This is a genomic window from Flavobacterium sp. PL02 (assembly GCF_035013205.1).
Taxonomy (GTDB): Bacteria; Bacteroidota; Bacteroidia; order Flavobacteriales; family Flavobacteriaceae; genus Flavobacterium.
Map to the genome: position 1 here is coordinate 115,344 of NZ_JAYGJP010000001.1, position 57,671 is coordinate 173,014.

At 32.2% G+C, this 57,671-nt stretch carries 54 protein-coding genes and 2 tRNA genes (2 of these 56 cut by a window edge); 23 read left to right on the top strand and 33 right to left on the bottom strand.

Translation table 11 applies throughout. The annotated features are described in order from the left end of the window. Nucleotides 1–894: the 3' portion of a serine hydrolase domain-containing protein gene (locus tag SHI72_RS00535; RefSeq protein WP_323488714.1), read on the top strand. Its footprint begins 165 nt before the window's first position; 894 of the gene's 1,059 nt are visible here — the last part of the coding sequence; the start codon falls outside the window, past its left edge; it ends in the stop codon at nt 892–894. A gap of 58 nt (nt 895–952) precedes the next feature. Here the strand turns inward: SHI72_RS00535 and SHI72_RS00540 are convergent, their stop codons facing one another. Both SHI72_RS00540 and SHI72_RS00545 read right to left on the bottom strand, forming a co-directional pair. Further along, nucleotides 953–2,143 (bottom strand): pyridoxal phosphate-dependent aminotransferase, encoded by a 1,191-nt coding sequence (locus SHI72_RS00540; RefSeq protein ID WP_323488715.1) that lies wholly within the window; start codon nt 2,141–2,143, stop codon nt 953–955. A gap of 73 nt (nt 2,144–2,216) precedes the next feature. Continuing rightward, nucleotides 2,217–3,314, bottom strand: a complete 1,098-nt coding sequence (locus SHI72_RS00545; RefSeq protein ID WP_323488716.1) for an acyl-CoA desaturase — start codon at nt 3,312–3,314, stop codon at nt 2,217–2,219. Nucleotides 3,315–3,421: 107 nt separating this feature from the next. Between SHI72_RS00545 and rsmG the strand changes: the two genes are divergently transcribed. Both rsmG and SHI72_RS00555 read left to right on the top strand, forming a co-directional pair. Then, nucleotides 3,422–4,051, top strand: coding sequence for a 16S rRNA (guanine(527)-N(7))-methyltransferase RsmG (gene rsmG, locus SHI72_RS00550; protein WP_035618001.1), 630 nt, complete (start codon nt 3,422–3,424; stop codon nt 4,049–4,051). A gap of 326 nt (nt 4,052–4,377) precedes the next feature. After that, a complete protein-coding gene (locus tag SHI72_RS00555) occupies nt 4,378–5,793 on the top strand; it encodes an alkaline phosphatase (protein ID WP_323489628.1) in 1,416 nt (471 codons plus the stop codon). A 60-nt stretch (nt 5,794–5,853) separates the two neighbouring features. On the opposite strand, the gene SHI72_RS00560 is transcribed toward SHI72_RS00555, so the two are convergent. From SHI72_RS00560 to SHI72_RS00570, 3 genes are all read right to left on the bottom strand, one after another. Further along, on the bottom strand, nt 5,854–6,552 hold the full coding sequence (locus SHI72_RS00560; protein ID WP_323488717.1) for a response regulator transcription factor: 699 nt from the start codon (nt 6,550–6,552) through the stop codon (nt 5,854–5,856). Nucleotides 6,553–6,618: 66 nt separating this feature from the next. Continuing rightward, nucleotides 6,619–7,785 carry an alpha/beta fold hydrolase gene (locus SHI72_RS00565; protein WP_323488718.1) on the bottom strand — a complete coding sequence of 389 codons (1,167 nt, stop codon included), beginning with the start codon at nt 7,783–7,785 and terminating at the stop codon, nt 6,619–6,621. Between the two features lie 46 nt (nt 7,786–7,831). Further along, the gene (locus tag SHI72_RS00570) at nt 7,832–8,884 is read right to left on the bottom strand and encodes a sensor histidine kinase (RefSeq protein WP_323488719.1); all 1,053 of its coding nucleotides are present in this window, start codon (nt 8,882–8,884) and stop codon (nt 7,832–7,834) included. A gap of 309 nt (nt 8,885–9,193) precedes the next feature. Between SHI72_RS00570 and SHI72_RS00575 the strand changes: the two genes are divergently transcribed. Beyond that, nucleotides 9,194–10,282 carry a hypothetical protein gene (locus tag SHI72_RS00575; protein ID WP_052250040.1) on the top strand — a complete coding sequence of 363 codons (1,089 nt, stop codon included), beginning with the start codon at nt 9,194–9,196 and terminating at the stop codon, nt 10,280–10,282. An 82-nt stretch (nt 10,283–10,364) separates the two neighbouring features. Here SHI72_RS00575 and SHI72_RS00580 read toward each other — a convergent pair whose 3' ends face one another. From SHI72_RS00580 to map, 8 genes are all read right to left on the bottom strand, one after another. Next, nucleotides 10,365–11,096: a hypothetical protein gene (locus SHI72_RS00580; protein WP_039116420.1), complete on the bottom strand. Its 732-nt coding sequence runs from the start codon at nt 11,094–11,096 to the stop codon at nt 10,365–10,367. 302 nt (nt 11,097–11,398) lie between these two features. Continuing rightward, nucleotides 11,399–13,027: an L-glutamate gamma-semialdehyde dehydrogenase gene (gene pruA, locus SHI72_RS00585; protein WP_039116430.1), complete on the bottom strand. Its 1,629-nt coding sequence runs from the start codon at nt 13,025–13,027 to the stop codon at nt 11,399–11,401. Nucleotides 13,028–13,177: 150 nt separating this feature from the next. Beyond that, the gene (gene apaG, locus SHI72_RS00590; RefSeq protein WP_035618015.1) at nt 13,178–13,564 is read right to left on the bottom strand and encodes a Co2+/Mg2+ efflux protein ApaG; all 387 of its coding nucleotides are present in this window, start codon (nt 13,562–13,564) and stop codon (nt 13,178–13,180) included. Between the two features lie 79 nt (nt 13,565–13,643). Continuing rightward, entirely contained in the window at nt 13,644–14,897 is a 1,254-nt protein-coding gene (locus SHI72_RS00595) for a DUF5103 domain-containing protein (protein ID WP_323488720.1), read from the bottom strand. Between the two features lie 63 nt (nt 14,898–14,960). Then, nucleotides 14,961–17,876 (bottom strand): DEAD/DEAH box helicase, encoded by a 2,916-nt coding sequence (locus tag SHI72_RS00600; protein WP_323488721.1) that lies wholly within the window; start codon nt 17,874–17,876, stop codon nt 14,961–14,963. Nucleotides 17,877–18,177: 301 nt separating this feature from the next. Then, nucleotides 18,178–18,951 carry a class I SAM-dependent methyltransferase gene (locus SHI72_RS00605; protein ID WP_035618021.1) on the bottom strand — a complete coding sequence of 258 codons (774 nt, stop codon included), beginning with the start codon at nt 18,949–18,951 and terminating at the stop codon, nt 18,178–18,180. An 80-nt stretch (nt 18,952–19,031) separates the two neighbouring features. Beyond that, nucleotides 19,032–19,406, bottom strand: coding sequence for a GxxExxY protein (locus SHI72_RS00610; protein ID WP_039116417.1), 375 nt, complete (start codon nt 19,404–19,406; stop codon nt 19,032–19,034). Nucleotides 19,407–19,457: 51 nt separating this feature from the next. Continuing rightward, a complete protein-coding gene (map, locus tag SHI72_RS00615; protein ID WP_039118482.1) occupies nt 19,458–20,276 on the bottom strand; it encodes a type I methionyl aminopeptidase in 819 nt (272 codons plus the stop codon). Nucleotides 20,277–20,474: 198 nt separating this feature from the next. Here map and SHI72_RS00620 point away from each other — a divergent pair, with 198 nt between their 5' ends. Next, nucleotides 20,475–21,719, top strand: a complete 1,245-nt coding sequence (locus tag SHI72_RS00620; RefSeq protein ID WP_323488722.1) for a DUF445 domain-containing protein — start codon at nt 20,475–20,477, stop codon at nt 21,717–21,719. A 55-nt stretch (nt 21,720–21,774) separates the two neighbouring features. Here SHI72_RS00620 and SHI72_RS00625 read toward each other — a convergent pair whose 3' ends face one another. The 5 genes from SHI72_RS00625 to gpmI form a co-directional block, all read right to left on the bottom strand. Continuing rightward, nucleotides 21,775–23,163: a TolC family protein gene (locus SHI72_RS00625; RefSeq protein WP_323488723.1), complete on the bottom strand. Its 1,389-nt coding sequence runs from the start codon at nt 23,161–23,163 to the stop codon at nt 21,775–21,777. Then, nucleotides 23,163–24,509 carry an HlyD family secretion protein gene (locus SHI72_RS00630; protein WP_039116413.1) on the bottom strand — a complete coding sequence of 449 codons (1,347 nt, stop codon included), beginning with the start codon at nt 24,507–24,509 and terminating at the stop codon, nt 23,163–23,165. The genes SHI72_RS00625 and SHI72_RS00630 overlap by 1 nt, the downstream gene beginning before the upstream one ends. Continuing rightward, nucleotides 24,503–26,173, bottom strand: coding sequence for a peptidase domain-containing ABC transporter (locus SHI72_RS00635; RefSeq protein WP_323488724.1), 1,671 nt, complete (start codon nt 26,171–26,173; stop codon nt 24,503–24,505). Before SHI72_RS00635 ends, SHI72_RS00630 begins: the two co-directional genes overlap by 7 nt. 12 nt (nt 26,174–26,185) lie before the next feature. Next, entirely contained in the window at nt 26,186–26,857 is a 672-nt protein-coding gene (locus SHI72_RS00640; protein WP_323488725.1) for a TetR/AcrR family transcriptional regulator, read from the bottom strand. Between the two features lie 193 nt (nt 26,858–27,050). Beyond that, nucleotides 27,051–28,568 (bottom strand): 2,3-bisphosphoglycerate-independent phosphoglycerate mutase, encoded by a 1,518-nt coding sequence (gene gpmI, locus SHI72_RS00645; protein ID WP_039116410.1) that lies wholly within the window; start codon nt 28,566–28,568, stop codon nt 27,051–27,053. Between the two features lie 556 nt (nt 28,569–29,124). Between gpmI and SHI72_RS00650 the strand changes: the two genes are divergently transcribed. Then, nucleotides 29,125–29,847 carry a murein L,D-transpeptidase catalytic domain family protein gene (locus SHI72_RS00650; RefSeq protein ID WP_039116409.1) on the top strand — a complete coding sequence of 241 codons (723 nt, stop codon included), beginning with the start codon at nt 29,125–29,127 and terminating at the stop codon, nt 29,845–29,847. Here SHI72_RS00650 and SHI72_RS00655 read toward each other — a convergent pair. After that, the gene (locus SHI72_RS00655; protein WP_039116408.1) at nt 29,836–31,416 is read right to left on the bottom strand and encodes a L,D-transpeptidase family protein; all 1,581 of its coding nucleotides are present in this window, start codon (nt 31,414–31,416) and stop codon (nt 29,836–29,838) included. The two genes, SHI72_RS00650 and SHI72_RS00655, sit on opposite strands and share 12 nt — an antisense overlap. 1 nt (nt 31,417) lies before the next feature. Further along, a complete protein-coding gene (locus SHI72_RS00660; RefSeq protein ID WP_086893519.1) occupies nt 31,418–31,855 on the bottom strand; it encodes a GNAT family N-acetyltransferase in 438 nt (145 codons plus the stop codon). 135 nt (nt 31,856–31,990) lie between these two features. Here SHI72_RS00660 and SHI72_RS00665 point away from each other — a divergent pair. Beyond that, a tRNA-Gly gene (locus SHI72_RS00665) sits at nt 31,991–32,063 on the top strand. 107 nt (nt 32,064–32,170) lie between these two features. Next, nucleotides 32,171–32,243 (top strand) — tRNA-Gly (locus tag SHI72_RS00670). A gap of 35 nt (nt 32,244–32,278) precedes the next feature. Here SHI72_RS00670 and pepE read toward each other — a convergent pair. Continuing rightward, complete coding sequence (gene pepE, locus SHI72_RS00675) at nt 32,279–32,986, bottom strand: dipeptidase PepE (protein ID WP_323488726.1); 708 nt, start codon at nt 32,984–32,986, stop codon at nt 32,279–32,281. 154 nt (nt 32,987–33,140) lie between these two features. On the opposite strand from pepE, the gene SHI72_RS00680 reads away from it, so the two are divergent. The 7 genes from SHI72_RS00680 to SHI72_RS00710 all read left to right on the top strand — a co-directional run bounded on the left by SHI72_RS00680 (nt 33,141) and on the right by SHI72_RS00710 (nt 39,156). Continuing rightward, nucleotides 33,141–33,893 carry a hypothetical protein gene (locus tag SHI72_RS00680; protein WP_323488727.1) on the top strand — a complete coding sequence of 251 codons (753 nt, stop codon included), beginning with the start codon at nt 33,141–33,143 and terminating at the stop codon, nt 33,891–33,893. Then, a complete protein-coding gene (locus SHI72_RS00685) occupies nt 33,880–34,608 on the top strand; it encodes a hypothetical protein (RefSeq protein WP_323488728.1) in 729 nt (242 codons plus the stop codon). Before SHI72_RS00680 ends, SHI72_RS00685 begins: the two co-directional genes overlap by 14 nt. Continuing rightward, nucleotides 34,598–35,350, top strand: a complete 753-nt coding sequence (locus SHI72_RS00690) for a hypothetical protein (protein WP_323488729.1) — start codon at nt 34,598–34,600, stop codon at nt 35,348–35,350. Before SHI72_RS00685 ends, SHI72_RS00690 begins: the two co-directional genes overlap by 11 nt. Continuing rightward, nucleotides 35,347–35,856, top strand: a complete 510-nt coding sequence (locus SHI72_RS00695; protein ID WP_323488730.1) for a DUF6702 family protein — start codon at nt 35,347–35,349, stop codon at nt 35,854–35,856. The genes SHI72_RS00690 and SHI72_RS00695 overlap by 4 nt, the downstream gene beginning before the upstream one ends. 65 nt (nt 35,857–35,921) lie before the next feature. Next, on the top strand, nt 35,922–38,162 hold the full coding sequence (locus SHI72_RS00700; protein WP_323488731.1) for a M1 family metallopeptidase: 2,241 nt from the start codon (nt 35,922–35,924) through the stop codon (nt 38,160–38,162). 104 nt (nt 38,163–38,266) lie between these two features. Further along, nucleotides 38,267–38,593 carry a Sec-independent protein translocase subunit TatA/TatB gene (locus tag SHI72_RS00705; protein ID WP_039114450.1) on the top strand — a complete coding sequence of 109 codons (327 nt, stop codon included), beginning with the start codon at nt 38,267–38,269 and terminating at the stop codon, nt 38,591–38,593. Next, nucleotides 38,593–39,156, top strand: a complete 564-nt coding sequence (locus SHI72_RS00710) for a phosphatase PAP2 family protein (RefSeq protein WP_039114451.1) — start codon at nt 38,593–38,595, stop codon at nt 39,154–39,156. Before SHI72_RS00705 ends, SHI72_RS00710 begins: the two co-directional genes overlap by 1 nt. Nucleotides 39,157–39,269: 113 nt before the next feature. On the opposite strand, the gene SHI72_RS00715 is transcribed toward SHI72_RS00710, so the two are convergent. The 6 genes from SHI72_RS00715 to SHI72_RS00740 all read right to left on the bottom strand — a co-directional run bounded on the left by SHI72_RS00715 (nt 39,270) and on the right by SHI72_RS00740 (nt 43,952). After that, complete coding sequence (locus SHI72_RS00715) at nt 39,270–39,989, bottom strand: phytanoyl-CoA dioxygenase family protein (protein ID WP_323488732.1); 720 nt, start codon at nt 39,987–39,989, stop codon at nt 39,270–39,272. 110 nt (nt 39,990–40,099) lie between these two features. After that, nucleotides 40,100–40,741, bottom strand: coding sequence for an O-methyltransferase (locus SHI72_RS00720; RefSeq protein WP_039114454.1), 642 nt, complete (start codon nt 40,739–40,741; stop codon nt 40,100–40,102). Between the two features lie 116 nt (nt 40,742–40,857). Beyond that, on the bottom strand, nt 40,858–41,190 hold the full coding sequence (locus SHI72_RS00725; RefSeq protein ID WP_039114456.1) for a hypothetical protein: 333 nt from the start codon (nt 41,188–41,190) through the stop codon (nt 40,858–40,860). 250 nt (nt 41,191–41,440) lie between these two features. Beyond that, complete coding sequence (locus tag SHI72_RS00730; protein WP_039118470.1) at nt 41,441–41,992, bottom strand: hypothetical protein; 552 nt, start codon at nt 41,990–41,992, stop codon at nt 41,441–41,443. Nucleotides 41,993–41,997: 5 nt separating this feature from the next. Next, nucleotides 41,998–43,377: a hypothetical protein gene (locus SHI72_RS00735; protein ID WP_323488733.1), complete on the bottom strand. Its 1,380-nt coding sequence runs from the start codon at nt 43,375–43,377 to the stop codon at nt 41,998–42,000. Nucleotides 43,378–43,382: 5 nt separating this feature from the next. Next, nucleotides 43,383–43,952: a YceI family protein gene (locus tag SHI72_RS00740; protein ID WP_323488734.1), complete on the bottom strand. Its 570-nt coding sequence runs from the start codon at nt 43,950–43,952 to the stop codon at nt 43,383–43,385. 317 nt (nt 43,953–44,269) lie between these two features. Here SHI72_RS00740 and rlmN point away from each other — a divergent pair, with 317 nt between their 5' ends. After that, the gene (rlmN, locus tag SHI72_RS00745) at nt 44,270–45,319 is read left to right on the top strand and encodes a 23S rRNA (adenine(2503)-C(2))-methyltransferase RlmN (protein WP_323488735.1); all 1,050 of its coding nucleotides are present in this window, start codon (nt 44,270–44,272) and stop codon (nt 45,317–45,319) included. Between the two features lie 81 nt (nt 45,320–45,400). On the opposite strand, the gene SHI72_RS00750 is transcribed toward rlmN, so the two are convergent. Continuing rightward, nucleotides 45,401–46,261, bottom strand: a complete 861-nt coding sequence (locus SHI72_RS00750) for a hypothetical protein (protein WP_323488736.1) — start codon at nt 46,259–46,261, stop codon at nt 45,401–45,403. Nucleotides 46,262–46,513: 252 nt separating this feature from the next. Between SHI72_RS00750 and SHI72_RS00755 the strand changes: the two genes are divergently transcribed. The 5 genes from SHI72_RS00755 (at nt 46,514) to dnaG (ending at nt 52,606) form a co-directional block, all read left to right on the top strand. Then, a complete protein-coding gene (locus SHI72_RS00755; protein ID WP_039114464.1) occupies nt 46,514–47,491 on the top strand; it encodes a polyprenyl synthetase family protein in 978 nt (325 codons plus the stop codon). Between the two features lie 538 nt (nt 47,492–48,029). Next, nucleotides 48,030–48,590, top strand: a complete 561-nt coding sequence (locus tag SHI72_RS00760; RefSeq protein WP_323488737.1) for an RNA polymerase sigma factor — start codon at nt 48,030–48,032, stop codon at nt 48,588–48,590. Continuing rightward, nucleotides 48,577–49,302 carry a hypothetical protein gene (locus tag SHI72_RS00765; protein WP_323488738.1) on the top strand — a complete coding sequence of 242 codons (726 nt, stop codon included), beginning with the start codon at nt 48,577–48,579 and terminating at the stop codon, nt 49,300–49,302. Before SHI72_RS00760 ends, SHI72_RS00765 begins: the two co-directional genes overlap by 14 nt. A 67-nt stretch (nt 49,303–49,369) precedes the next feature. Then, entirely contained in the window at nt 49,370–50,407 is a 1,038-nt protein-coding gene (locus SHI72_RS00770; protein ID WP_323488739.1) for a hypothetical protein, read from the top strand. 129 nt (nt 50,408–50,536) lie between these two features. Then, nucleotides 50,537–52,606: a DNA primase gene (gene dnaG, locus SHI72_RS00775; protein WP_323488740.1), complete on the top strand. Its 2,070-nt coding sequence runs from the start codon at nt 50,537–50,539 to the stop codon at nt 52,604–52,606. On the opposite strand, the gene SHI72_RS00780 is transcribed toward dnaG, so the two are convergent. Both SHI72_RS00780 and nadE read right to left on the bottom strand, forming a co-directional pair. Further along, nucleotides 52,603–53,232: a response regulator transcription factor gene (locus SHI72_RS00780; protein WP_035618090.1), complete on the bottom strand. Its 630-nt coding sequence runs from the start codon at nt 53,230–53,232 to the stop codon at nt 52,603–52,605. The two genes, dnaG and SHI72_RS00780, sit on opposite strands and share 4 nt — an antisense overlap. A 92-nt stretch (nt 53,233–53,324) precedes the next feature. Then, complete coding sequence (gene nadE, locus SHI72_RS00785; protein WP_323488741.1) at nt 53,325–54,131, bottom strand: NAD(+) synthase; 807 nt, start codon at nt 54,129–54,131, stop codon at nt 53,325–53,327. A gap of 100 nt (nt 54,132–54,231) precedes the next feature. Here nadE and gldB point away from each other — a divergent pair, with 100 nt between their 5' ends. Next, on the top strand, nt 54,232–55,188 hold the full coding sequence (gldB, locus tag SHI72_RS00790) for a gliding motility lipoprotein GldB (RefSeq protein ID WP_039114472.1): 957 nt from the start codon (nt 54,232–54,234) through the stop codon (nt 55,186–55,188). Continuing rightward, complete coding sequence (gldC, locus tag SHI72_RS00795; protein WP_039114473.1) at nt 55,188–55,532, top strand: gliding motility protein GldC; 345 nt, start codon at nt 55,188–55,190, stop codon at nt 55,530–55,532. Before gldB ends, gldC begins: the two co-directional genes overlap by 1 nt. A 48-nt stretch (nt 55,533–55,580) precedes the next feature. Here the strand turns inward: gldC and SHI72_RS00800 are convergent, their stop codons facing one another. The 3 genes from SHI72_RS00800 to SHI72_RS00810 form a co-directional block, all read right to left on the bottom strand. Beyond that, nucleotides 55,581–56,207: a hypothetical protein gene (locus SHI72_RS00800; RefSeq protein WP_323488742.1), complete on the bottom strand. Its 627-nt coding sequence runs from the start codon at nt 56,205–56,207 to the stop codon at nt 55,581–55,583. A gap of 127 nt (nt 56,208–56,334) precedes the next feature. After that, the gene (gene yihA / locus SHI72_RS00805; protein WP_039114475.1) at nt 56,335–56,955 is read right to left on the bottom strand and encodes a ribosome biogenesis GTP-binding protein YihA/YsxC; all 621 of its coding nucleotides are present in this window, start codon (nt 56,953–56,955) and stop codon (nt 56,335–56,337) included. A 43-nt stretch (nt 56,956–56,998) separates the two neighbouring features. Then, a protein-coding gene (locus SHI72_RS00810) for an alpha/beta fold hydrolase (RefSeq protein WP_035627608.1) crosses the window boundary here: on the bottom strand, nt 56,999–57,671 show its 3' portion. Its footprint extends 92 nt past the window's final position; 673 of the gene's 765 nt are visible here — the last part of the coding sequence; its start codon lies beyond the right edge, outside the window — the gene reads right to left on this strand; it ends in the stop codon at nt 56,999–57,001.

The window sequence follows — 57,671 nt, forward strand, 5'->3', positions numbered from 1 at the left end:
AGAAAGGCGTTTGGAATGGCAAATTTAGAATTTGATATTAAGATGAAACCTGAATCTGTTTTTGAAATTGGGTCGATGACAAAACAATTTACTGCTGTTTCTATTTTGATGCTTGCTGAACAAGGAAAGCTTAAGCTTGATGATGAAATTACAAAGTTTATTCCTGATTATCCGACTAATGGAAATAGAATTACAATTCATCATTTATTAACGCACACTTCTGGAATTAAAGATTTTACAAGCATGAAAGCTATAAAAGATATTGCCCGACGAGATTTATCGCCAAAAGAATTAGTTGACTTTTTTAAGGATGAACCAATAGATTTATTACCTGGGAAACAATATAAGTATTGCAATTCTGGATATGTGCTTTTGGGGTATATTATAGAAACGGTGTCGGGGCAGTCGTATGAAGAATTTATAACCACAAATATTTTTAAGAAAATAGGAATGGAAAATACTTATTATGCAAACTATGAAAAGATTATTAAAAATAGGGTTTCTGGTTATCGCGATAAAGAGGGCTATGTAAATACAAATTATATAAGTTTCTCGATTCCGTATGCTTCAGGTTCGATAATGTCTAATGTTGATGATATGTTGCTATGGCAAAATGCAATAAATACTAATGTACTATTAAGTGCTGCTTTTACAGAGAAAGCTTTTACTAATTATGAGTTAGATAATGGGACAAAAATAGATTATGGTTATGGCTGGCATTTAGAAAAAGTAAAAGATAAAATTGTTCGGGAACATGGCGGAAGTATTTTTGGCTTTAAATCGATGGGAGTTTATGAGCCAAGCGAACAGATTTATGTAATTGGTTTGAGTAATTGCGATTGTAATTCTCCAACTTCTATTACAAGAGATATTGCTTCACTTTTAATTGACTAGATAAAAAAAGGGTGTTTTCGAAAGAAAACACCCTTTTAGATATTATTTTTTTATGAAATTACGCAGCCAAAGCTTCTTTGATTCTGCGTAATGCTTCTTTTAGGATATCGTCGCTTGTAGCGTAAGAGAAACGGATACAATTTGGGTTTCCGAATGCATCTCCTGTTACTGTTGCAACATTAGCTTCTGCCAAAAGGTACATTGATAAATCGTTTGCATCTTTTATTTCTGTTCCTCTTAATGTTTTTCCGAAGAAAGATGAAACGTCTGGGAATACGTAAAATGCTCCTTCTGGGACGTTGATTTTTACTCCTGGAATTTCTTTTAATAGTCCAACTACTAAATCTCTACGTGTGTGGAAAGCCTTTACCATGTGGTTTAATACACTTGGGTCAGCATCTACAGCCGTAATTGTAGCGCGTTGTGCCACAGAATTTGCTCCTGATGTTACTTGTCCTTGAATTTTTGTACATGCTTTTGCAATAAATTCTGGTGCTCCGATGTAACCAACTCTGTATCCTGTCATAGCAAATGCTTTTGCAACTCCATTTACAGTGATTGTTTTTTCTAACATTCCCGGGATTGAACCGATACTGCAGAATGTTCCTGAGAAATTGATGTGCTCATAAATCTCATCGGCAACTACGTATATATTTGGGTGTTTTTCTAACACTTTTGCAAGTGCAGTTAACTCTTCTCTGCTATAAACTGAACCTGAAGGGTTACAAGGTGAACTGAACCACATCATTTTTGTTTTTGGTGTGATAGCAGCTTCTAATTGTGCTGGTGTGATTTTGAAATCTGTATCTACAGATGTTGGAACTTCAACTGGAACTCCACCTGAAAGTTTTACGATTTCGAAATAAGAAACCCAGTATGGTGCTGGTAAAATAACCTCGTCACCATCGTTTAACATTACTTGCGCAATATTGTATAATGATTGTTTTGCTCCTGTAGAAACTACGATTTGAGTTGGTTTGTAGTCTAATCCATTATCTCTTTTGAATTTTCTGCAAATTGCTTCTCTCAATTCTAAATAACCTTCTACTGGAGAATATGTACTGTAATTTTCGTCTACTGCTTTTTTAACTGCTTCTTTAATAAAGTCTGGCGTGTTAAAATCAGGCTCCCCTAAACTTAAACTGATAATGTCTTTTCCTTGTGCTTTTAGTTCGCGTGCCAAAGCTGCCATTGCTAGAGTTTGTGATGTCGCAAGGTTGTTGATTCTGTCTGAAAGAATATGGTTCATTATAAAATTTTTGAATGTCCTTAATTTCAACTTTAATTAAGGATGGTTAATTATTAATAGATTTTTTTTTAGTTTAAACTGATAATCCAGGCTTCATCCCTAATTCACGTAAATGTTTAAAGTGAGCAATAATAGCACTTCCCATTGTTTTGTATTCGTAATATGGTAAATTACACTCTTTTGCAGTTTCTTTTACGATTTTTGCAATTTTACCATAATGAATGTGACTTATATTTGGGAAAATATGGTGTTCGATTTGGTGATTTAATCCTCCAGTATACCAGTTTACAATTGCATTTTTTGGTGCAAAGTTGGTAGTAGTAAATAATTGGTGAATAGCCCATGTGTTGTCCATTTCGCCTAATTCGTTAGGAGATGGATTTGTAGTTTCTTCTACAACGTGTGCTAACTGAAACACAACGCTTAGGATTAATCCTGCTGTGTAGTGCATTACGAAGAATCCGATTAATACTTTCCACCATGCAATTCCGATTACGATTGGTAAAACAATCCAGATTGAAACGTATATAACTTTTGTTATGATAAGTGTTGTCCAAAGAATTTTTGGGCTTTTTGGCTCACCATAAGATAATTTTCTTTTTAGGTAATTACGCATTTGCTTAAAATCGGTTGTAATTGCCCAATTGAAAGTCAATAATCCGTATAAGAATACAGAATAGTAATGCTGAAAACGGTGAAAACTATGCCATTCGGCATGTTTTGTAAAACGAATAATTCTTCCTGCATCAAGATCTTCATCATGTCCAGGAATATTAGTATAAGTATGGTGTAAAACATTATGTTGTACTTGCCAGTTGTAAACGTTTCCTGCGAGAACATAAATTGTTCCTCCCATGAATTTGTTAATCCAGTTTTTAGTCGAATAGGAACCATGATTTCCATCATGCATTACATTCATTCCAACACCTGCCATACCAATACCAATTACGATTGATAAAAGTAACATTACCCAAAAAGGCATATTAAGTGTAAGGATTAAAAAATATGGAGTTAGAAAAACTGCAAAAAGAATAACGGCTTTTAAGTGTAACTTCCAGTTTCCGGTTTTCTGAATATTATTTTCTTTAAAGTAATTGTTTACTCGAGAGTTAAGTGTTCTGAAAAACTTCAGATTGTCTTGCCTTGCAAATGTGGGAGCAGTGTTATTCATAATTAATTTAAATAGTTTTCAAAGGTAATTATTATAAATTTTCAATTTGCAAAATTGAGTTAAATATTTCAATCGTAAAGTAGTACTTTTGTTAAAAATTTAGAGCAATGGACGAGATATTGAAATATTTTCCTGATTTGACCGATCTTCAAATCGAACAATTTCAAAAATTAGACTTTTTATACCACGATTGGAACGAAAAAATCAATGTAATTTCTAGAAAAGATATTGATTCCTTATACACAAAACATATTTTACATTCGTTAGGAATTGCTAAAATCATGAAATTTGAACCTGGAGCAACCGTTTTGGATGTTGGAACTGGGGGAGGTTTTCCTGGAATTCCGTTAGCGATTCTTTTTCCTGAAACAAGATTTTATTTAATTGATGTAATTGCCAAGAAAATAAAAGTGGTTCAAGGTGTTGTTGATGCATTAGAATTAAAGAATGTAAAAGCTGAGCAAAAGCGAGCTGAATTGGTTAAAGGGGATTTCGACTTTATTGTAAGTCGCGCCGTAACCAATATGCCTGATTTTGTTTCGTGGGTAAAAGAGAAAATCAAGAAACAACACAAGCATACTTTAAAAAACGGAATCTTATATCTTAAAGGTGGTGATTTGGCCGAGGAATTAAAAGATTTTCCTAAAGCTACGTTGTATGATTTAGCAGAGATATTTGATGATGAATTCTTTGAAACTAAAAAAGTGGTTCATCTACCTTTAAAGTTTACAGTTTAAAACATATCAAAATACAATTGATAAAGCCCTGTCTAGATTAGACGGGGTTTTTGCTTTTAGTTTGGGATGTTTTTATTAATCTATCAGTTGGAAGCAAGTGCAAAAAAACAAACACGAATTGCACCAATTTGCACCAATTTTAATAGGTTGGTTTTGTTCGAGAAATTAATTTCACAAATGAATTAGTGACAATTAGTGGAATTCGTGTTTAAAATAGATTTATAATATTTATAGCCAGACGCTAAGTTTAGTATCATAACAGAAAGATAATTTTGTTAGTTGGTGTATTTTTTTATCTTTGAAATACTTACATAAACAAAGTAATGATGGATAGAAGGAAGTTTTTTAGAAATGGCTCTTTATTTACAATTGGGGCTGCTGTAATGAATCCTTTTCAGGGTTCGGCAAATATTTTAGATCTAGAATCGGTTAATAAAAATAAGAAAGCTAAGAATATTATTCTTTTAGTTAGTGACGGAATGAGTACTGGAACTCTAAACATGACGGATTTGTTCCTGAACAGAAAAACAGGAAAAGGTTCTAATTGGATTCAGTTATATAAAGACAATCGAGTTTCGAGAGCATTGATGGATACAGCTTCGGCTAGTTCTATAGTAACCGATTCGTCGGCAGCAAGTTCTTCTTGGGGAGGTGGTTTTAGGGTAAATAATGGAGTGCTTAATGTAAGTCCTCAAGGTGAACCACATTTGCCTATTTGGCAAAAGTTCAAGAAATCAGGCAAGATGGCTGGTTGTGTAACTACTGTTCCTATTACTCATGCAACTCCAGCTGGTTTTTGTGTAAATAGTAAAAGCAGAAATGCTCAGGATGATATTGCCGAACAATATTTAGATCTCGGTTTTGATGTTATGATGGGCGGAGGTTCAAATTATTTTAGTTCTGACGTAAGAAAAGATAAAAAGGATATGTATGCTGCTTTTAAAGCAAAAGGATATCAGGTGGTAAAAACACGTTCGGAGATGGATTCAGCTTCTAATTCTCAGCCTATTTTAGGTGTGTTTTCAGAGGATGCTCTTCCGTATTACGTAGATAGAAATAGTGATGATAATTTAAAACAAACAGTTCCAAGTCTTGGTGAGATGGCTCAGAAAGCTATTGATAGAATGAAAGGTCATAAAAACGGTTTTGTTTTACAAATAGAAAGCGGAAAAGTGGATTGGGCTGCGCACGGGAATGATATTGCGGGTTTAATTAACGACCAAATAGAGTTTGACGAAGCAGTAAAAATTGCCATAGATTTTGCCGAGAAAGACAAAGAAACTTTAGTGATAATTACTACAGATCACGGGAATGCAAATCCGGGAATTATTTATGGTAAATATGCTAATGAGAATTTTGATAGCATCCAGAAATATACACAAACAAACGAATGGATTTTAAATCAGATTAAACCTGATTCTTCGATTGCTCAGGTAAAGGAGATTATCGAAAAAGCCAATGGACATTCGGTTTCGGAGGAAGATGCTAAAACGGTTTTGAGTTATTATGATGGTTTGCATAAGGAAGACGGATTGTATAACTACAAGAAATTGCCTTATAAAGCTTTTGCTGATATGCAAGGAAAAATAAATTCAGTGGGTTGGATTAGTATGGATCACTCAGCCGATTATGTAGAGTTGGCAATGTTTGGTCCCGGAAGTGAACTTTTAAAACCTTTTGTAAAAAACACCGATTTGCACTATTTGATGTTGCAAGCTGCTGAAGTAGAAAATAAATTTTAATTTACTTTATAAAAATAAACCCCACAAGTTTCAGATTCATTCTGAGTTTGTGGGGTTTTATTATTTAATCGTTTTTAAATAAGTCAGCCAGTTTTCTTTATAACTACTTCCTATTGGAATTTCTATTGTGTTTATTTCGACTTCGTTTTTAGAATAAGCTGTTAGTTTTTTTGTCTGAATAATGAAAGAGCGATGAACTCGAACAAAATTTGAATCTAATAACTTTTCGAAGCTAGAAATACTCTGTTTAAGATGATGTGATTTTCCGTTTTCTAGATGTATCGTGATATAATCTTTTAGACTTTCGATGTATACGATTTCTTCAAAAATTATCTTGATATTTCTAGTTCCGCTAGATACAAAAATATGATTTTCAGGAATTGATTTTTCTTCTTTTTTGGGCGTTTGTAATTGTTTAAATTTTTCTATTGAAACAAAAAAACGGTCAAAAGTAATTGGTTTTAAAAGGTAATCTATAACATTGAGTTCGTATCCTTCGATGGCATATTCGCGATAAGCGGTTGTGAAAATTACCTTAGGAGGATTTTTTAATTTCTTCAAAAAATCATTCCCTTTTAATAAAGGCATTTCGATATCCAGAAATAGTAAATCGACTGTATTTGTTTCTAAAAAAGTATATGCTTTTAATGCATTTTCAAATGAATCGATTAGTTCGAAGTTATCAAAATTAGCCAGATGCGCCGCAATTAACTCTCTTGCCAATGGTTCATCGTCGACGATAATGCATTTATATTTCATTTGAAGATTTTATATTTAATAGATACAATTTTAATCTTTTTGTGGTTTGTTTGCAATCTAATCTTGTTATTTTACGGTTTCTTTTGCTAAACGTTCCAAAACTTCTATCGCATTTTTATTCTCAGGATTAAGGGCAATAGATTTTTTATACATTGCAATAGCTTCTTCTTTCTTATTGATTTTTAGCAAAGCTTCGCCATAACTATCGTATGTATTTGCGCTTTTTGGATTTAAAAGCATATTTAATTTAAAAACTTCGGCAGCCTTTTCATTTTCATTTTTGCGTAATAATTCATATCCCCAATTGTTTAAATCGTCTTCGGAATTATTGTATGCCACTTGCTCTTTTTTATCTTCATTAAAAGCTTGTATTGAGTATTGTAAAGCGCGTTCTTGAATTTCAGTTTTTTGTTTAGAAGTATTTGCATACATTTTGGCAATTGAGGTAATTACCAATGGCGGATTATCTAACCAAATAGCATGACCACAACCATAAGCTGTAATATCGGTAACATTAGGATTGTTTGCGACATATTTTTTGTGACATTCTTTCCAGCGTTCGATTTCTTCTGGTGTTTTATAGAAAGGTATTCCGTTAATAAAATCAACTACGGGAATGTTTTGAGGAATAGACAACTTGCTCATTATTTTTACAGTTTCGGCAATAGTTGCCGACATATAATAAATGCCTTTATTGTTTTTTTTCCATTGTGGTATAAGTTTATCCTGTGTAGCAAGAACTTTTTCAATGTAACCATCTTCAAAATAGCTATGGTTGACATCAATTAATACAACCCCTTTTACGAGTTTAAGATGTCTGGTAGCATAGAGGGTTGATAGATAACCTCCGTAAGAATGTGAAACGAGCATGATTTCTTTATCGTATCCCAGTTTTTTTAAGCCAATTTCTAAATCTTCAATATTACTTATGATTCCGTGTTTGGAATCATCGGTTTGTAAAGTATCAATTGTACTTGTACCAAAACCAGCTCTGTCATAAGTTATTAAAGTAGCGTTTGTAATCTCGGAAATTGGTTTTAAAATCGAATTCCAAACCGAGCCATCATTCCCACCACCAGCTTCAAAAAGGATAGGTGTTCCTTTTCCTTTTACAATTTTAAAATGAATCTTGTGGTTACCAACATCGACCAACGTGTCAATTGTTTTAGATTGACTATTTGCAGAAATAAAACATAAAACTGATAAAAGATTAATTAAGAGACGTTTTTTCATGAAATTTGAAATGATTAGTTTGAAAAGATAAATTGATTCTTGGAATTTATAGATAAAGAGAAAGTTGAACCTTATAAAGGGTTTGCGTTTCTTCCATTTCTAATTGATGTTTTTTTGGATATAATAAATCTAATTGTTTTCGGACATTTTCTAATCCAATTTTTGATTTATCCGAAATTGTTAAAATGCCATTTTGAGGTTTTGTATTCTCAATGCCAAAAATGATTTGTCCTTTTTTGCTCTCTAAATTTAGTTTGATAGTGGCTTTTTTGGTTTCGTTAATTACGCCGTGTTTAAAAGCATTTTCTATAAAAGTCAATATGATTAGAGGTGAAATTTTATTGCTTTCCTGAATGTCTTTGGTAAACGAAATATCTAGTCTGTTTTCGCTATAGCGAAGTTTTTCTAAAGCAATATAATTATCAATTAAGGCAATTTCTTTTTCGATAGAAACATAATCTTCATTGCAGCGATATAAAACAAAGTCCAGAATCTCGGATAGTTTCGCAATTACTTCGGGTGCTTTATCGTCTTTTTTAAGGGTTAATGTGTATAAATTATTCAGCGTATTAAAGAGAAAATGAGGATTTAATTGATTCTTCAATACTTTCAATTCCATCGATTTTTTTTCTTCTTCTAGTTTTAAAAGACGTTGCTGCTTGCGATTAAAGCTGATAAAACCCAATATAATAATTGGATAAGTGATAAAAGAAAACTCTCTGAATATTAATTTAAATGAAGTTAATCTTTCGGGAACAGACATTTTGTACCCAAGCCAATCATCAAAGAAACCAGGAAATTTAGGTTCTAGATAATAGTATTTAAAAATCATTAGAAAAGCAAAAACAAGATAAAGCCAGCCCAAAGCTGAAAATATAAAAAGCAAGTATTTCTTTTTGTTCAGAGTTTGAGGAATAATCCAATAAATTAATCCGTAAGCGGCGATTGCCTGAGCAATAACTTTCCAGGTATAAACAAAAGTAAAGTCGTAAGAACTAGTATCATTAGACTTGCCAGAGATGTATAATAACAAAAAGGAAATCCAATAGATACAATGAAATAGAATTCTTTTTAGGTCGATGTTTTTTAAAAAACTCATTATAACGGTTTAAGAGGGACAAGATAATAAAATATTGAAGTATGCTTTGTTCGTAGGGTTAAATAAAGACTTTTTGCTCCTAAAAATAGCATTTGGGCATACGAATGCATTATTCTTTTTAAATAGATTATTTGAATGCTAAAGTTGTGTTTTTGGTTGCGCATAAAATAGGGAATTGACTCTAAAGCTATATTCGCTTTAAATATATAAATCATGATAAAACTGATTCTTCTATTCGCATTATTTTTAGTAAATGAACTAAAAAGTATTCTCTATTAAACGATCAAAAAATAATTAAACCTAAACAAAATGAAGACAACGATTAAAAGCGTAATTGGTATTCTGATTTTCATGAATACCGTAAATTTATTTTCGCAAGAGAGCAAACAAGAAATTACTTATAGTGAAGTTTCAAAAACAATTAAACCAACTTTGTTTGCCGATTTAGGCGAAACTTGCCAAACTCCCGACGGAATGGCTTTGGATAAAAAAGGGAATCTTTATTTGTCAATCACTAATCCAGTTACGTTTGAAAAGCACGGAAGTAAGATTCTAACATTTGATGAAAATGATAAACCCGTAACTTGGTTTGATAAATTACCCGTACATCCCATAACGAAGAAAGTACATCCTATGGGAATGGAATTTGGCCCTGACGGAAATCTGTATTTAATGGATAATCAGTTTTTTACGGATAACGAAAATTTTTCCAGATTGATAAGAGTTGTAGTCGAGAATGGTAAACCTAAATATGCTGAGGTTTTGGCTGAAGGTTTCAACTTTGGCGAAGCTGTAAGGTGGTATAAAAATCGAGTTTATATAACTGATGCTCTTTTTGAGAATAGACGAGAAAGTGGGATTTATACTTTTTCATTGGAGGAATTAAATAAAGGCAAAATAATTTTGGATAAGAACACGAAACCGAATTATTTAGTAACAACATTTACTCTTAAGCCTGAAGTAACAAAAAGAACTATTGGAATTGACGGTATTGCTTTTGATAAAAAAGGGAATCTATATGCAGGAAATTTTGGAGATGGTGTGATAACAAAACTGGAATTAACAAAAGAGGGTAAGCTAAAATCTAAGAAAGTAGTTTTTGACTCGGATAAATTAAAATGTTGTGATGGCTTTTTTTACGATGAGAAAAGAAATTCTATTTTTATTGCCAGTTATGACTATAATAGCGTTCATCAATTGGATTTAAATACGAATACTATTCATTTAATTTGGGAAAATGGTAATGCTGATGGTTCTGACGGACAATTAGATAACCCTTGTGAAACGATAATTTATAAAGGAAAATTATTGGTTGTAAACTACGATACTTTTAAAGGGGAGAAGAATACTGAAATAGATTCGTTTCATACTATTTCTAGTTTTGAATTAGCTAAATAGACTTAATTCATAACAAAAAAGAATCCCCACAAGTTTTAAAAACATTTTAAACTTGTGGGGATTTCTCTAAAAATATATTGAATTAACTAGCCTCTTTTGGGAAACATAAAAAAGGATTTGTTTCGTAGTTTAAACTCGCAACAAAATCTTTTATAGAAGTTTCCGAAGATTTTGCACTGTATATATAAAAAGGATCAAAGAAAAAATCACGGCTAATTACTGGTTCTGCCGATGGATTATAAACTTCTTCATCTGTAGCTTTTATATTGTCATACGTATATTGACAAGGAAAGATATGTTTAAGTTCTTTTAAAGTATTTTTAAGCCATTTATTAAATATTTTTTTCTTTGGAGAAATGTGGCGTGCAAGTAATGCTAAACCTACTATTTCACTTTGAAGATAATAAGATCCTTTTCTGCGTAGTACATCTACCATTCTTACATTCATAAGAGCAACCCATAAAGGACCATCTATAGGACCAGTTGCTGGAGCATCCATATTAAGATCAAAAACTAGAGGTTTGGTATACTCAGGATTTGATATAGAACACCAAAGAGCTTCGATGCGCAGCTTCATTTCTTGAGATGATTCGGTATGGCTTTTATAACGCCAGTATATCCATTCAAGTAATGCAGCCGTTAATCCTAAAGAAGCCTTGTAACTAATACTTTCTAAAGCATTTTCTAGTTTATTATGATTCTCTGCCGGATCAATAAGTTTCTCCATGATTTTTTCATTCCACTTAAAATCAATTGCGTGACCAACACTTTTTGCTTCACGGATTATTTCAGGTACTTTCTCTAAACTTTTCATAAGTCATTTTAATTTAATTCCATATTTATGTGCGAACATCCTATTCTTTTCCTATGAGTTTATTTACTAGGTTAAGAAAGTTCAAATTTACGTGTGCGCTTATTTTTTTTATGTCAGGAAAGGTTTTAAAAGTAACATTATAAGGTTTTTGGAAAGGGTATGTTTTTGATAACCAACCGCGTACGAAAACGATTACAAATAATCATTAGGTAAGATGTTTTCATCTTTTATAAAAGTAAAAACCCACAAGATTCAAATAGTTTTGAAACCTGTGGGTTTTAATTGTTTTTAAACTTTAGAGATTATTCTCCTAAAAACGGATATCTGTAATCTTCTGGAGTTACAAATGTTTCTTTTATTGTTCTTGGAGATGCCCAACGCAATAAGTTTAATGCAGAACCTGCTTTATCATTTGTTCCTGATGCTCTTGCACCACCAAATGGTTGCATTCCTACAACTGCTCCTGTTGGTTTGTCATTAATATAGAAGTTACCTGCAGCATTTTGTAATTTTGTTGTAGCTACTTCGATAGCATAACGATCTTGGCTAAATACAGCACCAGTAAGAGCATATTCAGAAGTAGTATCAACTAATTCTAAAGTCTCTTCCCATTTTGCATCTTCATATACATATATAGTAATAACCGGTCCGAATAATTCGGTTTCCATTGTAGTATATTTTGGATTTGTAGTTACAATAACTGTAGGCTCAATAAAGTACCCAACAGATTTATCGTAGTTTCCACCAACGATTATTTCAGCATCAGCATCTTTTTTAGCCTGGTCAATAAAACTAGCTAATTTATCAAAAGATCCTTCGTGAATAACTGCAGTAATAAAGTTACCAAAATCTTCTGGTGAACCCATTTTCATAGATTTCACATCAGTGATTATTTGCTCTTTTACAGCTGGCCATAAACTTTGTGGAATATATGCTCTTGAAGCAGCAGAACATTTTTGTCCTTGAAATTCAAATGCACCACGTACAATTCCTGTAGATACTTGCTTAGCATTAGCACTTGGATGTGCAATGATAAAATCTTTACCACCAGTTTCTCCTACGATTCTTGGGTAAGTTTTGTAGTTGTGAATGTTTGCACCAATTTTAGCCCAAATATCTTTAAATACATGAGTTGAACCTGTAAAGTGAACTCCAGCAAAATCACGACTTGCCAATACAGTATCAGTAATCATTAATGCATCACCAAAAACTACGTTGATAACACCGTCTGGAACTCCAGCTTCTTTAAAAACTTCGATGATAATTTGAGTAGAGAATACTTGGCTATCACTTGGTTTCCAAATAACAACATTCCCCATCATTGCGGCACTTGCAGGAAGATTTGCAGCAATAGCAGTAAAGTTAAAAGGAGTAATTGCATATACAAAACCTTCTAGAGGTCTGTACTCAAGACGATTCCATGTTGTAGAATCAGATTTTGGTTGGTCTGCGTAAATTTGAGTCATGAACTCAACATTGTAACGTAAGAAGTCAATCAATTCACAAGAAGCATCAATCTCAGCTTGGTGAATGTTTTTTGATTGTCCAATCATTGTAGCTGCGTTTATTCTAGCTCTGTAAGGACCAGCAATAAGTTCAGCAGCTTTTAAGAAAATAGCAGCACGTTGTTCCCATGCCATATTTGCCCATGCATCTTTTGCTTCAAGCGCATTAGCAATCGCTTTTTCTATATGTTTTTTTTCGGCTAGGTGGTAAGTTCCTACTACATGTTTGTGGTCATGAGGAGCCGTGATGTTTCTTGTGTTCCCAGTTTTAATTTCTTCACTTCCAATGTATAACGGAACATCAATTTTAGAGTTCCACATTGTAGTATAAGCTGCTTGTACTGCTGCTTTTTCTGGTGAGTTTGGCGCATATCCTTTTACGGGTTCGTTTACCGCTTTAGGTACATGAAAAAATCCTTTTAGCATATTGTTTAGAATTAGATAATTAGACAAATTAACAGTTGGATAATTCATTTTATACGAATTATCTAACGCTGTACAAAAGTACGAAGGTTAAACTAATAATTTGATAATTTTAGTATAAGATAACTATAAAAAATTTCTATAGAAAAGAGATTAGTTTAATGCAAATGGGGCACACATTCTAAATGTAGGAACAATAACTTTGAAAATTTTTGTAGTAGTAAAATTAACCATGTTAAAATATCCTTTCATTGCACCGTAAGGAGATGACAATAAACAGCCTGAACTATAGGTATGAAATTCGCCAGGTTTTAAAACTGGTTTTTTTCCAATTACGCCTTCGCCATCTACTATTTCGATATCGTTTAATGAATCAAAAATTTCCCAATGACGAGAAGTAAGTTGTACAGAATCCTTGCTATGATTCTCTATAGTAACCACATAGCTAAAGGCAAAGTGAATCTTGTAGTTCTTGAAGTAGGTACCTTCAAAACTAGTTAAAACGGATATTTTTATGCCTCTTGTTATTTGAGAAACCATACTAAAGTGGTATATATGTGCGTAATAGAAGCAAATTTACAAAAAAAAATGATTCAAAAAAACCATTTCTAAAATGTTTTTAATTGATGATGTTCAGGGAGTTTGCATATCCTTTACCAATTACACGATCATAACGGTCTCTATTCTCTCGATAATAAACCAATATAGTGTATTCATTTTCGGTTTGGAAAAAATTACCATCGATTGAATTCTCATAATCAATTGCTCCTTTTTTATCGGCTATCTGATATTGGTAATTAGTAAATCCTTGTTTTATCATTATGGCTTTTTCGTATACGCCTTTCTCAGTATTATAATCCATTTTATTCTCGGGAGTTAAACCGTAATTGTTGAACATTCCGTTAATGTAAATGTCTTTGTTGAGACGGAAGGCTGGTGCCGAAAGTGAGAAGTAAACCCAGGCATAATCAGCTTCGACTTCATTGTTTGTTGCATTCATGTTTTTTACAACAAAGTTTCCATTTATATCCTGATAGTTTGTGTAAGGAAAGTTTCCTCTGGCGCTATTGGTGTATAAATAAGAATTATAAATGTCTTTGCTAGAATCTACCTTTCCTACATTGTTACCAGCGTTACGAATATCTTTATTTTCAAAATATAAAAATTCATTTCCAGCCCAGAATTGGGTTTCATTATTGTATTTGTATATTAAATCATTTCCAATTGTGTATTGTGGTGGAACGTTTTTAATTCCGGTATTAAAGTTCCCATTTTGTATTAAAAACACTTTTACACTTTGTAGTGGAGTCTGAAAAAGAAAAGAGTTAGATTTTATAGCAAAATCCAAATTATGCTTGTATTCGATATCGCTTACCGTTCGGCTTCTTCTTACTTGTGCAGGAACTGTAACTAAGTTTTCATATACAATGAACTTTCTGGAAAAGATAACTTCTTTATCTTCATTTAGAATCTTAATAATATAATTACCTGTAATCAACAATTGAGTATATTGATTTGGGAAAGATACTTTATAGTGTGAATATATTTGTAAGGTGTTAAATGAATTGGTATAATTGGTGATTCTCTGACCGTCAAATCCTTGTAAATAATCTGTTTTTGGGATATCAGACGGAATCCAATTGTAATCGCAATGTGTAATTTCGTAATAATAATCAGCTTCATTACCAAATAAATCATCAAACTGGAGTTGAAAACTATTTCCTAATTCAAATATCGGAACAACATTTTGTCCACCTTGTTCAAACGAAACTGTTTTGATATTATATGGTGGAGTGATTTCTGATTGTACTTGGGCTGTAGCTGAAGTAAAAACAAGAATAAAAATTAATTTTCGGAAGAATGAATTTGGCATAATATATTATGTTGCAAGATTGTAAATATAACAATTTTATATAACGAAAAATGTACCAATTTATTAGGAACCTAATATATACTCCAAATTAACTTCGATTTCATCGTTAACAAAGCTTTCTTCTAAAAGCGAATCAGATAATAGTTTTTTGTTTTCTTGCAGTTTGATTATTTTTTCTTCAACCGTATTTTTCGAAATAAACCTTACAACGTTTACTTTGTTTAATTGCCCAATTCGGTGCGCTCGTCCAACTCCTTGTTTTTCTGCAAAAGGATTCCACCATGGATCTAAAAATAAAACATAAGATGCTTTGGTGATATTTAAACCAACGCCACCTGCTTTAAGCGAAATAAAAAATAACAATGGATTTTCGTTTTCCTGAAATAAATTTACTTGTTGCTCTCTTTTCTTGGCAGGAGTATCACCTGTAATCTCACAAAAAGCTATTTTGTTTTCTTTACACCAAGTTGTGTAGAAACTCAAATTAGTAACAAATGAACTAAAAATGATAGTTTTTTGTTTCTCTTTTACTAAAGTTTCCAGGTAATTAGTGACCGCGATATATTTTCCGGAATCTATTTCTGATTCCTGATCTACCATTTTTGGGTGATTACTCAGTTGTCTTAACTTCATCAATGTATTGATAATGCTAATTTTGTCTGGGCCGGATCCATCAGTTTTTAGTAAAAAATTACGAGCTTTTGATTTCTCTTTTTCATATAATTTTTCCTGTTCAGGATCCATATCGCAATAATAAATCTGCTCTGTCAATTCTGGTAAATCCTTTAAAACCTGCTCTTTGGTTCTTCTTAATATATATGGCTGAATAAGATTTTTTAGTTCTGCTAAACTATCTTCATCTTGTTTTTTCTCAATTGGAATTTTAAAATTTTCGGCAAAGAAATTATAACTGCCCAAAATATCCGGATTTATAAATTGCATTTGCGACCATAAATCGTCCAAAGAGTTTTCGATAGGCGTACCACTTAAAGCTATTTTATGTTCCGTGTTTATTTTAGTAATAGCTTTAAAAATTTTAGAATTTTTATTTTTAATGTATTGACTTTCGTCCAAAATTAAATAACGGAAATTGTATTTTTCTAAAATTGAAATATCGCGATGAATGATGCTGTAACTGGTAAAAATTAAATCTGATGATTCTAATCTACTCGCTAATAATTTTCTGTCGTTACCAACATACTGCATTTTTGAAAAATGTGGTGTAAATTTCCCCGCTTCGTTGTACCAGTTAAAAACCAATGAAGAAGGTAAAACTATCAATGTTTTTAAAGGTTCTCTTTCAATAATGGTTTCATTTTGAAATAAATCAAAATTTGTGGTTTTGGTTGTAAAACCTAACTGTTCCTGTACGGCAACCAATACGGCTAAAGTTTGTAAAGTCTTACCAAGACCCATATCATCAGCCAGACAAGCACCCAAGTTGGAATTAAAATGTCCCAAAAGCCATTTTACACCCTCAATTTGATAAGGTCTCAAAGTTGCTTTTAGCAAATCAGAAGAGGTGTATTCAGCTTCGCGAATTGGATTTACGTCATTTTTGATTTCTGGAATAGCATCTAATGCGGCAAAATTACTTTTGCGTAAAAGCAGATTCCCATTCTCTGTTTTTGCCAGTTTTGCCAGTGAACCATATTTACTGAGCCATTCTAAAGGAATTAAAAAATAGTTTCCGTCAGGCAATAAAAAGAGTCTTTCTTTGCTTTTTATATTCGGAATAATCTCGCTGAAATTGATTGTATATGCTCCAATCGAAATAATTATTTTAATGTCAAACCAATCTTCTTTAGTTTCTCCTTTTGAAAATAAAACGGTATGGTTTTCTGTAATGATTGCTTTGCTTTCCAGTTGCAAATTTTGGATTGTAAAACCTAAATTTTCTAACTCTTCTTTACGATTAATAACCAATTGGATATTGGTATAAGGATCAGGAGTTTCTGTATCTGAATTCCAGCCAAACAATTCATTTTTGATTTTTATGAAACCAATTTCTAGCAATTTGTTTGTATATAAATCTTCATCAGAGCTTCGTTTAAACTGAATTATTTTTGGTTCATTGGCAACACTAAAATCAACAAACGTATGTGTTTTTTTAGTTTTACTAGCGTCAAATGAATATCCGTTATAATCGAAATGAAGGTTGAGATAATAACAGTTTTTAAAGAAATCATAAACAGGTTGAATCGTACAGGAGATAATTTTATCACGAGGTTCAATTTCAAAACCAGTTGCTTCAATGTCAGTTTTTTTAGCTATTTCAGGAATGAAATTTTTAAAATAATCATCAACTAGTCTTGAAGGTATTTCGATTGATTTTTTCTTTAAAAAAGGCGTAAGTTTTTTAGAATTCAAGGCTGTTAGTTGCCCTAATTTTTTATCAATGATTAACCAGCCTGGCTCATCCAGCAGTATATCGATACTACTATTCATGGGTAGAAATGTAGTTTCGTTTTCTTTTAACGATAGTGTATATGTAATTCCTTCTGCGTGTTTGTCAAATTGAATTTGAGGCTCAAAATCGAGAGGATTAGTACTAACTCGTGTACGATAAAAATCTTTTTCAATTCCCATATTAATAGATAACGGAAATTGTTCTTTTACAATTAGTGTGTAAAAGGAACTTAAATTTAGTTGCAGATGCTGGCGAATTGCAAAATCAATTTTGGAATCTTTTTGCAGATCAGTAATTGTTTTTGCCGATTTGATTTTAGCGCTAAATTTCTTGAAAATAAATTCAGGCTTTAAAGATTCACAAGCCGTCAGTATTTTTTTTGCATTGGGATCTAAATTTTCAAATATAATTCCAAAACTTTCAAGAACGTCTGCGCTTGCTTTTTTGTTTAAATATTTAATGTCATTATCATTAGCGTCTTCAACGATATAAGCTGTTGGGATATAGGTATTCAGATTTTTTTCAAAACTGATGTCAAAACAAAATTGAAATGATTTCGAAGGTTCCAAGATTAAGGGTTTGGTTTGGTTGTAATTTGGGAAATTGTCTAATTCGAAAAAAAACTAAAAAGTAACGCAGATAAAACGGATTGCTAAAGCAAAACGCAGATAAAAACGGATTTTTTGTTTTAGTTATTAATTCGAATCAAAAATTTAAATAAAAAAATATTATTCCATTGATAAACCTAACAGGTTTTTAAAACCTGTTAGGTTTCGAATGATTATCATATTTTATGATTCAGTCTGATTGTATTATTGCTCAACAGCTTTTTAAATGAACTCATATCACTTATATGGTTCGAAAAAGCGTTTAGTTTTCCTGTTTAAAGCAAAGTGGGATAATTTCTCCTTTGGCCAAACAATATTTTTCTACCAGTTCTGGAGCTATTTTGTTGGTGTAATCTTCTTCGATTACTATAAAGCCAATGCTTCTTAATTTATCAAAATAATCGCGACCGTAAATACGTACGTGGTCATATTGTCCGAATATTTTAGCACGTTCTTTTTGGTCGGTAATAGTATCATCGGCAAAAGTAACTTCTCTTGATAAATCTTGTGGAATTTGCAAAATAGCCATTCCGCCAGGTTTTAAAACGCGAAATAATTCCTGCATAGCTTTTGTGTCATCAGGAATATGTTCTAAAACGTGATTGCATAAAATAACATCATATTCGTTATCCTTAAAAGGCAAATTACAGATATCTGCTTTTACATCTGCTAAAGGAGAGAATAAATCAGTAGTTGTATAGTCAAGGTTTTTTTGCTTGCGGAATAGTTTGTAAAAAGCTTGTTCCGGAGCAAAGTGTAATACTTTTTTTGGTGCTGTAAAAAAATCAGTTTGATCATTAAGGTATAACCATAACAAGCGGTGTCTTTCTAAAGAAAGTGTGCTTGGTGATAATACATTGTTACGTTGAGTTCCATAACCATAAGGCAAAAACATTTTGAAACTTTTACCATCAATAGGATCAGTAAATTTATCTCCTTTTAATGTAAAGGCTAAAATAGGACGTGCCACATAACTCAAACGAATTAATAATGGACGTGGAATGGTATTAAGTACTAGTTTAAAAAGTTTCTTCACGGTTTTATAGATTTGAACACGAATTTCACAAATTTACACGGATTAATGCAATGTGAAATTTCACGAATCTTAGGCTTGGGTTAAAGTATTATTCTTTTATATTTAAGGCTGTCTTCTCCAAAATTAACTAGTAAACCCAGTTTGTTTTTTGAGGCAGCCAGATAATTTAATGTTTGTTTAATTTCACTACTCGAAAGAGTTGTAATTGCTTTCAGTTCCAAAATGATTTTATCAAAAATTACAAAATCTGCAAAATAGTAACTGGATAAAATAATGTCTTTGTAAGCTATATTATATTTTAATTCACGACTATATGGTATTTCGTTTTTTTGAAACTCATATTCCAATGCATCACCATAAACTTTTTCACTATGTCCTTTGCCTAAAATTTTATGGACTTCCATGCAGATTCCTATAATTTTGTAAGACTCGTCTTTTAGATATAACTCATTCATTAGTGAAATTTTCAGTAATCCATTAATTCGTGTAAATTCGTGAAATTAGTGTTACAGTACTAATGGCACTTTTCTAAACTCATCCTCTTCATTACTTTCGATTCCTAGTGCTTTATAGATGTATTGGAAAGTTGATAAGATTTCTGGTTTACCATCAATTAAAGCGACATCATGTTCAAAGTGAGCACTAGCTTTACCGTCGGCAGTTGTAATTGTCCAGCCATCTTTATGTTGTTTTATGTTACGAGTTCCAAGATTAATCATTGGCTCAATAGCAACAACCATTCCTTCAACAAAAAGTTTTCCTCTACCTTTTTTGCCATAGTTAGGCATTTCAGGATCTTCGTGCATTTTTTGTCCAAGACCATGACCTACTAGTTCACGAACAACACCATATCCATGTGCTTCGGTATATTTTTGTATTGCGTTTCCAACATCTTCTACTCGGTTTCCAGCTTTAAATTCGCGGATTCCCACATATAAAGATTCTTTGGTAACTTGTAATAGTTTTTTAACTTCTGGAGCAACTTCTCCAATTTCAAAGCTATAAGCATGATCTCCGTGATATCCATTTTTGTATGCACCACAATCTACCGAGATAACATCACCACTTTTTAGAGGTGTATTATTTGGAATACCGTGAACAACTTGCGAGTTTGGACTCATACAAAGTGAGTTCGGGAAGTCGTACAAACCTAAGAAGCTTGGTACAGCACCGTGATCACGAATAAATTCTTCGGCTAGTTTGTCAAGATATAATGTGGTGACTCCTTCTTTTATTTCAGAAGCAATCATTCCTAATGTTTTAGATACGATTAAGGCACTTTCGCGCATTAATTCTATTTCTTCACGTGATTTTACAATAATCATAATTTCGGATTTTCAGTTGGCAAAAGTACAATTTTAATATTATTTTTTTTAAATAGCTTTTGTATTTAATTATAACAATAATAATTAGGTCAAATAGCTATGATAAATATATAGAAAGTTTGTAAAATTATCTTGTTAAAATGAAAAGAGTTGTAGAAACAATTGAATAAATTAGCTTATTAATTAACTCGTTACATTATGAAAAGTAGTAATAACCAAGAAGGCATAAGCAAAGCGGCTGGTTTGATTAAGATGAAGAGATTTGCTTTGGGAGTATTGGGTGTAGCTGTAGTTCTTTTTTTAATAGCAATTTATTTTAAAATAGGTTGGCTAAAAGCTTTTAGTGAGGCGGCTATGGTGGGGGGAATTGCAGATTGGTTTGCTATAGTAGCCTTATTCAGGCATCCTCTGGGATTACCAATTCCGCATACAGCTTTAATTCCTAATAATAAAGATGCTATTGGGCAAAATTTAGGCACTTTTGTTTCTGATGAGTTTTTAATCAAAGAGAAATTAGAAGTAAAAATCGAGCAGTTTAATTTTGCCGAAAAGGCTGCAAACTGGCTATCTGAAAAAAGTAATGCAAATACAATCGCTTCATTAATTATTGAAGATATTATACCAGGGATTTTAAAAACAATTGTAGATGAAGATGTTCAGAAGTTTATTCAGGCCAAATTTGAAACCAAATTAAGAGAAATAAATTTTGGAGAATGGATTGCGGTAGGGTTGGAATCATTAACTAAAAGTGAAAAACAAGAGCAGTTAATTACTAATGTTCTAAAGATCCTTACGGAAGAATTGCAGAATAACAGAGATGTGATTCGCGAAAAAGTGAATAAGTCAACGCCTTGGTACACGCTTGGTGTGGCCGATAAAAAAATTGCAGACGGTATTTTTAACGGACTTTATGAATTTATCGATGAAGCAAAACATTCTAACAGCAGTATCAGAAGGAAAATAAATGCTTATGTTCTTGATTTCATTACAGAGCTAAATAGTTCGCCAGAGCTTCAGCAAAAAGTAAATGATTTAGTGATAGAGTTTGCTCATAAGAGTGAAGTGAAAGAATATATCAATGATATTTGGAGTCAGATAAAAGTTGCGATTTCTGCCGATTTAGAGAAGAAAGATGATTCTAAAATAAAAAATAAAATCATCAGCATGATTCAGAATTTTGGAGTCAGTATAAAAGGGGATGAAATTATGTTGAGTAAAATCAATAATTTTATAAAAATTGATTTGCTGGGAATCCTTTTGAAGAATAAGCAAATGATTGGAGATTTAATTGCTTCATCGGTAAAGAGTTGGGATAAGGAAGAAATCTCTAATAAGTTAGAATTAGAAATTGGGAAAGATCTCCAGTTTATCCGAATTAACGGAACTGTAGTAGGTGGGTTTGTGGGTCTTTTTATTTATTTTATCGAACATATTATTACCTAAAAAAAAGAGACAAATCGTAAGACTTGTCTCTTTTTAGGATATTTTAAGTTTAGTTTTAATCAGGATTTGCCATGATTTTAAAGAGTTCTGAGTTAGAAATATAAAATCTGTTTTCTAAGGCAATAGCAGCAAGTTTGGCGCTTACTAAATTATTCTCTCGAGTATTAATTAAGAATAAAGAGCTTTCTCCAAACGAAAATAAACGTTCTTCGGAGTTGAGCATTGTAACATTGTTTTCGACCAAATCTTTCGCCAGTTTCTTTTGTTTTAAGAGTGAGGTGATTTCTGTTTTTTGCGCGCTTATTTTATTGGTTAATTGTGTTTTTTCTAAAGCCAAAGCAAATTCATTCTCCTGAAGTTTATATTTTGCCAGTTTTAAGCTCCCTCGTTCCTTTCTTAAAAATAAAGGAAAATAAAATTCTAGTCCTATTTTGTAATCTTCAAAACGATAATTATCAATGTAACCAGGCTCTGATAAATAGGAGTAACCCACATTTATTTTGGGCAACAACATATTTTCTTTTAGCTTTTTTTCTACATTCAAAATCTCTATTTTGTTTTGTAGTGCATTTATTTTCGGATGCGTTTCTAAGCTAAAATCATTTTGTAATAAATCATTGGTCTTTAAGGTTTCTTGCAATGAGTTTTCTAGCTCAGTTTCAGGAATAAGACTATCGGACATCTCTAGCGGAATATTATTTTCTAACCAAAGAAAATTAGATAGTTCTAGTTTTGATTTGGCAAGTTTTAGTTTAGAATCCTCAAGACTTAATTCTCTATTTTTTAAACTAATTCCAGCTTCAATACTATCAATTGCAGGTTTGTCTCCTTGGCTTATTAAGGCTTTGATTCCTGTTAGGCGTATTTGCGCATTATTATTGTACGTTTCGTAAAGCTTCATTTCGTCAAAATTCTTCTTCCAGTTAAAATAAGCAATCGAAGCATCGTACAATACAGCAATGGCTTGAAGTTTTCTTTCGGATTCGCTTAGTTTTATCTGAATCTTTGCTTTTCGAACATCTGCCATTCTTTGGTTTATGAATAGCCCTTGCCCAATAGGTACACTAATTCCAAAAGAAGTTAATCCTTTATTAGGAGTTGTGTTTTCGGGATTAAGATAAACACCTTCGTTATTATCGAACCCTGCTTTTAACTCGATTCCATACCAAGTCGGAATTTTAAAACTGCTATTTAAAATGGAGTAGTATTCTTTGTCTTTAAATTGTTTTTGACTAAAATCGACTTCAATTTTTGGATCAAAACCACCTCGGGCCATCATTAAATTGGCTTGGGCTTCACTGACTTCCAAATTAGCACTTTTAACCAAAGGATGGTATTTTTTTACATATCCAAGAAATTCATTATAGCTGAATTCTTTAGCTATTGGTTCTTGACCAAAAACGGTAAAACCAATAAAAAGAAAGGCAAAAAGTAGTGGTTTCATTATTTTTTTTCTTTTGTGGTTTTTGTCTCATTCTTGTAATAATTTGGAGGGAATCCGTTAAGGGTTCTCCAAATCTCAAACCAAATTGGTACAGTGTCTAACAAAGCAATTGTTTGTGCGCCAGAACCAACACTAAGTTGTTTAGGCCATTTAGCTTCGGATGGGTCTGGGGCAATCAGGATTCTATATTTGCCATTGTCGCTAATAAAATTCTCTATAGCTACAACTTGCCCTCCAAATGTTCCGTAAGATATATCAGGCCAGCCCGAGAATACTATTGTAGGCCAACCATCGAACCAAACACGTACTTTTTCTCCCTTTTTTATCAAAGGCAAATCAATAGGATTTATAAAGGTTTCGACCGCAATATCATATTCAGATGGCATTATGGTTACTATCGGAGTTCCCTCTTTTATGGTTTCGCCAATACCAGCCAGCAAAGCTCTGTTAATGTAACCATTTTGTGCTGCTTTAATGTAATACATACCATTACGTACACTATAATTTACATATTGATTTTCTAGTTTATTAACCTGTGCTTCAGTGTCAAATTTATTACTCAAGGTTGTATATTGGTCACTTTTTGCTTTAGCTGCTTTTTCAGAATATTCGGCAGTGATTCTGTTAATCTCTACTTTAGCATTTATGTATTCATTTTTGCTGGTTAAGTATTTATTTTCCTGAGTTACAATTTTAGCATCAACATCTTGTAATTTCAAGCGTTTTTCCTCTACATCGGTCATCGGTTTTAAACCTTCTTTGTTTAGTTGCAAGGCACGATTATATTGTGTGTTTGCAATTTTTAGCTGCGTTTTAACTGCAACAAGATCAATGCTGTCGCTTTTTATTTTTAAAAGGGATTGTTTTACTTTATTTCTTGCTTGCTCTAATTTTAATTTCTTCTCGTTTTCTATAAATTCTATTTGCTTAGAAAGTGTGTTTACTTTTTCTCCATAGGATTCTAGAGATTGCTTTTTAGCATCAACTTGGTTTTTAGTGTTTTCTACTAAATTTGGATCCATGTAGTCTTCTTTTATTTCAGAAATAAACATGATTGTATCTCCTTTTTTTACAAAATCCCCTTCTTGTACATACCATTTCTCAATTCGACCCGAAATAATACTCTGGATAGATTGTGGTCTTTGGTTGGGTTTTAAGGTCGTTACAGATCCTGAACCAGAAATGTTCTGTGTCCAAGGCAAGAAAAGCGATATTATTACAAAGATTGCGGTGCCTATTATTATTTTATTCAGGATTTTATAATGAGGCCTATTGCTTAGGTCTTTTATAGTTTTATACTTGTCAAGAGGCTGTAACTTTGTTTTATTGTCGGAAATGTTTAGCATGGCGTATTGTTTTTTTGATCAAGTATGATAAGGCCGTTTTGCATGGTTATTTTTCGAGTCGATTTTGTTTTCCAATAAGGATTTTTAGAGGAAACAATAATGGTCCATTTATTCTTGTCGGAAGTTATAAAATCAATAATTTCATTTGCAACATCATCATCCATGGTATCTGTTGGATCTTCATAAAAAAGGATTTTTGGTTTATGAATAATACTTCTTGCTAATAATATTTTTTGAGCATTAGAGGAAGATAATTGTCTTCCTTCCGGGTAAATATGTGTGTCTAAACCTTTTGGTAATAATTTAATAAATGGGCTAAGTTGAACTCCATCTACGGCCCACTTTAAATCCTCAGAGCTTATCGATGGGTCATTAAAAGTAATGTTTTCTAAAATGGTTCCTTCAAACGGGGTTTCATTATGAATAATACTGCCTATTTGTGAGCGATATTGTTTTAGGTTTATTTTCTTAAAGGTGTCATCATTGATATAAAAAGCACCAGAACTTTGTTTAAGTACGCCCGATAGTAACCTGATAAGAGTAGTTTTTCCGGAGCCATTTTGACCATCAATTACTATTTTTTCTCCCTGATTTATTTTAAGGGTAATAGAATCCAGCGCATTCTTCTGAGAATCTGGAAACTTTACACTTAAACCTTCTGTTTCTAAAGTGATGTTATTATAGCAACGGTCATTTTGGGAATCTGAATTTTCTTCTAATTCTAAATCTGTTACTTGTCCTATTTTTTCAACAGAAGTCAAAACGTCATAAAAACTTTCGAGTCCCAGAATGATTTTCTCAACAGAGTTAATAACTAATAAGATGATGATTTCTGCAGCAACAAACTGTCCAATATTCATTTCCTGACTTAATACTAAATACCCTCCAATAGATAGTAAACTGGCAGTTATAATGATTTTAAAAAGAATCAATTGTGTAAATTGTCTTTTGATAACGCTAAAATGTTTTTCGCGATACGTAAGATAGCCACTTACTATTGAGTTGTTTTTTTGAAGTGCAAAATCATAATTAAGTTCATTCCTGAAACTATAATTATTACGTGCCATTTCTTGTAACCAGCTTGCAACTTTATACTTGAATTTCGATTCTTTTAAACTAGTTTCTAAACCTGATTTGTACGAAAATTTAAAAATGAAGTATAAAAGAAGGAACAATAAGAGACCAAATACAATAAAATAAGGATGGTATAAGGACAGCAGGATGATTCCAAAAGTGATTTGGAGTAAGGCTGCCGAAAAATCAGTCAATAATTTTGAAGTTCCTTTTTGGATGGTCATGGTATCAAAAAAACGATTTGTTAGTTCTGGAGGATATGTACCATACAATTCTGATTGTTTTATTTTTGGTAAACGAGCTGCAAATTCAAATGAAGCGCGAACAAATATTTTTTGTTGCAAATTTTCTGTAATTCGCAATTGCATAAAAGATAAAATACCAACAAGCGCAACTCCGGCAACAACTAAGATGATAAGAACAATCCAGGATGCACTTACCCTGCCAGATTGTATAAAAGTAATAATGGCTTGGATTCCTAACGGAAGCGACAAACTTATTAATCCTGCAAAAATAGCATAGAAAAAGATTTGATAAATGTCTTTTTTATCTAGCTCAAGTAAATTGTAAAATCGTTTTATTGGAGTCATAATTGGTTGTTTTTAGCGCAAAACGTTTTCTGCAAGATTTAAATAAAATTGAGTAGTTGTAACGGTTTCATTGCAATCTGTGATTGTCTTTAAATGATCTGTCAGGAAATGTTGGTGCAAACTTCCTTCTACAATAGTCGATACTAGAGATTTTGCAAAAGGGTAGTCCGGATTTACTTCCTTTACAATAGAAACAATCCGATTGATAACTCTTTTGTATATTAAAAAAAAGCCTTCTTTGTTTTCTTGATCCACTTCTTTAGTATGGAATGTTTTAGTGAATTCGGCAATTATAATTTTATTTAAAATCGCTTCATTAATATGTTCTGTAGAGACATCATCGGTTACTTTTTCGGTAACAATGGTAATGGCTTTATTAAGTTTTTCTTTTTTATCTACGATGTTAGTAGTAGAGAAAACCAGTTTGTACTCCATCCAGCTCCAGTACCAAGAGGAGAGGTAGACTAATAATTTGTGTTTGTTCTCAAAATAACGATAAATCGAACTTTCGTTAGATCCTATTTCTACACCTAATTTTTTAAATGTAAAATTATCAAAGCCAATTGCATCGATGAGAAGAATACTTTGTTCAATAATTTTTTTTCCTAAGGCAGATGTTTCCGGATCCTTTACATAGATCTTTTCATTGACTTGGATTTTTAAATTTGATAGTATAGCCTCCATAAAAGTTATTTTAAATGCAAATATAATAGTATTACTTTCAACTTTGAGTATTTAACCTTTATTTGTGCAAAAAAAAAGCTGTTCTTAAATCAAGAACAGCTTTTTTTAAAATAGTTTTCAGTTTCAGTCGCAGTACCAGTTTTCAGTGATGATTGCAACTGAATACTGTTACTGTAAGCTAAAACGAATGCTTTTACAACAATGAATGACAAGTCATTGCAGCAGGTTGTGGAATTCCCATTAACTCAAGAATAGTAGGAGCAATGTCACCCAAAACACCATCGTGTATTGTTTTTAATTCTTTATCAACCAAAATAATCGGCACAGGATTAGTTGTGTGTGCTGTATTAGGGCTTCCGTCAGGATTAATCATAGTTTCGCAATTTCCGTGATCGGCAATTACAATTGTAGTATAATCATTTGCAAGAGCAGCTTCGATAACTTCTTTTACGCAAGCATCAACAGCTTCACAAGCTAATATTGCAGCGCTCATAATTCCTGTATGTCCTACCATATCACCATTGGCAAAATTTAAACATACAAAATCTACTTCACCTTTATTTAATTCAGGCACTAATGCATCTTTTAATTCAAATGCACTCATTTCTGGTTGTAAATCGTAAGTTGCTACTTTTGGAGAATTTCTTAAGATTCTGCTTTCGCCTTCAAAAGGAACTTCTCTTCCGCCAGAAAAGAAAAAAGTTACGTGAGGATATTTCTCCGTTTCGGCAATACGAATTTGTTTTTTATTCGCTTTCTCTAAAACTTCACCTAATGTTTCGGTAATGTTGTCTTTGTTGTAAACAACTTTTACGTTTAGGTATGTTTCGTCGTAATTAGTAAGCGTTACATAATACAATTTTAATTTATGCATGTTTTGCTCATGAAAATCTTCTTGCGAAAGAGCTTCTGTAAGTTCACGACCTCTATCGGTTCTAAAATTGAAGAAAATAACAACATCATCTTCTTCGATAGTTGCTAATGGTTTATCATTTGCATCAACCATAATGATTGGAGCGATAAATTCATCAGTAATGTTATTTTCGTAGCTTTCTTTAATAGAAGCTACGGCATCTTTTGAGTGTGTGCCCAATCCGTTTACTATTAAATCGTAAGCTAGTTTTACACGTTCCCAACGTTTGTCACGATCCATTGCATAATAACGACCTATAACAGATGCTATTTTTACTGGAGTATTTGCAATATGGTTTTCTAAATCTTGTATGTAAGTTGCTCCAGATTTAGGATCAACATCACGACCATCGGTAAAGGCATGAACAAATACTTTGTCCAAACCGTATTCTTGAGTAGCATCAATTAATCCTCGTAGGTGAGAAGTGTGTGAGTGAACACCACCATCAGAAACAAGACCTAAAAAATGTACTTTTTTATTGTTTTCTTTTGCATAAGTAAACGCATCTACAAGTACTTGCTCTTTGGCTAAAGTATTGTGAGCTACAGCAAGGTTTATTTTTGCTAAATCCTGGTAAACGATTCTTCCCGCACCAAGGTTCATGTGTCCAACTTCACTATTTCCCATTTGCCCTTCTGGTAAACCTACATTTAAACCATCGGTACGAAGTTGTGCGCTTGGGTAGTTTTTGTAAAGGCTATTTATAAATGGAACATTTGCATTGTCTATTGCAGATACTTTAGGGTCAGGAGATTTTCCCCAACCATCTAAAATCATAAGGATTACTTTTTTGTTCATCAGAATTTATTTTGCACAAAGATAAGCCATTTGTAAAATGTTTAAGAAAGACTTAGATACAATTATGCTTTATAAAGGGAACGGTATAAAAAAATAATAATTTAATTATAGAAGGTGTAATTTTTTAAAATAAATGCAGATTAGGTTTTGTTTTTGATGCCATTATAGTCAATGAAATGGTGAATGCTTACCGATAAAATATGGTTTAATACATTCCTGAATAAGTAAGTTGTTTATGTTATTAAAGAATAAAGTATTTGAGATAATCAGGAAGTGCTTAAAAAAGTCTATTTACTTTAAAATGATGTAATTAATTAGTGTAGCTAAATGTGGTATAATTGATTAATTTGGTTTTCTAATATGTAGGTTTTGGCTTATAGTTTACTGTGTTTCAATAAGTTTTGTTATAATTTCATTAAGAGAATACAATAAATATTAGGTTGTATTCGTTAAAAAATGATTAAAAAGTACTTCGTTTCTACTGTAAAATTTTGGGAGCTACATATTTTTTATATATTTGCGAACCACGAAACAAATTATAACCTAAACGCATTCAATGATTTATAAGATTTGTCCCATATTGTTAATGTTGTTTTTGTCATTTACCACGGATACAAAAACAACTACAGAAGTTAAAAAAGTTGAAAAGAAAAATATCGCTAGTACAGTAACTGCAAGCTTAGATTTAAGAATCAAAGCGGTTTATAGTACACTTAATGCAAATAATTTTGATTTACCTGAACTTAAGAGTTTTACAGAGGCTTTAAAAGGTTTTTATTTATTAAAGGAAAAAGGACTTATTCAAAAAGATCTTTTGACTTTGGTAGATTTTAGTTTGTCTTCTAATCTGAAACGTCTTTGGGTTATCGATCTTTCTACCAATACCGTATTGTTTCAATCTCTGGTTGCTCACGGAAGAAATACAGGTGAAGAATTCGCATCAGATTTTTCAAATACAAATTCTTCCTATAAAAGTAGTCTTGGTTTTTATGCAACAGGTGAGGTGTATAGAGGAAAACACGGAATCTCGTTACGTTTAGATGGTTTAGAAAGAGGAGTTAATGATAATGCGCGCGAAAGAGCAGTAGTAATTCATGGAGCCGATTATGTTTCTGAGTCATTTATTAGAAACAATAAAAGGTTAGGTCGTAGCCAAGGTTGTCCTGCTATTCCTGTAGAATTAACTAATGCAATTATCGAAGCAATAAAAGATAAATCGTGTTTATATATCTATCATCCATCAAGAACTTTTACGATGGAAGAAAAGCTAATTTCTTAACTTAGCATATAAATCGGTGTCTAAATTGTAGATGTCATTTCTAAATTGTAAAGAATTGTCTTCGCTCCAGGCGGTCCAATACCATTGATACATAGCGTATTTTTTGGCAATTCTTACATTGGTAGTTTTTTTAGTAACTATAAGAGAATCTATTTTTTCTTTCGACCAGTTATTAGAGTCCAATATATGTTGTGCTAATTCCAAAGGATTTTCGACACGAACACAACCAGAACTTAATGAACGATTGTTTCTTCCGAATAAGTTACGGTGATTGGTATCATGTAAATAGACGCTATGGTTATTTGGAAACAAGATTTTCATTAATCCCAATGAGTTACTACTTCCAGGACTTTGTACATAGCGATAACTACCAGGAGAATTTTCATTCCAGTCACTAGGTTCTACAACAGAGTTGTCTTTACTGTAAATCGTAATGTTTTTATTTTTTAAATAATTTCGATTGCGTTTCATTGCAGGAACAATATCTTCTTTTAATATAGTTGGCGGAACAGTCCATGTTGGGTTAAAGACAACAGTTTTAAGAGTTGAGGTTAGAATAGGTGTTTTTCGGCTATTGGTACCCACAACAATTTTTCGAACAACAGTAGTGTCTTTGTTTTCAACAACGTGTAGGCTGTAATCAGGAATGTTTATTATAAAATAATTTTCGGCAAGCGTATCTGCAAACCATCTCCAGCGCTCAATGTTGCTGATAATTTGATGTTTTCGTCTGATTTTAGAAAAATTCAAAGCATTAACAGTTCCTTTACCAATAACACCATCGGCAGCTAAGCCATGACGAGTTTGGAATTTTTTAATAGCTTCAAATGTCTTATTGTCGTAAGTAGATGTTAAACTGTCTCTCCCTGTTAAATCTTTCCAGTATAAAAGGCGTTTTTTAATTGTAATCATTGCGTTATTAGTGTCGTGCAATGTTACTTTATCTTCAACTTCGATGGTTTTAATGTTGTCGTCTGGAAATTCATTTAGTAATTCTAGTGCTTTTAGTAACCTTTTATAGGTATATGTTTTTGGCTGACTTTTTTCGATAGCAAGCGTTAAATCATTGTCATTAAAAGCTTTTATAAGAATGGTATTTACATTAAAAGGTTTGTCATTTAAATCCCAATCATTATATAGTTTCTTAGGATTCAGTTTTCCTTTATGTAAATGCGTTAAGTATTTCTGAAAATTATAAGTAAGCAAAACGTCATATAGAGCCAAGTCGGTATCGTTTAACTTACTTATTTTACTTTCAAAATTTTCTATTCTTTTTATGCTATAATCGTTTGGTTCTAAACCAAGAGATTCAGATTTTTTTAATTCATCAATAATGAAGGTTCTTTTTTCAAGATTTCCCCAAACGGTTTCATTATGAGATGCGATGTAAAATTTTTTAAGATCTTCACTTTTAAAAGAGCCTATCACCGATGTGTCCAACTGAATTTTTCGTTCATCAGTTTGAACAATTGCAGGAAGAGGTTCCGCTTTTTTTACAGGAATTGCTTTTTCTTCTTTTTTGCAACTTATAAAGATTGATAGTAATATTAAAAAGTAAAGTTTATTCATTTTAAAGTTTTTTATACATTAACAGGTGTTTCCCAACATCTTTTATTTCAAAAATTGCACCAGTCTTTTGGTAGCCCATTTTTTCATAAAATCCAACAGCTTCGGTTCTGGCGTTAAACCATATTAGTTTACAATTATTGTTAATACAATATTCTTCACAGTAAATAACCAAAGCTTCCCCCAATCCTTTTTTTCTAAAATCGTCCAAAACGGCCATTCCTCGAATCTGCGATTGGAAATTTTCCGCAAAGGTAATATTAGAATTTCGGAATAGCGAAATAATTCCTACTAAATTTTTATCTTCAAATAAACCAAAGTGATGCGTTGTAGGTAAATCATCACCATCAAAGTGGCAGCTTTCTATAGGTTTTCCTTTTCGTAGAACAGGATTGCGTACTAAATAAGTTTCTTGGGCAGATATTTCTTGTATGTTTGACATAATTTTTAAAGAATAGTAAAGTTATAACTTTTTAGTTTTAAATATATTAAAGAATTTGTTTAAGATTTTTTGAAATTTTTGTAAAAAAAACTTGTTTTTAACTGGAGTTATTATCTATATTTGCACCACAGTAATGCGAAAGTAGCTCAGTTGGTAGAGCTCCAGCCTTCCAAGCTGGTTGTCGCGAGTTCGAGCCTCGTCTTTCGCTCTAAAGAAACCGAAATTGCAAATGTTTCGGTTTCTTTTAAAAAGAAAAAATTTTTGATTTTTATTTTTTAGAATGATTTAATTTTTTTATATTTGCACCCTGTTAATGCGAAAGTAGCTCAGTTGGTAGAGCTCCAGCCTTCCAAGCTGGTTGTCGCGAGTTCGAGCCTCGTCTTTCGCTCTTTAAAAAGCCGAAACTTAATAGTTTCGGCTTTTTTATTGCACATAACTCAAATTTGTTTGAGGTTCTAATTCTTCAGGCTCTTGATTTTGTCTAAAAAGACGAGCAGATAAATTCCCTTTCAAAATAATTTGATCTCCTTTTACGTCTAACCAGCTTCCTTCACGCAATCCTAAAACTGGAAGTGTATTAAAAGCATGGAATTCTTTTATTCTTGTTTCGCGAGTTTCGCCCATATGTTTAGACTGAGAATCTGGATCTAAATAATGAGGGTTTAAGTTAAACGGAATTAATCCTAAAGTCTGGAAACTTGGCGGGTAGATAATTGGCATATCATTAGTAGTTTGCATTGATAGTCCGCAAATGTTGCTTCCTGCGCTGGTTCCTAAATAAGGAGTTCCGTTTTTAACAGCTTCAGCAAGAACCGTCATAATGTTATTTTTGTATAGTTGTGTTACTAACAAAAAAGTATTTCCGCCACCAGTAAAAATTCCTTCGGCATTGTTAATCGCTGTTGTAGCATCTTCAAATTCGTGAATTCCTTTTACTTTAATGTTTATTTTTTCAAAAGCTTGAGAAACAGTATTAGTGTATTGTTCATGCGAAATTCCTCCAGGTCTTGCAAAAGGGATAAAAAGAAGTGTTTTGCAGTTCTTAAAATGCACTTGCAATTCGGGTAATAAATAATCTAAATAGCTGCCACCGTGAAGAGTAGAGGTGCTGGCAATAATGATATTTTTCATAGATTTTGTAATGGTTTTTGTTAAGTTAAAGATATTAAATAGTGCGTTTTAAAGCCGTAAAATAAAGGTTTAATTAACATATTTTTACCAAGTCGTTAATATTAAATTTAGATGACATTAAGATACTTTTACAGCTTATCCTTATAATGTTTTGATGAACAAGGTTGTATGTGTGTTTTTTATTTGTCTAGCTAATAATCTTTTGGCTCAAGTTGCTGTTTCTCCTGTTTTAAAAGGAAAAATAGATGCTAATACAATGGATTTGGAGGGGATTTATGTGGTTAATTTAAGGACAGAAGCTTCTGTAGTTACAGATAAGGAAGGTTCTTTTTCGATACCAGTCCAAACAGGTGATACGCTTATTTTTTCGTCGGTACAGCTTAAAGAACGTCGAATTGTTTTGACAGACGAAGATTTGGCATCGGCAAAGTTTGTGGTAAAATTGGAAACACTAGTGAATCAGTTGCGAGAAGTCATTATAAAAAGATACGATAATATTAATGCAGTTGCCTTAGGGATAATTCCTGCGGGGCAACGTTCTTACACAACTGCAGAGCGTAGATTAAAAGGAGGAACCGATCTGGATGCTTCAGTAGGATTGGGAGGTTCAGTTGGTCTGGATCCTATAATAAATATGTTTTCAGGCAGGTCAAAAATGCTTAAAAAAGAACTTGCTGTAGAGAAAAAAGAAATCTTCATGAAGCTTTTGGAAAATATGTTTGATACAGATCACTTTGTACGAAAGCTTAGTATTCCTTTGGATTATGTGAAGGGATTTGAATATTTTGCAGTAGAAAATGAAAGTTTTACAAAGATTTTAAGCTCTAAAAACAAAACGACTACCGAATTCTTGCTAGGAGAACTAGCAGAGAAGTACAAAGAAATAATAGCACGTGAAAATAATTAATACTTTACTTTTATTTATTGTATCTTTATTCTTTCAAATTAGTTTTGGGCAAACTGTTGTTACAAAAGAAATTTCCGGAAGAATTACCGCCGACTCAAGTTCGGTCGAAGCTATAACAATAGTCAATAATACCACTCAGGAAACTACTATTTCGGATAATAAAGGGCAGTTTTCTATCGTTATCAAAGAAGGAGATGTGTTGGTTTTTTTGGCAGTAAATCTAGAACCGCTCCGAAAAAGAATTACGGCTAATGATTTGAAATTAGACTTGTTACTGGTAAAAATGGTTCCTAAAAACATAGAATTAAAAGAGGTTGTTATAAATGAATTTTCAAACATAAATGCCGAAAATTTAGGGATCATACCTTATGGACAAAAGAAATACACCCCGGCAGAACGAAAATTATACACAGCCAAGTCTACTATGACAGATGCGCTCTTAAATAAGATATCTGGTCGGACCGCTATGCTGAAAAAAGAAGTAGCAGTAGAGAAAAAAGAGATGTTGTATTCAAAAATTGAATATCTTTTCGAAGAGAATTATTATACTGATAGATTAAAGATTCCGCTAGAGCATATAAAAGGGTTCCAGTTGTATTGCATAGATGATCCAGAGTTTGTAACTTCGTTGAATGCCAAAAACAAAACAATGAGTATGTTTTTAATAACAGGTTTGGCGCAAAAATATTTAACAATTATCGAAAATGAGAAATAAAATTGGAATATTGATCTTGAGTTTATTTTGTCAGTTGTGTATCGCGCAAACTGGAACAAGAATGTCTTTACATGGAAGAGTAGTAAATGACTCGGTTGCCCTGGAAAGTGGTTATGTTTTGAATGTTAATACAAAAACAAGAACCTTTATTTCTTCAAACGGATTGTTTGATATACTGGCGAAACCAAAAGATACTTTGTTGTTTTCGAGTTTGGCTTTTCAAACAAGAAAAATGGTGCTGACAGAAAAAGAGTTTGCTGAGCGTCTTTTAGTAGTACGATTAGGGCTTAAAAATAATCAGTTAAAAGAAGTGGTTATTCCAAAAGGATTAAAAGTAAAATCACTGGATAAGAATAGTCAGAAATATGTTGATATGCAATTTGAGGATGATAAACAGTCAACCCCAGAAAACAGTGTTTCTTATTCAGATCAAACCATAAAATACGGTACAGATTTCGTGAGGATATTTAAAGATGTTAAAAAGCTCTTGAATAAATCAGGCGAAAAAGAAGTTCCTGTAGACGATGTAGCTTTTACGCAATATGTAAGAGCAAATTTCAGTCCGTCATTCTTTGCTAAAACTTTAGAATTACAAGATGATGAGATTGATTTGTTCCTGATGTATTCTTCTAATGATCCTGTTTCAAAACAATATCTAAAACCAGAAGATAGATTTCAGTTAATGGATTTTTTAATTAATAAAAGTAAAGAATTCAAAAAAGTGAATGATATTAAAAAATGAGAAAAATTGTAGCTTACTCTTTAATAGGGTTATTGTTCCTATCATTATCATCATTTGCTTTTCATAAATTTTATGTTGGGGTATATCAAATAAATTATGCTCCCGAAAAAAAAATGCTTCAAATTACATCTCGAATTTTTATTGATGATTTAAATAATGGAGTAGAAAAAAAATATAAAATCAAGTCCAACATCGGCACAGAAAAAGAAACTGAAGCCGATGTTGCCCTTTTGAAAAAATATCTTGCTGAAAATTTTACTATTAAAGTAAATGGTCAGTCACGACCAATCACGTTTTTATCGAAAGAAGTTGAATCAAATGATGTTTTGGTTTGTTATTCCAGAATAAAAGATGTTGATAAAGTTAAGAGCTTAGAAATTTCGAATACAATTTTGGTAGACTGGAATACCGAGCAACAAAATATTACACATGTTTCGGTATTAGGGAGCAAAAAGAGTGTGCTTTTTACAGAATCTTCAAGGAAAGAATTGTTAAAGTATGAATAAATGGAGATGAATATTTTTTTAATTGTTATTTTCACACCCTGACAAAAACTCCAAAAAACCAGTTTATGAGAAGAATATCATTTTTATTGTTTTTTCCTGCAATCATGTTTGCGCAGGAAAAAAATACCACACCAATAAAGCAACAAGGGAAGTACGATACTAACAAATTTAGTCAAATGTATGACTTATTGGCTACTCCCAATATGTTTCGTACAGCATCTGGAGCGCCAGGGCCAGCATATTATCAGCAACAAGCCGATTATAAAATTGATGTTGAGTTAGATGATAAAAACGCAAAATTAAGCGGGTCAGAAACAATTACATATTCTAATAATTCTCCAGATAATTTAGAATATTTATGGTTGCAACTAGATCAAAATCAGGCTAAAAAAAATACACAAACTACATTAGCCGAGAGTGATAAAATTAATCAAGTTTTAGCAGTTGAAGGTTTTTCGAACAAATACTTAAAAGACGGACTTGAGCGAGGTTTTAATATTGAGTCTGTAAAAGATGCAAAGGGAAATCCGATGTCTTATACAATTAATGAAACCATGATGAGAATTAATTTACCTGCGCCTTTAAAAGCTGGTGAAAAAATTTCATTTTCTATTAAATGGTGGTATAACATTAATAATTATAGAAAAGACGGAGGACGTTCAGGATATGAATTTTTTGAAAAAGACAAAAATAGATTATACGTAATTGCGCAATTCTATCCAAGAATGGCAGTTTATAATGATGTAGAAGGCTGGCAGAACATGCAGTTTTGGGGAGGAGGAGAATTTGCTTTACCATTCGGAAATTTTGATGTTAATATTACCGTTCCTGCAGATCACGTAATGGAAGCCACAGGAGAATTAACAAACAGAAGTGAAGTGTTTACTCCAGAACAAGTAAAAAGATATGAGCTTGCTCAAAAATCATACGATAAGCCAGTTGTAATTGTTACACAAGAAGAAGCAGAGGCAACAGAGAAAGGATTTTCTGAAAAGAAAAAAACATGGAAATTTAGTGCTAAAAACGTACGTGATTTCGGGATTGCAACATCAAGAAAATTCATTTATGATGCAATGGCAGTAAAGCTTGGAGGTAAAACAGTTATGGCAGCTTCAGTATATCCAAAAGAAGCAAACCCACTTTGGGGAGAAACGTCAACAATAACAGTTGCACATACATTAAAAAGTTATTCATCACACACATTTGATTATCCTTACCCAAAAGCAGTTTCAGTTTCGGCAGAAGATCAAGGGATGGAATATCCAATGATTTGTTGGAATTTTGGTCGTCCTGATGAAAATGGAGTGACGAGCAAAGAAATAAAAAACGGAATGATTGGTGTAGTAATACACGAAGTAGGGCATAACTTTTTCCCTATGATTGTAAATTCCGATGAGCGCCAATGGAGCTGGATGGATGAAGGGTTGAACTCATTTTTAGAGTACTTGGCAGAGCAGGAGTTAGATCCTAATTTCCCATCAAGACGTGGTCCTGCAAAAAATATTGTTCCTTACATGAGTGGAGATCAAAAGTTTTTAGAGCCAATTATGTCAAACTCAGAGACGATTCACCAATTTGGTAATAATGCTTACGGAAAACCAGCTACAGGACTTAATATTTTAAGAGAAGTAGTTATGGGAAGAGAATTGTTTGACTATGCTTTTAAAACATATGCAAACAGATGGAAATTTAAGCACCCAACACCAGAAGATTTCTTTAGAACGATGGAAGATGCTTCGGCAGTCGATCTTGATTGGTTTTTTAGAGGGTGGTTTTACTCAACAGATTTTGTAGATATCGGAATTAAAGATGTAAAACAATATTATGTTAGCGAAACTGCTACAGCAGAGCTAAAAGATACTAAGATTAGAAAAGGACGTTTTGGTTTTGAAAAAGGACCTTTTGTATATTTAATTGCAAGTGATAATAAAGAATTAAAAGGATCTGATAAAAAAGCCTTAAAGGTTGATGATGTAAAATTATTATCAGATTATGTTGCGCAAACATTTAATGCAGAAGAAAAAGCAAATTTAAAATCACCTAAATATTTTTACGAAGTAGAGTTTGAAAAACCAGGAGGAATGATCATGCCTATTCTTGTAGAGATTACTTATGAGGACGGAAGTAAAGAAGAATTTAAATATCCAGCACAAATCTGGAGAAAAAATAATGATACAGCCAAAAAAGTATATGCAACAGAGAAAGCTATAAAAAGCATTCAAATTGACCCAAAATTACTTACTGCAGATATTGATGTAACTAATAATGCATGGCCAAAAGTAGAGGTAAAATCAAAATTTGATTAAGCATAAAAAGATAAGAGACTCGCAAGGGTCTCTTTTTTTAAGTAAATTTTAAAACAGTAGGCTACAAAATTTAATATCTTTGTGGCACATAAAATAAAAAAGATATGTTTGGTATAGGAGGAGGAGAATTAGTTTTTATACTATTTGTAGTACTTATGCTTTTTGGTTCAGATAAAGTGCCAGAAATTGCTCGTACTATGGGGAAAGCAATGGCGCAACTTAAAAATGCGACCAATGACATTAAAAGCGAAATTCAAAAAGGCGCAGAAGCTAACGGTTTTGATGCGAAATCATTAGACAACATAACAGGCAATATTAATTCTGAAATAGAAAAAGCCAAAACTAATTTGTTAGGAGATGCTACAACGCAATTCGAAAAAACAAAAGAAGACATTGATACAATTACAGGCCCAATAAAACGTCAGATATAATGCTTGAAAAATTACAAGAACTCGATACTAATTTATTTGTTTATCTTAACGGTTTAGGTTCCGAAACTTACGACAAACTTTGGCTCGTAATTACGGATCAGGTAAATTGGATTCCACTTTTTTTGTTATTATTTTATTTCATTTATAAAAAATTAGGAACAAAACAGACCTTGTATCTATTACTTTTTATAGCAATTTTAATAACCTGTACAGACCAATTAACAAATTTGGTTAAAAATAATGTACAACGTTTAAGACCTTGTAATAACCCCGATATTAATTCGTTTATTCGAATTGTACAAGTTCGCTCATCATTCAGCTTTTTCTCAGGACATGCTGCTAATACAATGGCAGTAGCTACCTTTTTATACTTGTTGCTTAACAAACATTTTAAATATTTTGGACTCCTGTTTTTATGGCCATTAGTTTTTGCTTATAGCCGTATTTATTTAGGATTGCACTATCCGTTGGATATTCTTTGCGGATATTTAGCAGGAGCAACAATGGGATTCTTACTGTTTAAAATATACCAAAAAGTAAGAGCAAGGTACTTTCCAGTTTAAATTTTAGGAGCTTTTTCCAGCTGTACACTCTATCTTTTCCTGGCTAAAGGAGCCAGAAAAAGGATGCCGTTTCCATCTGGGCTAGATTGTGTTTAAAAATTTAAAAGCTTTGATTAATTAAGCTTTGTTTTTTCGCTCCATTCCAATCCATTTGGTAATTCCAGATTACTAAATTCGATATGAATAACGCGTCTTCTCTCATTATTAGTAGTCTTGTTAGAAGCATGAAAAAGCAATGGTTTCATAATCATTATACCACCTTTTTCGATTTCGCAAATTGTTTCCGTTTCATTCTTCAAGTCCATGTTTTCGACTCTCAAAATTCCTTTAGAATGAGAATTGTTAATCACTTTTAAAGCACCATTGTCTTTAGTAGTTTTGTCGATATGGATTCTTATTGTAAAATTATTTTCGAGAACTTCTTTGGGAGGTTGTACTGCAAACTGATTTTGTTTGGTAGTCCAATTTTCGAAATTTTCTATATCTAATTTTTTATCTACCGAAATAGTCAAGTCTTGATGGTAAGCAACAAACCAATTTGATTTTTCAGGTTTGTCAAAATATATTGATTTCGTTATAAAATAATTCTCCCCAAAGTTAGATTTGATAATATCCTTTAATTTCTGATTAAAGATATAATCTAATGTCTCAGGGATTTCTTTGTGGAATTGTCTAATAGCAAATAAATCTTCAGATTTTCTAAAGGTTGTTTTATCCGTTTTGTTCTCAGTAACGTTTTCAATTATTGAAATCAATTTTTTAATTTCGTTTTCATCATAAACATTATCAATAATTGCAAAACCTTCCGAGTTTATTTCATTGCTGTAATTCATTTATTGCTGTTTTTTTTCTGAATTACCTCTAGTTAAAGTAGAAAGTAATTGAGTCTTTGTTTAATAAAAAAAACTTAGAATCTTAGTGCCTCAGTAACTTAGTAACTTTCTTAAAGTACTCGACTTACAGTTAGACCATCACGAATAGGTAATAAAACAGTTTCTACCCTTGGATCGTTCTTTAAAAGTAAGTTGTATTCTAGGAGTATTTTTGTGCTAATATCGTTTGGTTGTAATGGTTCTAAAACTTTACCACTCCATAAAACATTATCAGATAAAATGATACCTCCTTTATTCATTTTAGGAACAATCATTTCGTAATAATTAAGGTAGTTTTCTTTATCAGCATCGATAAAGACCAAATCAAATTTTACATCAATCGTAGGGATAATAGTTGTTGCTTCGCCCAAATGTTGGAAAATTTGTTTTCCCCAAGGCGATTGGTCAAAATATTTTCGTTGAAAATCTATTAATTCTTCTTTAATATCGATGGTATGTAATTGCCCGTTTTCTTGCATGCCTTCGCATAAACATAAAGCAGCATAGCCAGTATAAGTACCAATTTCGAGAATATTTACAGGACGTATTAACTTAGAGAGCATACTTAAAACACGCCCTTGAAAATGCCCGCTTAACATACGTGGTAATAATATTTTTTGGTAAGTTTCTTTGTTTAAACGTGCTAGTAATTCAGGTTCTCTTTCAGAGTGTTGTTCGATATAATCTTCTAAGTCTTGTGATATAAAATGCATGATGAGTAAAGTCTAAATTTTTGAAACACAAAAATACAAAAATATCTACTACACTTTTTAGCATAAAAAAAACCATTCGTCGTGACGAATGGTTTTAATTTTCATGACAATGAAAATTATTTTTTTAAAGCATCATTAACTTCTTTGGCTGTTTTTACAGTTCCGTCTTTTGCAGCTTTTGCAGCATTTTCTACTTTTTTAGCCCCTTTTTCTGTAGCGTCTTTTACATCTTCAGCAGCTTTTTTAGTAGCATCTTTTACATCTTTGGCAGCATCTTCAACTTTAGTTACGGCTGTATCTTTTACTTCTTTAATGTCAGTAGTTAATGAGTCTACTTTGTTTCCAAGCGTTAATTCATCTTCTGTTGGTTTTGGCTCTTCTTTTTTACATGACTGAACAGCTAAACTTAATAAGGCAACTAATGCTAAACTTAAAATTTGTTTTTTCATAATGAATTAATTTTTTTAGGTTGATAAAATTTAACGTTTATAGAGCTGAAAAATAAAGATACACATTTTAAAATGATTGCGCGCTTTGTAATATTATTTTCCCTTTGAGAGAAAAACAATTCTCGTGCCAAGTTTTATATTCGGAAAGATTTAGGAAAAAGTTTTTTAAAATCAAAAAGGTACCCATATAGAGTACCTTAAAAAAAACATGATAATATTTTAAAAAGAAATGATGAGTTTTTCCACTCACTTAGTTTTTGTACAAACTAAAATTAATAACAATATCATCTTTTACTTTAATTAAACCAGCCATCTTTACGGGAGGCGCTAATTCAATATCTGAGAACTTTAAATTAAGAGATCCTTCGATTTTTTTATCAGTGGTATATAATATGAAATCTTTGTATTTCAGGGTTTTATTTGTGATGTAAAAAGCCAGTGTACATTTGTAATTTTTGCCACTAGGTTTTATGTCTGTAATATACACAACACTGTTAGGGAAGGTTTTTATCTTTACAGTTCCTTGTAAATCTTTTGTCATTATTTTGTTTCCGCAATCAAAATTTGACATCTTGATTTCAGTATTAAATGCATTTTTCTTTGTTGAATTTAAATAAATGGTATCTTTTTTAGGGAAGATATTGGAGCAATTGTAATTGCCGACAGTTGATACTCCTGTAATTTCTATTTTTATTTTATTTATTATTAAAACAGTATCATCTGTTAAAAAAGTGGGTTTAGCACTTCCTAAGGAAAGAAAAATGACTAAACCCAAAATTAAAATTAGAAATCTATTTTTCATTTTATTTAGAATGAAATTGTTGCTTCAAACATTAGTCCTTCAAATTTTCCTCCGTAAAAGTCATTTGGCATTGAAACTCCGCCTACATTTCCAAATTGTTGGTAGTTTTTGTAGTTCTGTTGCACGTATGAAAGTTTTGCTAAAATGTTTTTAGTCATAAACCAACCTGCAGCAGCTTCAAATCTATTTACTTGTACAGCATCAGCATCAGAGTTACGTAATTTTCCGTCGACTAAATTGTATTTAGCACCAACATATAGATTTTCATGATTTCCAAAACGATAAACTATATCTCCAACATATTGATTGACATTACGAGTATCATCTGTTCCTTTATAGTCACCACCTGAAGCAAATTCTAAAGTACCAAAGAATTCAAATCCTTTATATTTTATAAACGGGTTAATCATGTAAGAAGTGGCCCAGTTTCCGAATCCCGGATTAAATCTACCAGTATCTTTATTACTCTCTGAATCTAAAATATTTGAACTTGGGTAACCTATCGTTCCGGCGTGTGTCATTACGCTATAAAAACGACTTCCTGCTCTATCAGAACTATATAAGTTTCCGCTAGAATTTGCTGTATGATAGTAAGATCCGGTAAGTCTGATTCTTAAATCACTGTCAATTTGTTTATCCCAACCTAATTTAGCTAAGATTGTAGGGCTAATAGTTGTATTTTGATCCGGAGCAAGTTCTGTAGCTGTTCCTGGAATAACTTCTTGTACGTTTTGATTTAATTTAGAGTTTGTTACTCCAATCATACTTACAAAACTGCTTCTGTTATAATATATTTCAGCCCCCATTTCGGTAGTAAAAGCATCCATGATATTGTTTCCAATAAAAGGGTTTGTAATCGTATAAGCATTGTTACTTCTTCTAAAATGTGCATCACCATAGTTGTTTTCCATTTGACCTATTTTGATGGTGGTGTATTTCATAACATCTTCAAGAAGCCCTTTTTTAATGAAATCTAATTTGTCAATTTGCAAGTATCCACCTTGTACCCAGGTTTCATGGTGGTGTCTGGAAGCAAGATATATGTCTAAGTTTACACGTACCCCATCTGCTAATTGTGCACCTATTGTCATATTAGCATTTGGTAAATTAAAGTCGTTAGTTAGATTGTTTAATCTGTATTCGGCATTTGCTCCGGTTAAGTTTCTTTGGTCATTGAACGAATTCAAGGCTTGAAATTGCAAGGCAAATGCTCCGCCCAGATCAACACTAATGCCTTTGTAGGCAGCGGTATCTTTTTTGACATCAAATACATTGATGGCCCTCTGGTCACGAGGAATTTGATTCTGCATATGTCCAAAACTTAGCTGTGCATTTGCAGCAACCGTGCTTGCTAATGCTATAAATAGTAGATAGATTTTTTTCATGATTATTATAAATTAAAGTTTAAATTGAATTTTATGGTTAAGTTTTCTCCAGTTTTAATCGTTCCTAATAATGCAGTTGGAGATTTCATTCCAAATTCAGTAAAAGTGATTTTGTTGCTGCCTTGTAAGGATACCGCATCTTTGGTAACTGTAGTTTTTACTTGTGTTTTTATTACTTTGCTTACTCCGGCTATGGTATAAGTTCCAGTAAGTTCCCATGTAGTTTCATTAATTTTTTCGGCAGATTTTAAAACATATTTAATGTTTTTGAATTTGTCTGTTTTTAAAGTTTTGTACGCCACCTTATCCATACTAGTTTTCTCGCTTTTAATGCTCTCTGCAGGCAGGGTAATATCAATATTGTTGATGCTAACTAATTTTGAATCTGCGATAGTGAAATTAGCTGTTCCTGTTTTTGAGTCAGATTTCATTTCCCAATCATGCATTGTAGATGTTCCAGATACAGAGTAACTAGTTTTTGCGTCTAGGGTGTAGTTTTTTTGAGCATTTGAAGACAATACGATTCCGAAGAAAAGTACTGTTGAAAGGAATAATTTGTTTTTTGGTAATTTCATTTTTCTGTGTATTAAATTGTTATCGAAAAATTTGATTTGTAGCTTTTAAATTACATTTATCAGCAACTAATCGTGGTATTTGTTTGAGTCAAATTTAACACACATAAAGAGCTCTTTAGATGATATAAATCATTGTTAAAATTTTATTAAAGCCCTATCTATAGCTACAACGATGTAGTATAATCGATGTTTTTTAGAGTAAGAAATTACACGGTTTTTTACGGATATAATTGCCTTTATTTTAGATTCTATTATCGGTTTGAGATTATATCTTATAGTCGATTAAAAATGAGCAAATACTTTAGTAACTTTGCAGCATGCAAATGGAGAAAAAAGACATACGAGCCTTATCAAAAGAGGAATTGCGCGATTTTTTTGTCGCTAATAATGACAAAGCTTTTCGCGGAAATCAAGTTTACGAGTGGTTATGGAGTAAAGGAGCACATAGTTTTGATGATATGACCAATGTTGCTAAGGCAACACGTTCTATGCTCGAAGATAATTTTGTTATCAATCATATTAAGGTTGATACAATGCAACGCAGTAGCGACGGTACAGTAAAGAATGCTGTACGTTTACATGACGGATTAGTTGTAGAGTCGGTTTTAATACCAACCCAAACAAGAACTACGGCTTGTGTATCTAGCCAGGTAGGTTGTAGCTTAGATTGTAATTTTTGTGCAACAGCGAGATTAAAAAGAATGCGAAATCTAGAACCTGCAGAGATTTATGATCAGGTAATAGCTATAGATAAAGAAAGTCGTTTGTATTATAATCATCCGCTATCGAATATTGTGTTTATGGGAATGGGAGAACCACTCATGAATTATAACAATGTTATGAAAGCAATTGATATGATTACCTCTACAGAAGGATTAGGGATGTCACCAAAACGTATTATGGTATCGACATCGGGAATTCCTAAGATGATTAAAAAAATGGCCGATGATGATGTTAAATTCAAATTGGCGGTTTCATTACACTCGGCAATCGATGAAATCCGTTCTCGAATCATGCCTTTTAGTAAAAACTTTCCTTTGGCAGATTTACGAGAATCATTAGAATATTGGTATAGAAAGACTAAATGCAAAGTTTCATACGAATACGTAGTTTGGAAAGGAATTAACGACGATAAAGCATCGATTGATGCCTTGGTAAAGTTTTGTAAATACATACCATGTAAAGTCAACCTTATCGAATATAATCCAATCGATGATGGAGAGTTTCAGCAAGCTTCAGAAGAATCGATTAATGCGTACATAAAAGCATTAGAAAACATAGGGGTTGTGGTAAAAGTACGCCGAAGCAGAGGAAAAGATATTGATGCTGCTTGTGGGCAATTGGCCAATAAAGAAGCAGAAGTTTAGAATTACTTTAGTATAAAAATAAAAAAGCATTAAAAACGAGATTACCACTTGTTTTTAATGCTTTTCTCTTTATAAATCAGCTTATTTTTTTAAATGAATTTCTTCCGAAACGCCATCTCTTGTAACAACAGCAAGGTCATCACAATCACCATTTCCAAAATCAATTAAAGCCTTAGCTTCATTTTTAGTAATAGAAATAGAACCTTTTACAGGGAATGGTTTTTTGCATGCCATAGAAAATTCTAGGGGAAGTATAATTTCGGTCGAAATTTTATCACCATTAGGGAACGTAGTTTCTCCTGTACCAGTGATAATAAAAGTGTTGTCGTCCCAATTAAACCAAGTGTCGAAACCAGCAATCATTTCCTTTATTAAAGTACCAGTTCGTTTGTAAATTTTCCCATCTTCAAATGTAATTGTCATGTCGATTGCCGAAGTAGATACAGGGTGAACAGTTGCTAATAAAGCAGTTGCTTTTTGTGTTAGGCTTATGCTTTTGCTACCTTGTATTTTATTACCATTGTGGTAAAAGTTCTCAAAACTGTATGTGATTGTATGTTCGGAGCTTGAGAAATCATTTGTAAACGAAATGGTAATTTTTCCTTTCAATGTATTTCCGTTAGATAAGGTACAACCTTCAGTGCCAAAATCGATAGTTCTTGTCCATGTATTGTCTGTTAATACAGTTGTAATGACGGCGCATTCTGGTAAAAAGCTTTTAATAACTCCGGTTGCTTTTCGGGAACTGTTTTGTTGTGCGCCAAATTGGTCTTCTGCAATATTTGAAACATCATCAATCGATGCATCAATTTTTGAGTTTGTAGCTATTTCATCGTTTGAAATAGTTTTAGATGAAACATCTTGTCTTGTTTCATCTGAATTACAACTAATGAAAAACGAAAAAGTTGCAATGGCTCCCAATAATAAAATCTTTGTTTTCATAATAAGTAATTTAGATTTCTTGTAATTAATGAATTAAATTAGAGTGGAGATTATATTGTAGATTTTGAGTTAATGCTATTTTATAAAGGGGAAATAAAATAGTAACGACACAATTAGACTATGCTAATAATGAGCTTTCGAGTAAATAAGGTTTACTTGAATATGAATAGTGTATAAAAAGTTACAAATGTTGATATACTTCTATAAAATAGACAACGTTTTTTTATTTAAAATAGTATATTTGGAATCGAAATGAATATTACCTCACAAATAAAGCAGCCCATTTTTAACGAAATGGAACTTTTTGAAAAAAAGTTCCATGAATCGATGACTTCAAAGGTGGCTTTGCTTAACAGAATTACCTATTACATCGTAAATCGAAAAGGAAAACAAATGCGACCTATGTTTGTTTTCTTGACAGCAAAAATGGTTTCAGAAGGAATCGTGAACGAACGTACTTATCGAGGAGCATCGGTTATAGAGTTAATTCATACCGCCACTTTGGTTCATGATGATGTTGTAGATGATAGTAACCGTCGTCGTGGTTTTTTCTCTATCAATGCACTTTGGAAAAATAAAATAGCTGTTCTGGTTGGAGATTATTTATTATCAAAAGGATTGTTACTTTCTATAGATAATGGTGATTTTGATTTACTTAAAATAATATCTGTTGCTGTACGCGAAATGAGCGAAGGCGAATTACTTCAGATAGAAAAAGCAAGAAGACTAGATATTACCGAGGATGTTTATTATGAAATTATCCGAAAAAAGACAGCGACACTTATTGCTGCTTGTTGTGCACTTGGCGCAAAATCGGTCATAGAAGATGAAGTTCAGGTAGAGAACATGCGTAAATTTGGAGAGCTTATAGGAATGGCTTTTCAAATAAAAGATGATTTATTCGATTATAGCGAAGAAGCTATTGGTAAACCTACCGGAATAGATATTAAAGAGCAAAAAATGACTTTGCCTTTAATTCATGTTCTAAATAACTGTACCTCTAAAGAAAAAAGCTGGCTTATTAATTCTATCAAAAACCATAATAAAGACAAAAAGCGCGTAAAAGAAGTTATTGCTTTTGTAAAAGATAATAATGGTTTGGCTTACGCCGAAAATAAAATGGTAGAATTTCAGCAAGAAGCACTCTCACTACTCAACAATTATTCAGATTCAGAATTCAAAGCAGCCTTGACTTTGATGGTGAACTACGTTATCGAAAGAAAAAAGTAATTTTAGATAATTTGTCAATTAGATAATTTGTTGCGATTATAATTTAATTATGTCCTTATATAACGGTGTTTCAATTTCTTAAGATTATCATTTCTTTTTAGGTTATAAAAAATAAACATATAAGTAAATATAAGTGTGGCTAGACAGCATAAAACTTAAATCAACTTATATCACTTACATGGTTGAAATAATTTCATTGAATTATAGATGTAGGTTTTTAGTAATACCCGAGTAGTTCAAGCAATGAAAATTGTGAAATCAAAACTTCAGGAATATAAGCTAACCACATAACTCGTTTAATTTGTTTTATTTTTTTAGAATAATTTTAGTGCTAAGTGTTACTATTTCAATGGTTTGAAGTTTTGATTTAATTTTTAAATCTTTTAATCGTTAAATTTTAAAAGCCCCATACAACCTTTTTTAATCTTAAAGCGTCTATGCTAATAGAAGTCTGTTTGATTTTAAACGGACGATTAATAATAGCAGTATTTGAGTTAATTTTTACCGAATCATTTTTTGAAATTTTCTATACGTTTTTATGAAAGTAATCCATTTACATCAAGAAGAAACTGAAATCATTCAGTTGGCTATCGATAATAATCGACAGGCTCAGCAGCAGATATACAGTAAGTTTTCTTCGAAAATGTTAAGTGTTTGCCGACAGTATATTAAAGACATTCAACTAGCAGAAGATGTAATGATAACATCGTTTATGAAAGTCTTTGTAAACCTTAATAGATTTGAAAATAAAGGAAGTTTTGAAGGATGGATTCGAAGGATAATGGTAAACGAATGCATTTCATATCTACGGGTTCAAAAAAAGGTAAAATTTATTGAAGATGAAAATTATACTGAAGAGAGTTTTAATGGCATCGAAAGTCAATTATCTACAGATCAAATTCAGTTTTTAATAGATAGCTTACCAGATGGTTATAAGATGGTTTTTAACCTTTATGCTATCGAAGGATATAAGCACAATGAAATTGCAACGATGCTGGGGATTAATGAAGGAACGTCAAAGTCACAATTATCACATGCTCGCAAAATGCTGCAAAAGCAAATTATTATATTAAAAAAACAAGAAAATGGAACCGAATAAATTAGAAAAAGAGTTTCGTGAAAAACTAAATGAAAGAGAAATCAACCCTAGCAATAATGCTTGGGATAGATTAGATGCGATGCTGAATGTTGCCGAAGAAACTAAGCCAAAACGAAAATATACCTGGATGTATGTTGCGGCAGGGTTTATCGGTTTCTTATTGATAAGCACGATTTATTTTAGTCAAAGAGAGGCTCCAGTTAATAACCTGAATGATACAGTAGTTGTTAAAGAAGAAGTAAAAGATTCAGTCGCTAAACCAAATAAGATAGAAGATAAAATAATCTTGAACCCTTTAAATACAGATGCAGTTGTAATAAAAGAGACAAAGAAAAATATTGAAGAAAAAAAGGATAAAGTAAATCAAAATAAAATAAATTTAAATCAAGTAACGGAGCGTTCAATCATCAAAGAAACCAATAACGAGAATTGGAAAAACAATCAAAAAACAGAATCAAAAATCAATCAAACCGCAATCGCAGACAATTCAAAAAGTGCAACTGTAGATCAATTACTGACATCAGCAGAAAAAACTTTAGTAATGGGGAAAACAGATCAGCAAAAAGCTAAAGTTAAGGTAAATGCTAATGAGTTACTTTCTCAAGTCGATGGAGAGTTAGAGCTTTCATTTAGAGAAAAAGTAATTAATAAAGTCAATAAAAATTACCAAACTGTAAAAGTAGCTTTGGGAAACAGAAATGCTGAAGAATAGCTATTGCAATAATCAAAATTAAAATCATCATCAATCAAAAAATCAATCAATTTTTAAAAAAATCACCATGAGAAATTTTACCATTTACTTAGTCCTCATTCTATTTTTATTTGTTAGCAAAATGATAGGGCAAGAGACATTTGAATCCAGAGCAAAATCTATTGCAAACAAAATCGAAAAAATAACCAAAGATGAAAAAGCTGCTTTGAAAGAAGAAGTAGAAGTTGTAAATGTTCAACTTTCTGAAAGGAAAATAACCAGAGAAGAAGCTGATAAAAAGAAAAAACAATTAGCGGAAGCAAGAGCGATTATAATAGAAGAGAAAATTACGGTTGTACAAAATGAATTAAATGATTTAGTACAACAAAAAGTAGATGGAAAAATAAAAGAAAGAGATTCTGTAAAAAAGTATATGATTAGGCTTTGCAAAGGATGTGGAAAAGGAAAAGATTCGATTTACAGAGAAAAGAGAACTACTTCGCAATTTGTGTTTGCAGCAGGATTAAATAATTTAGTGACTGATGGAAGTTTAAAAAACTCCGATTACAAATTTATGGGTTCGCATTTTTACGAATGGGGATTTACATTTAATTCCAGGATTTTAAAAGATCATAATTTGCTTCATGCTAAATACGGATTGTCATTAATGTATAATAATATTAGACCTACAGAGAACCGTAATTTTGTTGTAGATGGAGATAAGACCGTTCTGGAAGTTAATCCTGTAAATCTAGATGAATCCCGTTTTAGAAATGTTTATTTAGTTATACCAGCGCACTTAGAGTTTGATTTTTCGGGAAGTAAACGCGATAGTAATGGAGGTACTTATTTTAGAACTCACAGAAGTTTTCGTTTTGGGCTTGGAGGATATGCAGGGATTAATGTTAAGTCCAAACAAATTCTAAAATATGATCAAGATGATATAAAAGAAAAAGTAATATCAAAAGGCGATTATAATGTAAATAATTTCATTTACGGAGTAAGTGGTTATATGGGATATAGAGATATAAGTTTGTATTTAAAATATGACCTTAACCCTTTGTTTGCTGACAATGATATAAAACAAAACAATGTTTCATTAGGATTACGTTTAGATTTGAATTAAAAAAGTTAGGTTAGTTTTATAGTAATGAAGCACTTCGAGAGAAGTGCTTTTTTTGTTTCATATAATTCAAAATATCAAGTTTGATTTGTGTAATTTTGTAAGCTTCAATCTTTAAAAAAGTAATACGTTTTGATTTCACAAAATACCATAAATACCGTTTTTGAAACTGCTCGAGTAGAGGAGGTAATTGGCGATTTTGTACATTTAAAACGAGCAGGAAGTAACTTTAAGGGATTGAGTCCATTCTCGGATGAGCGCTCGCCATCGTTTATGGTATCGCCTGCAAAAGGTATCTGGAAAGATTTTAGTTCTGGAAAAGGAGGGAACTCTGTTGCTTTCTTGATAGAGCATGAACATTTTACTTACCCAGAAGCCATTCGATATTTGGCAAGAAAATATAATATCGAAATTGAAGAAACCGAACAGACAGATGCTGAAAAAGCGATTACAGATGTTCGTGAAAGTATGTATCTTGTTTCTGAGTTTGCCAAAAAGTATTTTCATAATGTACTTTTAAATACAGATGAAGGTCAGGCAATAGGGCTTTCATATTTTAAAGAAAGAGGGTTTACAAACGAAACAATTAAAAAATTCGAACTAGGATATTCTCCTGAAACTTGGGATGCTTTAACTAAAGAAGCACTCGGTCAGGGATATAAACTTGAATTTCTTGAAAGTACAGGGTTAACAATTCCTAGAGATGACCGTCCGTTTGATCGATTTAAAGGACGTGTTATGTTCCCAATACAAAGTATGTCGGGACGTGTACTTGGTTTTGGAGGACGTATTTTAACCAATGATAAAAAAGCTGCAAAATATTTAAATTCACCAGAGAGTGATATTTACCATAAGAGTAAAGTGTTGTATGGTATTTTTCAGGCCAAACAAGCTATTGCTAAACAAAACAATTGTTTTTTAGTTGAGGGTTATACTGATGTAATTCAGTTTAATCAAGCAGGGATAGAAAATGTGGTTGCATCTTCTGGAACGGCATTAACACCAGATCAGATTAGACTGGTAAATAGATTGACAAAAAACATCACCGTACTTTTTGATGGTGATGCTGCGGGATTACGAGCTTCTATTCGAGGAATCGATTTGATTCTGGAAGAAGGTATGAACGTAAGAGTATGTACTTTCCCTGATGGTGATGACCCGGATAGTTTTGCCAGAAAAACTTCGTATGATGACTTAGTAGCGTACTTAGAAAATAATGCTAAAGACTTTATTCAGTTTAAGGCTTCGTTATTAATGAATGAAGCAAAAAATGATCCTATAAAGAAAGCCGATTTGATTCGGGATATGGTTACGAGTATTTCTAAAATTCCAGATAGGATTCAGCGTGAAGTTTACGTTCAGGAATGTGCCAGAATTATGGATATTTCTGAGCAGGTACTTGTGAGTACTTTGGCGCAGTTGATTCAAAAAGATATTGCAGAAGTTGGTAAAAAGCAAAAGCAGGAGCAAAAACCTTTTGAAGTTTATAGAAACCAAAAACCAAAACAAACAGGGTATTCAGGAGGAGATCCAGAAGATCCAAGAAACGGACCGCCTGATGATTATCCAGGTGAGCCAGGATATCCAGTAGAACAGCAAGCAGAAAAAATTGATATTTTATATCATTTAGAACGTAAAGTAATTGAAATTTTATTGCTTTATGGAGATAAGACAGAACTGTTTGAAGATGTTTTCCTGAGAAGTAATGGAGAAGGAGAAATTGAAACTGTTACCGAAAAGAAAGAATACAAAGTTTTTCAGCGAATTTATTTGAGTTTGCAGGAAGATGAGGTAGAGCTTTCTAATAATCTGTTTCGAGATATTTTTACAGACTTAATTGCATTCTATCATCAGAATGAAAAATTTAGTTTGGAGCAATATTTAATGCGTTTACAGCCTGAATTTGCTCAGGAAGTAACAGATATTCTAATGGAAGATGAAAAAGTTACACTTCATGATTGGGAGGGGCAAAATATTTTTGCAAAAGAAAAATCAGAATCTATAAGTCAATACGTAACTGAGACAATTTTGTCTATGCGTTGGTTTTTGGTCGATAAGATAATTGAAGAATTAAAAAGCTCCATAGTATCAGACCCTAAGGAAGATAATATGGAGCTCTTGTTAATGGTGGTAGATTACTCTAAATTAATTAATTCGTTTTCGAGAAAACTTGGGAGGGTAATGTCCCGTTATCATAATTAAATAATCTCTAGTGTTTTGGCTTTATTAACCAAATCTACTAAATTGGTAACGTTTAATTTTGTTAGTAATCTTAGTTTATAAGTACTAATTGTTTTTTCGTTAAGATTTAGAATTTTAGAAATTTCGTTGTTTTTCTTACCATCGCTTAAGTAACGTAATACTTCAATTTCTCTGTTAGAAAGTTTTCGATACAAACGTTCGCTTTTGCTTTGTTTTGCGATCAATGCCATGTTTTTACGTACAGTTTCATTGATGATAATTTTTCCTTCGTGTACTTTGATAATCGAAATCCCCAGAGTTTCTAATTTTTCTGTTTTGTGAATGTATCCCGAAACACCAGCTTTTATGGCATTTGGAGCATACATTTGTTCAGAAAGATTACTGAAGATGATGATTTTTGTTTTTGGAAAGTTTTTCAGAATAGACTTAACTTCAAAAATACTGGCAAGACCTTCTAATTCTAAATCTAAAATTAGAATGTCGATGTCCTTAGTTTGAAGGATGTCTTTTACCATCGTAAAGTTGCCTACATTTGCAACAATTGAAATGTCATCATGGTCTTTAAAATACGACTTAACGCCAAAGTGCGTCACAGGGTGGTTGTCTGCTAAACATACTTTAATCATAGTTTTACCTTTTTAAGAATTGTTCATTTTTTTTGGAACTGTAAAATTAATAAATAAATTCTGTAATTTATTGCAAATCAGTATAAAAATGATTATTTTAACTTTTTAGGTATCGAGCACACAGGTATAGGATTCATTTTGTGTTGATTGGCTGTGTTTAATTTCTTGTATATTTCGAAAACAATTTTTTCTCTTCCTACAAAGTCAGCAGCCGATTTTCCTAGCTCATCGGCTAACATTGCCGCTTCTAATTCGTCATAGCTTGCACCCAATTGGTCTTCATCTGTTCTATTATCTCCAAATAAACCATCGGTTGGGGCAGCTGTTAAAATTGTGTTAGGAATTTCAAGAAATTGCCCTAAAGCATACACGTCAGATTTCATTAAATCGGCAATTGGACTCAAATCTACACCGCCATCACCGTATTTTGTATAAAAACCTACTCCAAAATCTTCAACTTTGTTTCCAGTTCCAGCAACCAATAATCCGTAAATTCCAGCTAAATAATACAAACTTGTCATACGTAAACGAGCACGAGTGTTGGCAAGCGATAAATTTACTTTTGCAATATCGGCATCATGAGGAGTTGAGGCTTTAAAAGCTTCAAAAGTACTTGTTAAGTCAGTTTCGATATTAGAGACATTTGGGAATCGTTTTTTTAGTTGTTCAATGTGTTCTCGTCCTCTAGAAACTTGATTTGGAGCTTGATGTATTGGCATTTCTACGCATAAAACCTTTAATCCTGTTTGAGCGCATAATGTTGAGGTTACAGCTGAGTCGACACCACCAGAAATTCCTATAATAAAACCATTCACTTTAGCATTGTTAGCATAATCTTTTAACCACTCTACAATGTAGGTATTTACTTTTTCTGTTTGAATAGTGCTTTTTTTAGCCATAATAGTTTAAGTTTTAAAATGCAGGAATGTATATTTGCACAATTATATTTAAGTAGTCTTTACTTAGATAATTTTGCAACACAAACTTAATTAAAATAAAATGAAAATATATCGGTTTGCTATCGCTCTATCTGTCTTTTTTTTGTCCTGTGACCAAAAAAGCAAAATTGAAAAAGCGGTAGAAGAAATTCCTGTTGATATTAAAGTAGAACGCTTTGATAAAGTGTTTTTTGAGACCCAGCCAAAAGATTTGGGTAAAGTAAAAAAAGAATACCCATATTTTTTTCCTGCAGGAAATGATGATGCGGTTTGGATAGAGAAAATGCAGAATCCGCTTTGGAGAGAATTGTATACTGAAGTTCAGAAAAAGTATGGAGATTTTGAGCCAGTTCGAAAAGAGTTTAATACTTTATTCCAACATATAGAGTACTATTTTCCTAAAACTAAAACGCCAAAGGTTATTACTATAATATCTGAGATGGATTATAATAATAAAGCAATTTATGCCGATAGTCTGGTTGTTGTAGCGCTAGAGTTGTATTTAGGAAAAGAACATAAGTTTTATCAATTTCCGAATTATATAAAAGAGAATTTTGAAGAGAAACAAATTATGCCAGATGTGGTTTCTAGTTTTTCGATGAAGAAAATCTCACCAGTTACCGATAAGAATTTAATTAGCAAAATGGTATATTATGGAAAGCAATTGTATTTAAAAGATTTGCTTTTGCCAGATTATACTGATGCAGATAAAATAGGATACACGCCAGAACAAATAAAATGGTGTGAAGAGAATGAAGGGTATATGTGGCGTTATTTTATAGAGAAAGAAATGTTGTATAGTGATGATGCAAAACTTACAACACGATTTATAAATACAGCTCCATTTTCTAAATTTTACTTAGAAATAGATAACGAATCTCCAGGACGCGTTGGAACCTGGATTGGTTGGCAGATTGTACGTTCATACATGAAAAACAATGATGTGTCGATAGAACAATTATTAAAAACCAACGCAAAAGAAATTTTTGAAAAGTCAAAATATAAACCTAAGAAGTAATGTCAGATAATAAACAACAAACCTCAGAAATTAAATTCCTTATAGAATTAGACGAAAACCGTGTGCCAGAAAAATTAAAATGGTCGGCAAAAGATGGTGGAGTTGAAGCTCAGGATGCTAAAGCAATTATGCTTTCTATCTGGGATAGTAAGGTACAGGAAACAATGCGTATTGATTTATGGACAAAAGATATGCCTGTGGATGAAATGAAAATTTTCTTTCATCAGACTTTAGTAGCTATGGCAGATACTTTTAAACGTGCTACAGACGATGAAAAAATGTCGGATACAATGAAAGATTTCTGTGATTATTTCGCTGAAAAGCTAGAATTGAAAAAATCATAATTGAATACAAAATAGAAAATCCCATTCGCCGCGGCGAATGGGATTTTTTTATTTAACAGAGGCTTTGTTTAGATTCTTAAATATTCGTTTTAAAGACCCAACCATTAATTTGTCTGAGCTTCTGTAGAATGTTATGTTGTCTATAAGTTTATCTGACTTTTCTGTTTCCCACATAGATTTAGTTTCCTTTTTGTGAGCTGTACCTACCACTTTTTGAGAGAAAATAATTTCCTGTAAGTTTAAGTCATATATCTCTAGGGTTACGGCACTTTCGTTTTTGCCTAAATCATTTTCGTCTTGATAAAGTTCGACGGAAGAGAAGTCGTTTTTGTTTTTTGTGGAAACAATATTAATAAAGAAATCAAAACCAGTTCCATCTTTAAGTTCTTTTAATTTTGTTTTGTTGGGATCTAAATGAATTTTTCTGGTAATTAGTAATCCATTTACGTCATTGATATAAGATATTCGTTCCCCTAAATTTTTCTTGAAATAGTCTAGAGTTTCAGCGGTTAATTTGTCTCTAGAGTTTTTTGGACAATCTAATTCGTTTAATAGCCATTTTCCAGATGTAAAGTCAACGCCAGTTTTTGGTCCAGGCATAGTAACATACGATGATGATTCGCATGATGAAAATATAAACAGAAAAATGAGTGGTATAAACTTTAAGCTTTTCATAAGTATATGTTGATTGGTTTCAAATGTAGTTTAAAAAAATATTTTTTTAAAGATTTTAACTACAAAATAAAAAATCCCAAAACCGATTAAGTTTTGGGATTTTTTTATTTTATCTGAAAAGGGTATTTTAAAACTGACTATTGTTTTTGAATACCTCTTGGTTTACTTCGTCGATGTATTTTAAAACATCATCTTTACCTGTAGCTTCTGTTGCCGATGTTACAAAATAATGAGGCATTTCGGCCCAGTTATTAGCAAACATTTTCTTTTTGTAAGCAGCGATGTGAGAATCGATTTTTACTTTACTAATTTTATCTGCTTTGGTAAAAATGATACAAAACGGAATTTCACTTTCTCCCATGTACGACATAAATTCAATATCGATGGTTTGAGCTTCGTGACGAATATCGATTAATACGAAAGCGCAAACTAATTGTTCGCGAGTTTCAAAATAATCAGTAATGAACTGTTGGAAAACAGATTTTGTTTTTTTAGAAACTTTAGCGTAACCATATCCTGGTAAATCGACAAGGAACCAATTGTTATTAATCAGGAAATGATTTATCAATTGTGTTTTTCCAGGGCGACCAGAAGTTTTTGCTAAGTTTTTATGATTGGTCAACATGTTGATCAAAGAAGACTTTCCTACGTTTGATCTTCCTATAAAAGCATATTCTGGCAAGAAGTCCTTAGGACATTTGCTTACATCAGAATTACTAATTATAAATTCGGCGGTATTTATTTTCATATCTATGCTATTTCTAAAACCTCCTCAAATTCGAAAGCGTTTATTATAAATTGGTTTTTTGCAACCACTCTTCAAGAATTTTGTTAAACTCTTCTGGATGTTCCATCATGGCAGCATGTCCACATTTGTCTATCCAATATAAAGAAGAGTTAGGAAGTAATTTGTTAAACTCTTCGGCTACGTCCGGTGGAGTTACTTTGTCGTTTTTACCCCAAATGATACAAGTTTCAACTTGCATTTTAGGTAAATCTTTTGCCATGTTATGGCGAATAGCGCTTTTTGCTATAGTAAGCGTTTTTATTAATTTTATTCGATCGTTTACCGAAGCGTAAACTTCATCGATAAGTTCGGGAGTTGCAATTTTTGGGTCATAAAATACATCTTCAGCTTTTCTTCTTATGTATTCGTAATCTCCTCTTTTAGGGTAACTGTCGCCCATTGCACTTTCGTAAAGACCAGAACTTCCTGTTATAACAAGCCCAATTACTTTTTCAGGGTATAATTTGGTATGGTATAAAGCAATATGTCCACCTAATGAATTCCCTAGTAAAATAACTTTATCGAATCCTTTGAAGGTGATAAAGTCTTTAACATATTTGGCAAAACTTTTTACGTTGGTTTTTAGTATACTTTGTGTGTATATCGGTAAGTCAGGTATTACTATTTTATATCCTCTATTTGAAAAATATTCGGCTACGGCATCGAAGTTACTAAGT

Coding starts and splice junctions, on each gene's coding strand:
- SHI72_RS00595 (WP_323488720.1), bottom strand. CDS start 14,897: ATGCCAAATTCATTCTTCCGAAAATTAATTTTTATTCTTGTTTTTACT.
- rsmG (WP_035618001.1), top strand. CDS start 3,422: ATGGACGAGATATTGAAATATTTTCCTGATTTGACCGATCTTCAAATC.
- SHI72_RS00770 (WP_323488739.1), top strand. CDS start 49,370: ATGAGAAATTTTACCATTTACTTAGTCCTCATTCTATTTTTATTTGTT.
- SHI72_RS00650 (WP_039116409.1), top strand. CDS start 29,125: ATGATTTATAAGATTTGTCCCATATTGTTAATGTTGTTTTTGTCATTT.
- SHI72_RS00540 (WP_323488715.1), bottom strand. CDS start 2,143: ATGAACCATATTCTTTCAGACAGAATCAACAACCTTGCGACATCACAA.
- SHI72_RS00710 (WP_039114451.1), top strand. CDS start 38,593: ATGCTTGAAAAATTACAAGAACTCGATACTAATTTATTTGTTTATCTT.
- SHI72_RS00715 (WP_323488732.1), bottom strand. CDS start 39,989: ATGAATTACAGCAATGAAATAAACTCGGAAGGTTTTGCAATTATTGAT.
- gpmI (WP_039116410.1), bottom strand. CDS start 28,568: ATGAACAAAAAAGTAATCCTTATGATTTTAGATGGTTGGGGAAAATCT.
- SHI72_RS00735 (WP_323488733.1), bottom strand. CDS start 43,377: ATGAAAAAAATCTATCTACTATTTATAGCATTAGCAAGCACGGTTGCT.
- SHI72_RS00575 (WP_052250040.1), top strand. CDS start 9,194: ATGAAGACAACGATTAAAAGCGTAATTGGTATTCTGATTTTCATGAAT.
- SHI72_RS00555 (WP_323489628.1), top strand. CDS start 4,378: ATGGATAGAAGGAAGTTTTTTAGAAATGGCTCTTTATTTACAATTGGG.
- SHI72_RS00635 (WP_323488724.1), bottom strand. CDS start 26,173: ATGACTCCAATAAAACGATTTTACAATTTACTTGAGCTAGATAAAAAA.
- SHI72_RS00800 (WP_323488742.1), bottom strand. CDS start 56,207: ATGAAAAGCTTAAAGTTTATACCACTCATTTTTCTGTTTATATTTTCA.
- SHI72_RS00740 (WP_323488734.1), bottom strand. CDS start 43,952: ATGAAATTACCAAAAAACAAATTATTCCTTTCAACAGTACTTTTCTTC.
- map (WP_039118482.1), bottom strand. CDS start 20,276: ATGATTATTGTAAAATCACGTGAAGAAATAGAATTAATGCGCGAAAGT.
- SHI72_RS00695 (WP_323488730.1), top strand. CDS start 35,347: ATGAGAAAAATTGTAGCTTACTCTTTAATAGGGTTATTGTTCCTATCA.
- gldB (WP_039114472.1), top strand. CDS start 54,232: ATGAAAATATATCGGTTTGCTATCGCTCTATCTGTCTTTTTTTTGTCC.
- pruA (WP_039116430.1), bottom strand. CDS start 13,027: ATGCTAAAAGGATTTTTTCATGTACCTAAAGCGGTAAACGAACCCGTA.
- rlmN (WP_323488735.1), top strand. CDS start 44,270: ATGCAAATGGAGAAAAAAGACATACGAGCCTTATCAAAAGAGGAATTG.
- SHI72_RS00545 (WP_323488716.1), bottom strand. CDS start 3,314: ATGAATAACACTGCTCCCACATTTGCAAGGCAAGACAATCTGAAGTTT.
- SHI72_RS00690 (WP_323488729.1), top strand. CDS start 34,598: ATGAGAAATAAAATTGGAATATTGATCTTGAGTTTATTTTGTCAGTTG.
- SHI72_RS00720 (WP_039114454.1), bottom strand. CDS start 40,741: ATGCATTTTATATCACAAGACTTAGAAGATTATATCGAACAACACTCT.
- SHI72_RS00565 (WP_323488718.1), bottom strand. CDS start 7,785: ATGAAAAAACGTCTCTTAATTAATCTTTTATCAGTTTTATGTTTTATT.
- SHI72_RS00570 (WP_323488719.1), bottom strand. CDS start 8,884: ATGAGTTTTTTAAAAAACATCGACCTAAAAAGAATTCTATTTCATTGT.
- SHI72_RS00705 (WP_039114450.1), top strand. CDS start 38,267: ATGTTTGGTATAGGAGGAGGAGAATTAGTTTTTATACTATTTGTAGTA.
- yihA (WP_039114475.1), bottom strand. CDS start 56,955: ATGAAAATAAATACCGCCGAATTTATAATTAGTAATTCTGATGTAAGC.
- SHI72_RS00560 (WP_323488717.1), bottom strand. CDS start 6,552: ATGAAATATAAATGCATTATCGTCGACGATGAACCATTGGCAAGAGAG.
- SHI72_RS00755 (WP_039114464.1), top strand. CDS start 46,514: ATGAATATTACCTCACAAATAAAGCAGCCCATTTTTAACGAAATGGAA.
- SHI72_RS00765 (WP_323488738.1), top strand. CDS start 48,577: ATGGAACCGAATAAATTAGAAAAAGAGTTTCGTGAAAAACTAAATGAA.
- SHI72_RS00680 (WP_323488727.1), top strand. CDS start 33,141: ATGAACAAGGTTGTATGTGTGTTTTTTATTTGTCTAGCTAATAATCTT.
- SHI72_RS00625 (WP_323488723.1), bottom strand. CDS start 23,163: ATGAAACCACTACTTTTTGCCTTTCTTTTTATTGGTTTTACCGTTTTT.
- gldC (WP_039114473.1), top strand. CDS start 55,188: ATGTCAGATAATAAACAACAAACCTCAGAAATTAAATTCCTTATAGAA.
- SHI72_RS00725 (WP_039114456.1), bottom strand. CDS start 41,190: ATGAAAAAACAAATTTTAAGTTTAGCATTAGTTGCCTTATTAAGTTTA.
- SHI72_RS00580 (WP_039116420.1), bottom strand. CDS start 11,096: ATGAAAAGTTTAGAGAAAGTACCTGAAATAATCCGTGAAGCAAAAAGT.
- SHI72_RS00620 (WP_323488722.1), top strand. CDS start 20,475: ATGAAAAGTAGTAATAACCAAGAAGGCATAAGCAAAGCGGCTGGTTTG.
- SHI72_RS00700 (WP_323488731.1), top strand. CDS start 35,922: ATGAGAAGAATATCATTTTTATTGTTTTTTCCTGCAATCATGTTTGCG.
- SHI72_RS00655 (WP_039116408.1), bottom strand. CDS start 31,416: ATGAATAAACTTTACTTTTTAATATTACTATCAATCTTTATAAGTTGC.
- pepE (WP_323488726.1), bottom strand. CDS start 32,986: ATGAAAAATATCATTATTGCCAGCACCTCTACTCTTCACGGTGGCAGC.
- SHI72_RS00750 (WP_323488736.1), bottom strand. CDS start 46,261: ATGAAAACAAAGATTTTATTATTGGGAGCCATTGCAACTTTTTCGTTT.
- SHI72_RS00730 (WP_039118470.1), bottom strand. CDS start 41,992: ATGAAAAATAGATTTCTAATTTTAATTTTGGGTTTAGTCATTTTTCTT.
- SHI72_RS00760 (WP_323488737.1), top strand. CDS start 48,030: ATGAAAGTAATCCATTTACATCAAGAAGAAACTGAAATCATTCAGTTG.
- SHI72_RS00640 (WP_323488725.1), bottom strand. CDS start 26,857: ATGGAGGCTATACTATCAAATTTAAAAATCCAAGTCAATGAAAAGATC.
- SHI72_RS00630 (WP_039116413.1), bottom strand. CDS start 24,509: ATGCTAAACATTTCCGACAATAAAACAAAGTTACAGCCTCTTGACAAG.
- SHI72_RS00780 (WP_035618090.1), bottom strand. CDS start 53,232: ATGATTAAAGTATGTTTAGCAGACAACCACCCTGTGACGCACTTTGGC.
- SHI72_RS00660 (WP_086893519.1), bottom strand. CDS start 31,855: ATGTCAAACATACAAGAAATATCTGCCCAAGAAACTTATTTAGTACGC.
- SHI72_RS00610 (WP_039116417.1), bottom strand. CDS start 19,406: ATGAATGAGTTATATCTAAAAGACGAGTCTTACAAAATTATAGGAATC.
- apaG (WP_035618015.1), bottom strand. CDS start 13,564: ATGGTTTCTCAAATAACAAGAGGCATAAAAATATCCGTTTTAACTAGT.
- nadE (WP_323488741.1), bottom strand. CDS start 54,131: ATGGCTAAAAAAAGCACTATTCAAACAGAAAAAGTAAATACCTACATT.